Origin of the sequence: Bradyrhizobium sp. URHD0069, assembly GCF_000701345.1 — a bacterium.
Lineage (GTDB): Bacteria > Pseudomonadota > Alphaproteobacteria > Rhizobiales > Xanthobacteraceae > Bradyrhizobium.
This window is the reverse complement of record NZ_JNIJ01000016.1, coordinates 1-57,671: the sequence shown is the minus strand read 5'-3', so window position 1 is coordinate 57,671 and position 57,671 is coordinate 1. Positions and strand designations below refer to the sequence as shown.

The 57,671-nt window shown below is 61.7% G+C and carries 45 protein-coding genes and 2 pseudogenes (1 of these 47 running past the window's edge); 33 read left to right on the top strand and 14 right to left on the bottom strand.

All coding sequences use genetic code 11. The annotated features are described in order from the left end of the window. From murJ to N554_RS0110720, 3 genes are all read left to right on the top strand, one after another. Positions 1-587, top strand: the end of a protein-coding gene (gene murJ, locus N554_RS0110730) for a murein biosynthesis integral membrane protein MurJ (protein WP_029583467.1). Its footprint begins 943 nt before the window's first position; 587 of the gene's 1,530 nt are visible here — the last part of the coding sequence; the start codon falls outside the window, past its left edge; it ends in the stop codon at positions 585-587. A gap of 65 nt (positions 588-652) precedes the next feature. Then, positions 653-2,956: a xanthine dehydrogenase family protein molybdopterin-binding subunit gene (locus tag N554_RS0110725; RefSeq protein WP_029583466.1), complete on the top strand. Its 2,304-nt coding sequence runs from the start codon at positions 653-655 to the stop codon at positions 2,954-2,956. Positions 2,957-3,103: 147 nt separating this feature from the next. Further along, complete coding sequence (locus N554_RS0110720) at positions 3,104-3,550, top strand: c-type cytochrome (protein ID WP_029583465.1); 447 nt, start codon at positions 3,104-3,106, stop codon at positions 3,548-3,550. Between the two features lie 78 nt (positions 3,551-3,628). On the opposite strand, the gene N554_RS0110715 is transcribed toward N554_RS0110720, so the two are convergent. Then, a complete protein-coding gene (locus N554_RS0110715) occupies positions 3,629-4,054 on the bottom strand; it encodes a CHRD domain-containing protein (protein ID WP_029583464.1) in 426 nt (141 codons plus the stop codon). Positions 4,055-4,233: 179 nt separating this feature from the next. On the opposite strand from N554_RS0110715, the gene N554_RS0110710 reads away from it, so the two are divergent. Continuing rightward, positions 4,234-5,169: a c-type cytochrome gene (locus N554_RS0110710; protein ID WP_029583463.1), complete on the top strand. Its 936-nt coding sequence runs from the start codon at positions 4,234-4,236 to the stop codon at positions 5,167-5,169. 1 nt (position 5,170) lies between these two features. On the opposite strand, the gene N554_RS0110705 is transcribed toward N554_RS0110710, so the two are convergent. Beyond that, positions 5,171-5,416 (bottom strand): Lrp/AsnC ligand binding domain-containing protein, encoded by a 246-nt coding sequence (locus N554_RS0110705; RefSeq protein WP_029583462.1) that lies wholly within the window; start codon positions 5,414-5,416, stop codon positions 5,171-5,173. Positions 5,417-5,543: 127 nt separating this feature from the next. Here N554_RS0110705 and thiD point away from each other — a divergent pair, with 127 nt between their 5' ends. Further along, positions 5,544-6,344: a bifunctional hydroxymethylpyrimidine kinase/phosphomethylpyrimidine kinase gene (gene thiD / locus N554_RS0110700; RefSeq protein WP_029583461.1), complete on the top strand. Its 801-nt coding sequence runs from the start codon at positions 5,544-5,546 to the stop codon at positions 6,342-6,344. 202 nt (positions 6,345-6,546) lie between these two features. Here the strand turns inward: thiD and N554_RS0110695 are convergent, their stop codons facing one another. After that, positions 6,547-7,035 carry a MerR family transcriptional regulator gene (locus N554_RS0110695; protein ID WP_081851220.1) on the bottom strand — a complete coding sequence of 163 codons (489 nt, stop codon included), beginning with the start codon at positions 7,033-7,035 and terminating at the stop codon, positions 6,547-6,549. Between the two features lie 92 nt (positions 7,036-7,127). On the opposite strand from N554_RS0110695, the gene N554_RS0110690 reads away from it, so the two are divergent. The 6 genes from N554_RS0110690 (at position 7,128) to N554_RS0110655 (ending at position 15,571) form a co-directional block, all read left to right on the top strand. Beyond that, entirely contained in the window at positions 7,128-7,769 is a 642-nt protein-coding gene (locus N554_RS0110690; RefSeq protein ID WP_036052889.1) for a cation efflux transmembrane domain-containing protein, read from the top strand. Beyond that, complete coding sequence (locus N554_RS0110685) at positions 7,762-8,184, top strand: ferrichrome ABC transporter substrate-binding protein (protein ID WP_245283568.1); 423 nt, start codon at positions 7,762-7,764, stop codon at positions 8,182-8,184. The genes N554_RS0110690 and N554_RS0110685 overlap by 8 nt, the downstream gene beginning before the upstream one ends. A gap of 129 nt (positions 8,185-8,313) precedes the next feature. Further along, on the top strand, positions 8,314-9,480 hold the full coding sequence (locus N554_RS0110680; protein ID WP_029583457.1) for an efflux RND transporter periplasmic adaptor subunit: 1,167 nt from the start codon (positions 8,314-8,316) through the stop codon (positions 9,478-9,480). Between the two features lie 9 nt (positions 9,481-9,489). Then, positions 9,490-12,720, top strand: coding sequence for an efflux RND transporter permease subunit (locus tag N554_RS0110675; protein WP_051677435.1), 3,231 nt, complete (start codon positions 9,490-9,492; stop codon positions 12,718-12,720). 1,763 nt (positions 12,721-14,483) lie between these two features. Then, complete coding sequence (locus N554_RS0110660) at positions 14,484-14,837, top strand: hypothetical protein (RefSeq protein WP_081851219.1); 354 nt, start codon at positions 14,484-14,486, stop codon at positions 14,835-14,837. Positions 14,838-15,088: 251 nt separating this feature from the next. Beyond that, positions 15,089-15,571, top strand: coding sequence for a hypothetical protein (locus N554_RS0110655; protein ID WP_156041880.1), 483 nt, complete (start codon positions 15,089-15,091; stop codon positions 15,569-15,571). Between the two features lie 436 nt (positions 15,572-16,007). On the opposite strand, the gene N554_RS0110650 is transcribed toward N554_RS0110655, so the two are convergent. Continuing rightward, positions 16,008-16,655 (bottom strand): hypothetical protein, encoded by a 648-nt coding sequence (locus N554_RS0110650; RefSeq protein ID WP_156041879.1) that lies wholly within the window; start codon positions 16,653-16,655, stop codon positions 16,008-16,010. A gap of 3,258 nt (positions 16,656-19,913) precedes the next feature. On the opposite strand from N554_RS0110650, the gene N554_RS0110625 reads away from it, so the two are divergent. Genes N554_RS0110625 through N554_RS0110615 form a run of 3 tightly spaced genes read left to right on the top strand, consistent with a single transcriptional unit; the run spans position 19,914 to position 22,822 of the window. After that, positions 19,914-20,726 carry a UDP-2,3-diacylglucosamine diphosphatase gene (locus N554_RS0110625; protein ID WP_029583448.1) on the top strand — a complete coding sequence of 271 codons (813 nt, stop codon included), beginning with the start codon at positions 19,914-19,916 and terminating at the stop codon, positions 20,724-20,726. Beyond that, positions 20,726-21,781 carry a glycosyltransferase family 4 protein gene (locus tag N554_RS0110620; protein ID WP_029583447.1) on the top strand — a complete coding sequence of 352 codons (1,056 nt, stop codon included), beginning with the start codon at positions 20,726-20,728 and terminating at the stop codon, positions 21,779-21,781. Before N554_RS0110625 ends, N554_RS0110620 begins: the two co-directional genes overlap by 1 nt. Positions 21,782-21,832: 51 nt before the next feature. Continuing rightward, positions 21,833-22,822 (top strand): threonine/serine dehydratase, encoded by a 990-nt coding sequence (locus tag N554_RS0110615; protein ID WP_029583446.1) that lies wholly within the window; start codon positions 21,833-21,835, stop codon positions 22,820-22,822. 131 nt (positions 22,823-22,953) lie between these two features. Here the strand turns inward: N554_RS0110615 and N554_RS0110610 are convergent, their stop codons facing one another. Beyond that, positions 22,954-24,048, bottom strand: a complete 1,095-nt coding sequence (locus N554_RS0110610; RefSeq protein WP_029583445.1) for a hypothetical protein — start codon at positions 24,046-24,048, stop codon at positions 22,954-22,956. A gap of 76 nt (positions 24,049-24,124) precedes the next feature. On the opposite strand from N554_RS0110610, the gene N554_RS0110605 reads away from it, so the two are divergent. Beyond that, positions 24,125-25,324 carry an MFS transporter gene (locus tag N554_RS0110605; protein WP_029583444.1) on the top strand — a complete coding sequence of 400 codons (1,200 nt, stop codon included), beginning with the start codon at positions 24,125-24,127 and terminating at the stop codon, positions 25,322-25,324. Here the strand turns inward: N554_RS0110605 and dgcA are convergent. Then, on the bottom strand, positions 25,294-26,289 hold the full coding sequence (gene dgcA / locus N554_RS0110600) for an N-acetyl-D-Glu racemase DgcA (RefSeq protein WP_029583443.1): 996 nt from the start codon (positions 26,287-26,289) through the stop codon (positions 25,294-25,296). The two genes, N554_RS0110605 and dgcA, sit on opposite strands and share 31 nt — an antisense overlap. A 145-nt stretch (positions 26,290-26,434) precedes the next feature. On the opposite strand from dgcA, the gene N554_RS0110595 reads away from it, so the two are divergent. The 3 genes from N554_RS0110595 to N554_RS0110585 all read left to right on the top strand — a co-directional run bounded on the left by N554_RS0110595 (position 26,435) and on the right by N554_RS0110585 (position 29,326). Beyond that, positions 26,435-27,568 carry an ABC transporter permease gene (locus tag N554_RS0110595; protein WP_029583442.1) on the top strand — a complete coding sequence of 378 codons (1,134 nt, stop codon included), beginning with the start codon at positions 26,435-26,437 and terminating at the stop codon, positions 27,566-27,568. Between the two features lie 2 nt (positions 27,569-27,570). Next, on the top strand, positions 27,571-28,341 hold the full coding sequence (locus tag N554_RS0110590; RefSeq protein ID WP_029583441.1) for an ABC transporter ATP-binding protein: 771 nt from the start codon (positions 27,571-27,573) through the stop codon (positions 28,339-28,341). Positions 28,342-28,456: 115 nt separating this feature from the next. Further along, positions 28,457-29,326, top strand: a complete 870-nt coding sequence (locus N554_RS0110585; RefSeq protein WP_029583440.1) for an MlaD family protein — start codon at positions 28,457-28,459, stop codon at positions 29,324-29,326. A 359-nt stretch (positions 29,327-29,685) separates the two neighbouring features. On the opposite strand, the gene N554_RS0110580 is transcribed toward N554_RS0110585, so the two are convergent. Next, on the bottom strand, positions 29,686-34,398 hold the full coding sequence (locus N554_RS0110580) for an apolipoprotein A-IV repeat region-like domain-containing protein (RefSeq protein ID WP_029583439.1): 4,713 nt from the start codon (positions 34,396-34,398) through the stop codon (positions 29,686-29,688). Between the two features lie 393 nt (positions 34,399-34,791). On the opposite strand from N554_RS0110580, the gene N554_RS0110575 reads away from it, so the two are divergent. Together N554_RS0110575 and N554_RS0110570 are read left to right on the top strand one after the other, a co-directional pair. Then, positions 34,792-35,169: an Hpt domain-containing protein gene (locus N554_RS0110575; RefSeq protein WP_029583438.1), complete on the top strand. Its 378-nt coding sequence runs from the start codon at positions 34,792-34,794 to the stop codon at positions 35,167-35,169. A gap of 119 nt (positions 35,170-35,288) precedes the next feature. Beyond that, entirely contained in the window at positions 35,289-35,609 is a 321-nt protein-coding gene (locus N554_RS0110570; RefSeq protein WP_029583437.1) for a 2Fe-2S iron-sulfur cluster-binding protein, read from the top strand. Positions 35,610-35,675: 66 nt separating this feature from the next. Here N554_RS0110570 and N554_RS0110565 read toward each other — a convergent pair whose 3' ends face one another. Continuing rightward, on the bottom strand, positions 35,676-36,131 hold the full coding sequence (locus N554_RS0110565) for an acyl-CoA thioesterase (RefSeq protein WP_029583436.1): 456 nt from the start codon (positions 36,129-36,131) through the stop codon (positions 35,676-35,678). A gap of 157 nt (positions 36,132-36,288) precedes the next feature. Between N554_RS0110565 and N554_RS0110560 the strand changes: the two genes are divergently transcribed. Both N554_RS0110560 and N554_RS0110555 read left to right on the top strand, forming a co-directional pair. Further along, complete coding sequence (locus N554_RS0110560) at positions 36,289-37,317, top strand: NAD(P)/FAD-dependent oxidoreductase (RefSeq protein ID WP_029583435.1); 1,029 nt, start codon at positions 36,289-36,291, stop codon at positions 37,315-37,317. A gap of 187 nt (positions 37,318-37,504) precedes the next feature. Next, the gene (locus N554_RS0110555) at positions 37,505-38,125 is read left to right on the top strand and encodes a DUF2147 domain-containing protein (RefSeq protein ID WP_029583434.1); all 621 of its coding nucleotides are present in this window, start codon (positions 37,505-37,507) and stop codon (positions 38,123-38,125) included. Here N554_RS0110555 and N554_RS0110550 read toward each other — a convergent pair. Both N554_RS0110550 and N554_RS0110545 read right to left on the bottom strand, forming a co-directional pair. Then, the gene (locus N554_RS0110550) at positions 38,122-40,107 is read right to left on the bottom strand and encodes an SGNH/GDSL hydrolase family protein (RefSeq protein ID WP_051677433.1); all 1,986 of its coding nucleotides are present in this window, start codon (positions 40,105-40,107) and stop codon (positions 38,122-38,124) included. The two genes, N554_RS0110555 and N554_RS0110550, sit on opposite strands and share 4 nt — an antisense overlap. A gap of 76 nt (positions 40,108-40,183) precedes the next feature. Beyond that, entirely contained in the window at positions 40,184-41,269 is a 1,086-nt protein-coding gene (locus N554_RS0110545) for a lysylphosphatidylglycerol synthase transmembrane domain-containing protein (protein ID WP_029583432.1), read from the bottom strand. A 361-nt stretch (positions 41,270-41,630) separates the two neighbouring features. Between N554_RS0110545 and N554_RS39800 the strand changes: the two are divergent. Next, positions 41,631-41,747 (top strand): annotated as a pseudogene (locus N554_RS39800) (DUF892 family protein); the annotation flags it as partial. Between the two features lie 145 nt (positions 41,748-41,892). On the opposite strand, the gene N554_RS0110535 reads toward N554_RS39800, so the two are convergent. After that, positions 41,893-43,746 carry an ABC transporter ATP-binding protein gene (locus N554_RS0110535; RefSeq protein WP_029583430.1) on the bottom strand — a complete coding sequence of 618 codons (1,854 nt, stop codon included), beginning with the start codon at positions 43,744-43,746 and terminating at the stop codon, positions 41,893-41,895. 196 nt (positions 43,747-43,942) lie between these two features. On the opposite strand from N554_RS0110535, the gene N554_RS0110530 reads away from it, so the two are divergent. After that, on the top strand, positions 43,943-45,361 hold the full coding sequence (locus tag N554_RS0110530; RefSeq protein WP_029583429.1) for an MFS transporter: 1,419 nt from the start codon (positions 43,943-43,945) through the stop codon (positions 45,359-45,361). A gap of 4 nt (positions 45,362-45,365) precedes the next feature. Here N554_RS0110530 and N554_RS0110525 read toward each other — a convergent pair whose 3' ends face one another. After that, positions 45,366-45,800 (bottom strand): hypothetical protein, encoded by a 435-nt coding sequence (locus N554_RS0110525; RefSeq protein WP_029583428.1) that lies wholly within the window; start codon positions 45,798-45,800, stop codon positions 45,366-45,368. An 82-nt stretch (positions 45,801-45,882) separates the two neighbouring features. On the opposite strand from N554_RS0110525, the gene N554_RS0110520 reads away from it, so the two are divergent. The 3 genes from N554_RS0110520 to N554_RS0110510 all read left to right on the top strand — a co-directional run bounded on the left by N554_RS0110520 (position 45,883) and on the right by N554_RS0110510 (position 47,658). After that, positions 45,883-46,317, top strand: a complete 435-nt coding sequence (locus tag N554_RS0110520) for an anthrone oxygenase family protein (protein WP_029583427.1) — start codon at positions 45,883-45,885, stop codon at positions 46,315-46,317. 51 nt (positions 46,318-46,368) lie between these two features. Continuing rightward, a complete protein-coding gene (locus tag N554_RS0110515) occupies positions 46,369-46,965 on the top strand; it encodes a hypothetical protein (protein ID WP_051677432.1) in 597 nt (198 codons plus the stop codon). Positions 46,966-47,067: 102 nt separating this feature from the next. Continuing rightward, complete coding sequence (locus tag N554_RS0110510; protein ID WP_029583425.1) at positions 47,068-47,658, top strand: YdcF family protein; 591 nt, start codon at positions 47,068-47,070, stop codon at positions 47,656-47,658. Between the two features lie 75 nt (positions 47,659-47,733). Here N554_RS0110510 and N554_RS0110505 read toward each other — a convergent pair whose 3' ends face one another. Continuing rightward, on the bottom strand, positions 47,734-48,159 hold the full coding sequence (locus N554_RS0110505) for a universal stress protein (protein ID WP_029583424.1): 426 nt from the start codon (positions 48,157-48,159) through the stop codon (positions 47,734-47,736). Between the two features lie 162 nt (positions 48,160-48,321). Next, positions 48,322-48,864, bottom strand: coding sequence for a SixA phosphatase family protein (locus tag N554_RS0110495; RefSeq protein WP_029583423.1), 543 nt, complete (start codon positions 48,862-48,864; stop codon positions 48,322-48,324). A gap of 96 nt (positions 48,865-48,960) precedes the next feature. Here N554_RS0110495 and N554_RS0110490 point away from each other — a divergent pair, with 96 nt between their 5' ends. The 6 genes and pseudogenes from N554_RS0110490 to N554_RS35655 all read left to right on the top strand — a co-directional run. Beyond that, positions 48,961-50,388, top strand: a complete 1,428-nt coding sequence (locus tag N554_RS0110490; protein ID WP_036052883.1) for an NAD(P)/FAD-dependent oxidoreductase — start codon at positions 48,961-48,963, stop codon at positions 50,386-50,388. 236 nt (positions 50,389-50,624) lie between these two features. Next, complete coding sequence (gene msrB / locus N554_RS0110485; protein WP_029583421.1) at positions 50,625-51,125, top strand: peptide-methionine (R)-S-oxide reductase MsrB; 501 nt, start codon at positions 50,625-50,627, stop codon at positions 51,123-51,125. A 192-nt stretch (positions 51,126-51,317) separates the two neighbouring features. Further along, positions 51,318-53,159, top strand: a complete 1,842-nt coding sequence (locus tag N554_RS0110480) for a flagellar hook-basal body complex protein (protein ID WP_029583420.1) — start codon at positions 51,318-51,320, stop codon at positions 53,157-53,159. Positions 53,160-53,197: 38 nt separating this feature from the next. Next, positions 53,198-55,069: a flagellar hook-associated protein FlgK gene (gene flgK, locus N554_RS0110475; protein ID WP_029583419.1), complete on the top strand. Its 1,872-nt coding sequence runs from the start codon at positions 53,198-53,200 to the stop codon at positions 55,067-55,069. 10 nt (positions 55,070-55,079) lie between these two features. Beyond that, positions 55,080-56,951 carry a flagellar protein gene (locus tag N554_RS0110470; RefSeq protein WP_029583418.1) on the top strand — a complete coding sequence of 624 codons (1,872 nt, stop codon included), beginning with the start codon at positions 55,080-55,082 and terminating at the stop codon, positions 56,949-56,951. Positions 56,952-57,404: 453 nt separating this feature from the next. Further along, positions 57,405-57,671 (top strand): annotated as a pseudogene (locus tag N554_RS35655) (flagellar protein); the annotation flags it as partial.

Genomic DNA, 57,671 nt, shown 5'->3' with positions numbered 1-57,671 from the left:
CGGTACCCTTCGTGGCCGCGTTTCTGATCGTTCCAGACGTCATCATGCGGGCGATGTTCGCGCGCGGTGCGTTTTCGAACGCCGATGCGGTCGCCGCCGGCGCGACGCTCGCCGCCTACGCGGTCGGGCTGATTCCGTTCGTGCTGATCCGTAGCGCGGTCGCGACCTTTTATGCCCGCAAGGATACTGCAACGCCGGTGAAGGCGGCGCTGATCGGCGTCGCCGTCAATGTCGCGCTGAAAATTGCGCTGGTGGGGGCGCTGGCGCAGGTTGGTCTGGCGCTCGCGACGGCCGTGGGCGCCTGGATCAATCTATTGCTGGTGGTCGGGTTTGCGGTGCGGGCAGGGTACCTTGATTTCGACAAGGCCCTGATGCAATCGCTGGTGAAATTTGCGGTGTCCGGGATCGTGCTGGGGGCGGTGCTGTGGTTTGCCGCAGGATTTGCGGTATCGCATCTTGCCCGGATGAGTGCGTTGCGTGATGAGGCCGCACTTTTGCTGCTGATCGCGGTCGGTACAGTTGTTTATGCTGGCTTGATCCGGCTGCTGTTTGGCTGGGGGTGGCTGAGGTCATTGGTGCGGAGCTAAATCCTTTGCGCCGCCTCGCGATCCGCTGCAATATGGTGAAACAACTACAGGGAAACGGAGATACGATGGCTCCCATCAAATTTGGCGTCGGTCAAAGCGTCCTTCGCAAGGAAGACGATGCGCTTATTCGCGGCAAGGGCCGCTACACCGATGACCACGCGCCGTCGGCGGCGATGCACGCGCTGGTGCTGCGCTCGCCTCATGCGCATGCGAAATTCACCATCAATGCCAGCCGCGCCCGCGGCCTGCCGGGGGTAGGCACAATCCTGACCGCAGAGGACGTCAAGGAACTCGGCGGTCTGCCATGCCTGTTCAATCTGGAAGAGAATCCGTTCACGGGGCCGCCCTATCCGATCCTGGCGAATGGTGAGGTGCGGCATGTCGGCGATGCCGTCGCCTTCGTCGTCGCTGACACGCTCGACGAGGCCCGCGATGCGATGGAGGCGATTGAGGTCAACTGGACGGTGTTGCCGGCCGTGGTCGGCGTCGCCAATGCGGTAAAAGAAGGTGCGCCGCAGGTCTGGCCCGACCAACCCGGCAACGTGTTGTTCGACGTCTCGATAGGCGACAAGAAAACCACTGAAGCGGCGTTCGAAAAAGCCCATGCGGTCGCCGAAATCTCGATCGTCAATCCGCGCGTCGTCACCAACTTCATCGAAACGCGCGCGGCAGTCTGCGAATACGACGCCAAGCGCGATCATCTGACACTGACGATCGGCAGCCAGGGCAGCCACCGCCTGCGTGAAATCCTGTGCCAGATGGTCTTGAAGATTCCGCTCGAAAAGATGCGGGTGATCTGCCCGGATGTCGGCGGCGGTTTCGGTACCAAGCTGTTTCCCTACCGCGAATACGCGCTGGCCGCGGTCGCCGCGCGCAAGCTGCGCAAGTCGGTCAAATGGACCGCCGACCGCGCCGATCACTTCATGGGCGACGCGCAGGGACGCGACAACGTCACCACGGCTCGAATGGCGCTCGCCGAGGACGGCAAGTTTCTCGGGATGGACGTCGATCTGATGGGCGACATGGGCGCCTATCTATCGGCATTCGGGCCCTACATTCCCCACGGCGGCGCCGGAATGCTGCCCGGCCTCTACGACATCCAGGCCTTCCATTGCCGGGTGCGCACGGTGTTCACCAACACCGTGCCGGTCGATGCCTATCGCGGCGCCGGGCGGCCGGAGGCCGCCTATGTCGTCGAGCGGCTGGTCGATGCCGCGGCGCGCAAAGTCGGCATGACGCCGGATGCGATCCGGCGCAAGAACTTCATTTCGCCGCGCGCGATGCCCTACAAGACCGCCACCGGCAAGGTCTATGATTCCGGCGACTTCACCGCGCATATGAAGCGCGCGATGGAAATTGCCAACTGGAAGGAATTTCCCAAGCGCGCCAAGGCCGCGAAGAAGCAGGGTCTGGTGCGCGGCATCGGGCTCTCCACCTATGTCGAGGTGTGCGGCACGATGGGCGAGGAAACCGCCAACGTTCGGCTCGATCCCAATGGCGACGTCACGATCCTGATCGGCACCCAGTCGACCGGGCAGGGCCATCAGACGGCCTACGCGCAACTCATTGCCGAGCAGTTCGGGCTCGCGCCCGAGCGCGTCCACATCCTGCAAGGCGACACCGACCAGATCGCGACGGGGCTTGGCACCGGTGGCTCGGCTTCGATTCCGACAGGCGGCGTCAGCGTCGAGCGTGCGACCCGCGAACTCGGCAAGAACTTGCGGGAGATCGCCGCCGAAGCGCTGGAAACCAGTCCCGGCGATCTCGAGATCAACGACGGCACCGTGCGGATCGCCGGTACCGACCGCTCGATCACGTTTGCCGACCTCGCCAAGCGGCCCGGCGTCGATCCGTCGAAGCTGAACGCAAGTGCGACGTTCACCAGCGCCGATGGCACCTTCCCGAACGGCACCCACCTTGCCGAAGTCGAAATCGATCCTGCCACCGGCATCATCAAAATCGTCAACTATGTCGTCGTCGATGATTTCGGGGTGACACTGAATCCACTGCTGCTCGCCGGCCAGGTTCACGGCGGCGCGATGCAGGGCATCGGCCAGGCATTGATGGAGCAGGCGGTCTACAACAAGGACGGCCAGCTCGTCACCGGCACCTTCATGGATTATGCGCTGCCGCGCGCATCGGATGGTCCGTCATTTGTATTCGAGACCCATAACGTTCCCTGCAAGACCAATCCGCTGGGCGTCAAGGGCGCGGGCGAGGCCGGCGCGATCGGCTCCTGTCCGGCCGTCGTCAATGCGATCATCGACGGCCTGTGGCGCGAATACGAAATCGATCACGTCGACATGCCCGCCACCGCCGAGCGCGTCTGGATTGCGATTCGCGAGCATCAGCGCCGGCACAGCCTGTGACATTTTGTCGGCGCGGGGGGAATGAAACGTCAGGCCTGGTGTTGGACTGATCGGGCCCTGGATCACGACGGATCGCTCGTGGCGTGATCTGGAAGGCTTGATCTGAAAAGCTTGCTCTGAAAAGCTTGGGAAACGGAGAACTGGCCGATGATACGAACTGTCGTTATCGTGGGGACTCTGCTGCTTGGTGTTGGCGTGGTGGCGGCACAGCAGGACCAGGTTGCCAAGACGCAGCTTGCGATGAAATCCAATGGCAAGAACCTGGGCGCCATCAACGTAATGGCCAAAGGCGAAAAGCCTTACGATCAAGCCGCCGTCGATGGAGCACTTGCGGGTCTACAAGAAGTCGCCGACAGGTTTGCGACGCTGTTCCCCGAAAGCATCAAAGGTCTGCAACCGGACGGCGACTATTACGCCTCGCCGAAAGTCTGGACCGAGCGAGCAAATTTCGAGGCCCATAGCGCAGGTTTCGCCAAGGCCGTAGTCGAGGCCAAAGGCAAGATCAAGAACCTGGCCACATTGAAAGCGGAGATGCCCGCTCTCATCAAGGTATGCTCCAACTGCCACGAGACCTTCCGCGTGAAAAAAGGATAACGCTTAAACAATCCGTACAAGCAAAAGGAACGAACGCCTGATGCGTCCGTCCTTTTTGGCTGCTATCGCGATGCAGCGTTACTTCGTAACCTGACCGCGGATTTCGCCGCCCGGATTGGCCGCGGTGTGGACGTTGACGTAGTACTTGCCAGCCATCAGGTCCGCAGCCTGGGCGTCTGTCAGCGTGGCGCTGCCTTCGGCGGGGCTCGAACCTGCATTCGGGATCGGGACGGCGACGCCGGCGTTCTTGCCGGCTTCCGCCGGCCCATGGAAATGCGCGGCGGTGGCGGGACCGGAGAGCCCCGAATAGGTCAGCTTCCAGGTCAGCTTCTTGGTGGCGGCATCATAGTCGATGTCGGCTGTTCCCTTGCCGGCGCTGGTGTTGGGGGGCACTTGGGATTTGCCGTCGAGGGTCGCTTTCATCTTCTCGGCGAAGGCAGGTCCGGCAAAGGCAATGGTTGCACCCAGCGCAAGCGTGGCAAGCATGGTCTTGGTTGTCGACATGGTTCTCTCCCTGTTGACGTCAAGTAATGGTGTCAGTTTCAAAACAATGGGGTTTCGGCTTTAATCTGGCGACGAGCAAACGTCCTAAAGTTTCCAGCAGCCTATGGCTGGATAGCGGCCATACTAGCCTTTAGATAGAAACGGACAACAGATAGAAGCGGATAACGACGGATCGGTGAATGCCGCGACGAATTTTCTTTGTTATCATTCTAGCTGGCGCTGCCGCTCTTGGCGTGTACTGGTGGCTAACGGCTCCGCCGATCGCGCGAGCGGTCACGGCCGCCTACACCCCAAACCTTGCAAACGGACTGACAACATTCAATGCTGGAGGATGCTCGTCCTGCCATGCCGTGCCCGGTCAGCCCGATCGTGCCAAGCTAGGGGGTGGCCTCGCGATACCTTCTCCGTTCGGGACCTTCTACGCTCCGAATATCTCGCCAGATCCGGTCGATGGCATCGGGCGATGGAGCGAGAGCGATTTCGTCCGCGCGGTGACCGAAGGGATTTCCCCAACCGGGTTTAACTACTTTCCGGCCTTTCCCTATACGTCCTACGCGCACGCGAAAACCGAAGACGTCCGCGACCTCTTCGCCTACCTGAAAACGCTTGCGCCGGTGTCCGGCCAGGTACGCGATCATGACGTGCCGTTTCCATTCAACGTCAGGCGCAACATCGGGATCTGGAAATTGCTGTTTATGGACGGCAAGCCGTTCACGCCGGACGCGTCGCGCTCAGCGCAGTGGAATCGCGGTGCGTACCTCGTCAACAGCTTCGGCCATTGCGCGGAGTGTCACAGTCCCCGGAATTTCCTTGGCGGCATCATCTCCGCGCAACGCTTCGCGGGCGGACCGAATCCGGAAGGCGAGGGCTGGGTGCCCAACATCACGCAAAAAGGGCTTTCAGATTGGAGTGAGAAGGACATCGCCTATTTCCTCGAGACCGGGCAAATGCCGGATGGCGACACCGCTGGCGGTTTGATGGTGCGCGTGATCAGGAATATTTCGCAATTGAGTCCCGATGATCGCGCAGGAATCGCCGATTATCTCAAGTCGCTGCCGCCGGTGGACGGGCCGCCGCGGCCCAGGAAGGCGCCGAAGGAGGGCGACAAATCCTGATCTAGCCTGTGCCGAACGCCTTGAAGGTGATGATGGTGTGGGTGTCCTGGATGCCGGGAATGACCTGCACCTTCTCGTTGACGAAATGACCGATATCGGTGTCGTTGTCGACATAGAACTTGACCAGCAGGTCGTAATCGCCCGCGGTCGAGTAGATCTCGGAGGCGATCTCGGCCTCGGCGAGCGCGTTGGCGACGGCGTAGGACTGGCCGAGCTTGCATTTGAACTGGACGAAGAAAGGAACCATCACTGTCGTCTCCGATAGGCATAGCGCTGGGCTCAATATAACGTTCAAGAACTTGCTGGCAACAACGCGCCGCGCTAGGAGAGGGCATGACCTTCGTCGGATCGCTGAAATTCCTGCGAGCAGAGCGATGACGCCGCCCATTGCGCTCACCATCGCCGGCTCGGATTCGTCAGGCGGCGCCGGCATTCAGGCGGATCTGAAGACGTTTGCTGCGCTCGGTGTCTATGGCGCGTCTGCTATCACGGCCCTGACCGCGCAGAATACAACTGGTGTAACCGGAATTCATCAGGTGCCGCCGGATTTCGTGGCCGCGCAAATCGACGCGGTTTTCGGCGACCTCGATGTGAAGGCCGTCAAGATCGGCATGGTGGTGCAGCGCACGACCATCGACGCCATCGTCGCTGGACTAGAGCGATGGTCGCCAAAGCATGTCGTGCTCGATCCCGTGATGGTTGCGACGTCAGGGGACCGGCTGCTGCCGACCGAAGCCGTTGAAGCGCTACGAAGCAAACTCATTCCTCGCGCCTCACTGATCACGCCGAACCTGCCGGAAGCGGCCGCGTTGCTGGATGAACCGGCGGCGTCGAGCGAAGCCGCCATCGAGAGCCAGGGCAGGCGGCTGCTCGCGCTGGGATGTCCCGCAGTGCTGATCAAGGGCGGTCATGGACAAGGCCCTGAGAGCATCGACTATCTCATCAGCGGCAATGGCGTCATCGCGCTGACAGCGCCACGTATCGACACCAGGAACACGCACGGCACCGGATGCTCGTTGTCATCGGCCATCGCGGCAGGCCTTGCGAAGGGCGAAGACATGGAAAGCGCGGTTCGTCACGCCAAGGCCTGGATCAGCGCGGCGATTGCTGCCGCCGATCGCCTCGATGTGGGCCGCGGCAATGGACCGATCCATCATTTTCATAAGTTCTATTAGGGCACCTCACCATCGTCGTTTCGGCGTTCGCCGGGACGACATAGCGCAACGGGCGTCGGCGGGGGGAGGAAGCCGCTCGCTTGCTACTGCGCCAGATGGTGGCGGATTAGCGAAGCGTAATCCGCCGTTCACCTGCGATAAAGAGGCGCAATACGCTTCGCCCATCCGCCCTAAGGGCTGAAGGCTCGGACCTTGGGAGCGGTCAGTTTGCCTGTCGGCGTGAAGGCGCGGGTTTTTTCTTTTTCCTGGGACTACCCGTCAGTGGGGCTGTCGCCGTCTGCCCATGGCTTCCAAGGCATTCGCCATGCGAGGCGAGAACTTCGATCACGCGGCATTCGCGTATCTCACGTTGGCTGCATTCCGTCAGCATCCGGCTTACTTCGGCGCGCAGCAGCTCAAGGCGCGCTATCTTGCTTTCGATATCGGCAAAGTGCGCGCGGGCGATCGCATCTGCCTGCGCGCAGGGGCGCTGCGGTTGATCGGCCAGCGCAAGTAATTCGCGGATGGCATCCACTTCAAAACCCAGTTCGCGGGCATGGCGGATAAAGCTCAGCCGCCGCACGTCCTGTTCGTTATAGGTGCGCCGGTTGGAACCAGTCCGCAGCGGAGCCGGAAGGAGATCGACGCTTTCATAATAGCGGATGGTCGGCACTTTGACGCCGGTTTCCGCCGCGAGCCTTCCGATCGGCATTGTCTGTCCCGGAGCCAAATGAATAATCCTCTTGATCCTCTAGTCACTAGAGGATGTAGGGTCGAAGCTGCTGAGGTCAAGGAGATAGTTTCATGTCGGAAATACTGCTCTGCCAGCGATGTCGCGGCAATCCGAAATTCGATGGTATGAACCCCCGCTATAAGGCGGTTCTCTGGACTGTAATCGCCATCAACGCGATCATGTTTGCTGTTGAACTGACGGCCGGCCGAGTTTCCGGTTCCCAGGCGCTGCAGGCCGACGCGCTCGATTTCCTCGGCGACACCCTGACCTATGGCATCAGTCTCGCCGTGATAGGCGCTTCCCTCACAACCCGTGCGACGGCGGCTCTCTTCAAGGGCGTCAGTCTAAGCGCGATGGGCTTATGGGTCTTCGGCTCTACGGCCTATCAGTTTCTCATCCTCGGATTACCCCGGGCGGAAATCATGGGCGGCATCGGCTTCCTTGCTCTTGCCGCGAACCTCGCGAGCGTTCTTCTCCTGCTGCGGTACAAGGATGGGGACGCCAACGTGCGCTCCGTCTGGCTTTGCTCACGGAACGACGCAATCGGCAATGTTGCCGTGATGCTGGCTGCGGCAGGAGTGTGGGGTACGAGCGCGGCATGGCCCGATCTTGTTGTTGCTGCGATCATGGCCGGGTTGTTTCTGACCTCTTCGCTTCAAATCATCCGGCAATCACGCGCTGAATTCCGGGCTGGCGCAACCGTCGTTGTTTGATATACAGGCCCTTGAAAACGCCGGCCGAGAGGCGTCCACTGGCAAAACGATGATGCAGGTTAGTGAAACTTTGGCAGGAGCAACAACCGGAAGCCGGCTTCGCCGACTGCCGTTCGTCCTGCTGCTGACGGTTGGCCTGCTGGTCTCGCTGATCCATTGCGCCGGGTGCGATCTTGGTTTCGCCAGCACCAATACAACTGAGGTGGCGTTGAACCTGGACCAGGGCCCCGCCCCGGATTCTCCCGAGCAACAGTTGCCGTGCCACAGCGGCCATTGTCTTTCGCACGCTACCGCCCAACAAGTGGCAGCCGTGGTGACACCGGTTGACCTAATTCCGCGGGCACCTTCCTTCTTCGGGGAGCAATCGCCGCGCTCGCTGGCCGGACTTCCCCTCTTCAAACCACCCCGCGCCTGACCTCCCACGCGGCCCTTTAGGCCCGTTGGCATGTCGCGTTGCCGCTACAGGCAACGCGACGGCTTGCATGCATTCAAGAATGGTTTGGCGAAGTCACGAGCGGTCAAAGCTCGTCACGGGATATTTGCAATGGTCAGAATTTGGTTACTCGCGGCTGTGCTCGTGCTCGACGCGGCATTTCCCCTCGCGGCTCGCGGCGAAAAACCTGGTGCCGGCGAAGAACACCACGACGACGCGACGGTAAAGCTCAGCGAGAGGCAGGTAGACGCCGGCAAGTTCGCTGTCAGCGAAGCGCAAGGCGGAACGCTGAGCAAACGCATTACGGCACCCGGCTCCATCGTGCCAAGTGGCGACCACATCGCGCGCGTGGCGGTGCGGTTGCTGGGCACGGTCACAGAGTTACGCAAGCGGCTGGGTGATGCCGTGCAAGCGGGCGAAGTTGTTGCCGTGATTGAAAGTCGCGAGGTGGCCGACGCCAAGAGCGAATACCTGGCCGCACGGCTGGTGTTCGACCTGCAGCAGACCTTGTTCAATCGTTCAACGAGCCTGTTTGAGGGGAAGGTCGTTAGCGAAAACGACTTCCTGCGGGCGCGTACCACCTATGAGGATGCCCGCGTCAAAATCGAGATCGCCCGCCAAAAGCTGTTCGCACTCAGCCTGACCGCCGAACAGATTGAAGCCTTGCCCCAACAGCCGGTCGAGACGCTGCGACGACAGGAATTGCGGGCGCCAATTGCTGGACGCGTCGCGGAACGCCGCGTCGAGCTTGGCTCGCTGGTTGGCCGTGAAGGCCAGGAAAGCGAGCTGTTCGTCATCGTCAATTTGAGCGTTGTCTGGGCCGACCTTGCGGTACCGCCTTCGGAGCTGGCGAGTATCCATGAAGGCCAGCAAATCACCATCGCCGCCGGTACGGGGAGCGAGCCGTCGCCTGCGACCATCATGTTCGTCAGCCCGCTGCTCGACAAGGACACCCGGGCAGCCCGCGTGGTCGCCTCGATCGATAACGCCGCGCTCAAATGGCGGCCAGGCTCATTCATCACGGCCGAGATCCCAACGGATGAAACACCGGCAGCAATCGTGGTGCCCAAAACAGCTTTGCAGTCGATCAAGGGCGATCCGGTCGTGTTCGTACGCACGGCTGAGGGCTTTGAGGCGCGCAAGGTCTCCCTCGGCCGGCAGGATGCGCGCCTGGTCGAAGTGATCGCCGGCCTCGCTGCCGGCGAGCGTATTGCCACCACCGGCACCTTCACCCTCAAGGCTGATCTCGGCAAGGCCGAGGTCAAGCATGAACACTAGGGGGCAATCATGATCAGCCGCGTCCTCGCGTTATCGATTCAGTACCGGTGGGTTGTGGTGTTGCTCAGCGTGGGCGCTGTTGCGCTGGGTGTGTGGTCATTGGTCCGGCTTCCCATTGACGCCGTGCCCGACATCACCAACAAGCAGGTCCAGGTCAACACCACGGCGTTCGCGTTGTCGCCGGTCGAAATCGAAAAACAGGTGACGCTTCGCATCGAGACGGCGCTTGCCGGCATACCCGGACTCGACAACACCCGTTCGATTTCGCGCAACGGCTTCTCCCAAGTGACCGCGGTTTTCACCGAAAAGACCGACATCTATTTCGCGCGCCAGCAGGTCGGCGAACGATTGCTCGAACTGCGCCCGAACCTGCCGCCTGGTGTCGAGCCGAAGATGGGGCCGATCTCAACCGGCCTCGGTGAAATCTACATGTGGTCGATCGACTTTGCCCCCGCGGGGCCAGATGCCGGCGCTTACGTCACGCCCGAAGGTGAACGGCTCAATACGGATGTGGAGCGGGCTGCGTATCTGCGCACCGTGCAGGACTGGATAGTCCGGCCACAGATCAAGAGCGTCATGGGCGTGGCCGGCGTCGATTCGATCGGCGGCTACGTCAAGCAGTATCAAATCCAGCCTGACCCTTCGAGGCTGATCTCGCTCGGCCTGTCCTTCGGGGACGTCGTTCGGGCCATTGAAGCCAATAACGTCAGCCGCGGTGCCAGCGTCATCGAGCGCAACGGCGAGGGGATCGCCGTTCGTACTGGTGGAAGGCTTGAGAATCTCACGGACATTGGTGATGTTGTCATTAGCACACGCGGTTCGGTGCCAGTGCGTGTGCGCGATGTTGCCCAAGTGGCGGTCGGCGGTGAAATCCGCACCGGCAGCGCCAGCGAAAACGGCCACGAGGTCGTTGTTGGCACGGCACTGATGCTGATTGGCAGCAACAGCCGCACTGTGGCAACCGCCGTCGACGCCAAAATTGACCAGGTGCGTCGCACCCTGCCGGCCGGCATTGAAATCCAAACCCTGCTCAACCGTACCCAGCTCGTGGATTCCACGGTGAGGACCGTCGCCACCAACCTCGGCGAAGGCGCTCTTTTGGTAATCCTCGTGCTGTTCGTGTTGCTCGGCAACTTCCGCGCTGCGCTGATAACCGCGCTTGTAATTCCCGTGGCCATGCTGATGACGGCAGCCGGCATGTTGCAGGGGCGCATCAGCGCCAATCTGATGAGCCTCGGCGCGCTGGATTTCGGTCTGATTGTCGATGGCGCGGTAATCATTGCTGAAAACACGTTGCGGCACTTGGCCGAACGCCAGGCGGCATCGGGCCGCGCCCTCTCTCTTCGCGAGCGTCTGGAAACCGTCCACGGCGCCGCCGAGGAAATGATCGGTCCTACCGTGTACGGACAGGCAATCATCATTCTGGTCTATGTACCTCTGCTGACCTTTAGCGGGGTCGAAGGCAAGATGTTTGAGCCGATGGCGCTGACGGTCATTCTCGCTTTGGTCGCGGCGTTTGTGCTGTCGCTGACCTTCGTGCCGGCCCTCATTGCCATCTTCGTTACCGGCCGCGTCTCTGAAGGCGATAGCGGAATTGTTCGGCAGTTGAAGGCATCCTATGCCCCGTTGCTTGTGCGCACGATCAAACGCCCGCTGCCGGCGATGGCCGGTGCGGCCATCTTGTTCGCCCTCGCGTTGCTGGTTTTCTTCCGCCTGGGCCACGAGTTCATTCCGACCCTGGACGAAAAAAACGTAGCCATGCATGCAATACGCATTCCAAGCACCAGCCTGGCGCAATCGCAGGCCATGCAAATCGAAATCGAAAAGACCGTCAGCGCATTGCCGCAAGTCGCCTTTGTTTTTTCAAAAACGGGAACGGCCGAGGTTGCGACTGACCCGATGCCGCCGAATGTCGGCGATACCTTCATTATCCTCAAGCCACAACAGCAATGGCCTGATCCAAACCTTTCCAAAGATGCCTTGCTTGAACAAATCGAATCTGCCGTTCGTGAATTGCCGGGCAACAGTTACGAGTTCACCCAACCGATACAAATGCGTTTTAATGAGCTGCTGGCGGGCGTTCGCGGCGACGTAGCGGTCAAGGTCTTTGGCGATGAGTTCGAGCCGCTGCTGCGCGCCGCCGACCAGGTCGCTACTATCCTGAGGGCCACCAAGGGCGCCAAGGATGTCAAAGTCGAGCAGGCCAGCGGCCTGTCCATTCTGGACATCACCGTAGACAAGGCGGAAATCGCCCGGCGTGGACTGAGCCTGGCAGCAGTGCAGGAGGTTGTTGGCACGGCAATCGGCGGACGGCATGCCGGCGTCGTATTTGAAGGTGACCGGCATTTTGAGATTGTGGTGCGATTGCCGGAAGCGATCCGCAACGACCTCGATGCTTTGAAAAGCCTGCCGGTATCCCTTCCCACGACAGGCACCGTATCCTTGACCGTTCCCCTGGGTCAGCTAGCGGCCTTTACGCTACGCGAAGGTCCCAATCAGGTCAGCCGCGAAAACGGCAAGCGCCGTGTCGTGGTGACTGCCAACGTGCGCGATCGCGACATCGCTTCCGTGGTGAACGAGGCGCGCGCGCAAATCGATGCACAGGTGAACTTGCCAGCCGGCTATTGGATGACGTGGGGTGGGCAGTTCGAGAATTTGGAGGCGGCTCGGCGGCGATTGTCGATCGTCGTGCCTGCATGCTTCCTTGTGATTTTCCTGCTGCTGATGAGCGCACTCGGCTCGGCACGCGATGCCCTGCTGGTGTTTAGCGCCGTCCCACTCGCCCTGACGGGTGGCGTACTAGCCCTCTGGCTGCGCGGCATCCCGTTCTCCGTCTCTGCCGCCGTGGGCTTCATCGCCCTATCAGGAATCGCAGTCCTCAATGGCTTGGTGATGCTTACATTCATCAAGCAATTGATGGCGCAAGGCCAGGAAAAGTTGGATGCGATTTATGAAGGGGCGCTGACCCGACTGAGACCGGTCGCAATGACGGCCCTGGTGGCTTCACTTGGCTTCGTCCCGATGGCGTTGGCCACTGGCACGGGCGCGGAGGTTCAAAAGCCAATCGCGACCGTCGTGATCGGCGGCCTTATCAGCGCAACCTTGCTTACGTTGTTCGTTTTGCCGGCGCTTTACGCCTTGTTTGGACGCAAGCGGCCGGAGGAAGTGGTCCACCTCGAACTCCCACGGAGGGCCGCAGCGTATGGTTCCCGGCGTTTGCCGGGACGACATAGCTCGTAGGGCGGATAGCGAGCGTAATCCGCTTCGAGCTACGGCGGACAGCTCGGCTGAGTTGCCCGACGGGCAAATCAGCAAGTTGGCTGTCTAGCCTCGTTTGCAAAAATATTCCTGTTCCCGTTTGACCCAAATCACTTCTATATCCCCCGCTGTCTCACCCCATGAGAGGGGCGTATCGCGATCGTCACGGACGCGGGGTGGGATGCGGTGGACGCGGCAGCGTCGGCGCGCGAGGCGAGCGCAGGGCGAGTTGAACCTCGTGAGCGATTTGCGGCGCGCAGACGAACGGCGCTGATGCGGACGGCAAAGCCGTGTGGTCCTGTCGTCCAGCAATTTTTTACCCTTGGGGAAAACTCAAGAAACCTCGGCCAATTAAGGGCTTCTATGGATTTGCGGCCCGCGCCGGGGTGCCTTCGGAGCGGCGTCGGGCCCTATTAGGCCCTAGTTTCACACCCAGCGCCCTTGGGCGAGAGTTGGGGTTGCGCCCGGCAAGGCTCAATCCGATCGGGCTGCGCCCCGGTGTCGGGCCGATCGCGGCGCGTGACCGCCTGTGCGCTGGCGCGGTAGCCCTGCCGCTGGCGGCGCGCTGTACGGCCTTCCTGTGGCCCTCTCGATGCTGACCTGCCCGATGTCTGCCGCCTGTCGTCGTCGCGAGCGGTCCCCCTGTTGATGTGGATCAATGTAGGCCGAGCCGGGGTGGATGCACTGGCAGATGGTTCATCCAGTCAGGGAGGTTTGACATGAGCGCAATTATGAAGTCGGAAGCGATCTCTCGTCGGAAGGCCCTTTCTCTGGTGGGTTTTGCGGCTGCGTTCGGCCTCGCCGCAGTTCCCGCCGTACTGACAGTGTCCGATGCTGAGGCCCAGACCGCCGGCATGGACCGGCGTCAGGATCGGCGTGAAGGGCGGCAACAGCGGCGTGACGACCGTCGCACTGGGCGCACAGAACGACGTGAGGAGCGGCGCACAGGTACGACTACGGGCGCAGCTCCAGCGGCGACAACTCCCGGCGCAGCTAAGTAATTTCACTGGCCCGGCGAGGTCATGACGGTGCGCCTGACCGGAGCCGCGCGGATGCCGTGTAACGGCGTCTAACGCGCCAGCTAACGGAATGTGGCGTCAACGTGTCGAGGTGTGCGGGCGCTGCTGGCAGTCCGTCGCCTGCCGCCGTCGTGACGCTGGCGTGCTCGACGTGGTGATGACGCGATGACTATCGGTCGCCTGTCCGCGTCGTGCGTGCTGTCGCGTTGTCGTCGTCGGTCGTGATGACGCGATGAGCGCGAAGGGCTTGCGATGTCCGCATTACGCGCACAGAATACCGGTCGCGGAGGGCGCAAGCCATGACCCAACAATCAGTGAAGCGCATACCCCAGTGGCTCAGGATCGATCTGCTGGTGATCGTCGTGTCGCTAGCGACTATCGGTTTCTATATTTTCTATATCGCCTAGCCATCATTGATAGAGCCGCCTATCAGTGCTGCCGCTTGCTGGCTTGCCCTGCGTCCGGTCGGCCGACGCCGCGCGATGGCCTCCGGCGCGAAGGGCTGGCGGTGGCCGCATGATCCGCAGCGCCCGCGGCTTGGTCGCGAGATCGGCGGTGGCAGCGGTCACGGTGCCGGTACAGCGGACGGGCCATGAATGGGGAAACCATGGCCGTGATATTGGGAAGCTGGCCAGCCTGTGTACAGACGCACCGTCCTTGTGACTGATCGTCGTGGTCTGTATTGAACCTGTAAATGCTGGGTTCGCTTTAAGGTTGGGGGCTTTAATGAAAGTGGTGCTCGTTGCACTAGTTGCTTGTTTCGTTGGCGCGCAAATGCTTGCACCAACCTTTTCGCTTGCCGACGTTCTGAGATGCAAAATCGACGGCTACAACGAAGACATTTTCATCACCACTTCGCCCGACACCAATCAAAACGACGGTCAATACGCCCGGATCGGCATCTCGCCCGGCATCGGCAACAGAGCCATTGTCTTCGCCGACCGCATGGGTGCTAACGCATTCGTTGAACTGAATACCGACGGCACGCCGGTTGGGCGGCTTACTGTGCAGAAGAATATGCGCGTGATCAAATCAACTCAGTCAATCGTAAGTGCGGGTGTGTGTGCTCGATTGCGCTGAGATCGAAGCCGCGCGCGGGGTGTCACTCGTCAGGCCGCACACGAGTTGCCGGGTCCCTCTGGAAGCGTAGGTAACCGCCGGGGCCGCGCGACCGCGCCCTTTGAGGATATTTGCCAATGCGCATTCTCGACTCAATTTTATGCCGGTCGGTACACAAAGGCGGTGCGCGATGTGGCGACTGACGGGCTTGTCGCGCACAAGATCGCTGGCATAGTAGCGCCCATGATCGTCGGCGTGCCGGACCACCAACTTTGAAAGAAACGGCCATTGGCTGGATGAACCTTGCGTGGGATACAACCATTGACGAGGCGCGAGGCTTTCAGGATGTGGAGGATCTATATGATAACATTGAACAGGAGCATGGCGCTGATGTAGCGCAAACAGCCATCGCGAAGCATTGGCGTGCGAAACAACTGACGTTGAACAACGCCTTCAGTCTCCTACAGCAATCTTTGGAAATTGCATTAAAGGCCAGAATTGCAGAGGTCAGCCCGTTTCTTCTAATTGCAGGCGATCCCCGGACTTGGCCTAAACCCAAAGACGGTAGCAATCTCATAGATTTTTCCAGCTTTCGAACAATCGACGCTGTTCAACTTTGTGGTGCCGCAAATGCGGTATCCGCCGCACCGCTGTCGAAAGACTTTACGGAGTTCTATGATCGGCTAAGGCAGTCGCGAAACAAGATCGCCCATCTCAACGCCTCGGCCATAATAATCGCCTGCCGGTTGGACTAATGCCACAGCAAGCAAACGAAAAAAGTAGGGGCACGCGCAACTACGACAATCGAGGCCAAGCCGCTCCTTAGCTATCCGCCGTCTTTGCTCACCCAGCCTCGGGCGCAGTGCCGATTTTCCAACGCGGCACCCGGAAAACGGGGGGGTGCACACAAAAAGAAAGGCCGCCTGCGTTGCCACAAGCGACCCAGTCTAGGGAGGAAACGCCCAAAGAGGGCAAGCGATAGCGGGGGACTACCGCATACCCTTAGCTAAGACGATCGCGATCAGCGGCTCAATTGAACGTAAGGGATCACGGACCGATACGAAGGTTTATAGCGCTCGCCCTTAAGCCGACCACTTCCCGCGCTAGGCAAACGAAAGCCCGCCGTCCGGCCAGCTCTGGGTTCACGAAATCAAGCATGATGGCTACCGGCTGATGGTGTGCCGGTGATGCTCATCGGGTTTTTACCGCCGCGCAGAACTGTTCCGTGACCGCCGTCGTTTCCTCGGTGACGTTCCAGCCGTTCGTCTCGGCGTTTTCCTTGGCCAACTTATGCTCGATCTGAAGCATCTTTTTGATTTGCGCGTACGGTTTCCAGTCGGCCTTGGACAGCTTGACGGGAGGCGCACCGCAGACGTTGTGGGCAATCGCTTTCTGCACACTAGTGCTGACGTCGCTCATGTGGCCCTCGACCACGGCGGTGAAGCGCGCCTTGGCATATTGGCTGTTGGCTGCGATGAAGTCCTTGCAGAAGGCGACCCGTTGACCTCCGTCGCGGGCCTTGATGTAGGCCGTCAGCGTTTCGTAATGGAGGCGGTAGGCGAGTTTGTCGGCGTTCGGGTCGGATTTCACCGCTTCGAGCATGGCGCGGTGGTCACCCGAGGTGGCTTCATTGATCCTGATGTCACATACTTTGGCGAGGGAGACGACCGGAACGTAGGCCCGCACCTTGGCTTCCAAGGCGTCGTTGGCGTGTGCAACTGGTGCGAACAGGCTGGCGGCGATTGCGAAAGCAGCGAGACAGCGTTTCATTGGTGACATGCTCCAGATCACCGGAACAGCAAGCGGCGGCGGGGTTGGGATCGCGGTGGCCGACCGCACACACCAGCGCGGCGACCCAGCCGCGAAGCGTCCAGCCCAGAAAACGGATTGAGCAACTTACTGCGCGAATTCCTTGGGCGGCTGTCGAGCGCCCATCTTGATCTGGATCATGGTTCCGCTGCGTGACCGAGACGGCAGGCCGCAGAAAATCTCAGACCTCGTCCTTGGCCTATACGCAGTCGAGCGGCGGGCGTTGATCTACGTCAAGCGAGGCAGGTGAGGTCGCCGCCGTCGATACCACCGCGCGACTTGCCAGCGGGCATTGCCCGGCTCAAAGTCGCCAGCGGTGTCGTCGCGGATGAGCGGGTGCCGCCACGAAGGTCGCGGGCCGACGTCGGCAAGGAAGGTCGCAAAGTTGCACCAGCGATCGCAGACCGGGCCGCGAGATGGCATCGCAAGCCACGTGGTGAATACGGGCGGGTAGGCGCGATAATCGGCCACCGCGAAATCCCCCGACGGATGGGGTGACCATATTTCATTTCGGTTTTAAAGAATGGTCTGTCCGGGCGCTGACATACTGCGCCCGACGCGCTTTTTAGTCGCAATCGCCTTGCGCATGTCGTCGGCCAACTCGAACAGGCCGCCAACTGAGGCGGCCTACTCCGGCTTAGCCTCTCCGGATCTGCGCCAAGTTTACCACGCCCCCTAGAGCGTTTGGGCGCCTGGCCTGCTAATCAGTTCGAAGGAGCGGAAGCCAGTCGTATTGTACCAGCCATCCATCCGCTCGCCGCAAACCTCACAGTCGGCGTCGTCTGTGTCAAAGGGTGTTGTGGTGAAAGTCTTTCTATAGATGGCCCCGCACCCGCACTTGTAGTGCCCGATAAGCTCTCGCCAGCCTCCGCTCATGGTTCGCTCTCCCAATCCGGCTTGTGCTCGATGCTTTCTTCCAATTCAGACAGGCGCGATGATGGTCTCATTCGCTTCGCAGGCCACAATAGTAGACGCGAAGACCGAAACCCGGCTCCTCAGGTTCGAAGCGGGTCAATATCAATGGCCTACTGCATTTGGAGCACGGAGGCCGAAGATGGTCGACAAACTTGAAATTAAGAGGGGCTGTCTCGGTATGGATCAGGTTGCGCCTTTGCGGCAGGAATAGCCAGTCAATTCCGCAATAGGCGTTGGCCGTTTGTCCGGGGCCTCAAAACGGGAACGCACAACGCCGCCAAGCTGAATAATGCTGGCGGCGTTGGCATAAATCCGGACAGCGCAATCCCCCGGTGGCTATCTGTCTGAACGGGACGTGCCAAGGTTCAATGCAGGTTGCAGCGGTCCGGACGAATTACGTCCCCCCATGGAACTAGTGCCGAGTGCGGGTACTGGCCGAAATAGGCCATTCGTGATTTCAAAACAGGCCACCGTCACGGACAGTTTAATAGCGACGGCGGATAGCGAACCTATATCAGAACCGTGCCGGTTTCCCCCCATCCGGTACATCTCTAAGCCAACGCGGCCCCAGCTAGCCCCCGAGAGCTGGGGCCGTTTCTTTTGGAAGGTAAAGAACCCATTGCGAGAGGCCGCCAACGGAGGCGGCCTCACACTGTTTCGACGCTGGCGGATTAGCTCTGTTTGCCCTGCATGCAGTCTACGACAAATTTTCGCTTGATGGCGGCTTGTGTTCTATCGCCACTCCCATTGAACCCGCGCTGACTTGCGAGCTGTATGCATTCGTCTCGCGTCTTCTTTGCTGCTTCCGCAGGGGCAATCGAAGCCGCGATCAGCGCAAATGCAAAAACAACCAAGATGCCTATTCCAATTCTCAAAATGACCTCCCATTCATTGCAATCCGCAAATTCTGCTGCAGTTCAACTCGCTGCGCAAGGGAAGTCTCGTGTCGTTGGCGACGATGAAGCCTTGCCGTCTCAGCCCAAGCCCATCAACAGATGTTGGCTGCGCTGCGGCGTCTCCGAGTCACGTTAGATGAAGGATAACCGCAAGCTGCGCATCACGCCAAAAATACGAGCCATCTACGCTCAACTAAAGGCGGCGACCAACCAAACAGAGATCGCGGCTGCCCGACGGGCAAATCAGCAAGTTGGCTGTCTAGTCCCGTTTGCAAAAATATTCCTGTTCCCGCCGGACCCAAATCACTTCATAAGCTTCGCCGTCTCACCCCATGAGAGGGGCGTATCGCGATCGTCACGGACGCGGGGTGGGATGCGGTGGACGCGGCAGCGTCGGGCGCGCATCGGCAATCGCAGGGCGGGTTGAACCTCGTGAGCGATTTGCGGCGCGCGAGACGAACGATGTTGCAGCGGACGGCAAAACCGTGTGGTCCTGGCACCCGTTGCTGGTGTCAAGTCGGCGGAGGTTTTCGTTGGCCCAACCGGGCTCTGACAAAACCTTCAATCCGCCGATGACGGTGACAAGACGAATTCGTCGCCGGGGAGAGCACGATATAAGCCGTTAAAACCATTGCGTGCGGGAATGCCGGGTGTTCCGGTGACCTGCGGTGACTACCGTGTGCTTACTACCAATGCACACGGGCTGCGGGTGCACCGTGCACCCGGCATTCCCCACGCCCTCACTTTTCCTGGGCGAAAAATTCCAGCACGACTCGGGCGCTTCGCGCCGCGGGATCGCGCGGCTGCGTTTACTCTCGATGTCATCGCCCGGCTTGACCGGGCGATCCAGTATTCCAGAGACGTCAATGATAAACCGAGGAGCCGCGGCGTACTGGATACCCCGCATGCGCGGGGTATGACGACTTTTGACGTCATTGCGAGGAGCGAAGCGACGAAGCAATCCAGCTTTTCTATGCGGCGGCAATTATGGATTGCTTCGCGGAGCCTGTCATCGGGCGCGCATTCGCACGACCCGTTGGCTCGCAATGACGGTCTCTTGCCTCTTGGCTGTTAGAAATTTGAATCGAATTTGCGCTGGCAAACGTAGCCCGGATGGAGCGAAGCGCAATCCGGGATTGCTGTCATTTGAGACGGCCCCGGATTTCGCGGGAACGACATCGAGAAATTGCGCATTCGCGCGACCCGTTGGCTCGCAATGACGGTCCAACATAGGGCACGCCGCTCACAGCCCTCACAACTCCCGCGCATTGCCCAACGCGAACGAGGACACGCCTCGGGCGCATGTCGCTTGGTTGTCGCACGGCGCTGCTATTCGCGACTCAGCAGGCGCACCACTGATTCGCCCCGCCGTTGCTGGATGACACATGAAAAGTCGCGATCTGTTTCGAGCGAATGGCTCCATCGGCGGCATGAGCCGTCATCACGCCGTCATGGGATTCTGTTAGCATGCTCGCGCATGGGAAGTTACACTATGAGTGAAGAGTGTCCGGAACGACGCTTTCGCACTTTGTTTATCTCCGACGTCCACCTCGGAGCCCGCGGCTCGCAAGCCGAACGACTGCTGGACTTTCTCCGCAGCCATGATGCCGACACCGTCTATCTCGTCGGCGATATTGTCGATGGCTGGGCGCTGCAGTCCAACTGGTACTGGCCGCAGTCGCACAACGACTTCGTGCAGAAAATGCTGCGCAAGGCGCGCAAAGGCTCCAAGGTCATTTACGTCCCCGGCAATCATGACGAGTTCCTCAGGAACTACTACGGCACGCATTTCGGCGGCATCGACGTCGTGGAAAATACTGTTCATGTCGGTGTCGATGGACGGCGCTACCTCGTCATTCACGGAGATATTTTCGACCTCGTGGTGCAGAACGCGCGTTGGCTCGCCCATCTCGGCGACAAGGCTTACGATTTCGCGATCCGCATGAATCGCCTGGTCAATATGTTTCGGCGCTGGTTCGGCGTGCCCTATTGGTCGCTGTCGCAATGGGCGAAGCTGAAGGTCAAGAATGCCGTCAACTATATCGGCGCCTTCGAACAGACGTTGGCCGCCGAGGCGCGCCGTCACGGCGCGGATGGCGTGATCTGCGGCCACATCCACTACGCCACCATCCGTGACGAGCATGGAATCAGCTATATGAACTGCGGCGATTGGGTGGAAAGCTGCACTGCGCTTGCCGAGCACGAAGACGGCCGGTTTGAAATCATCACCTGGACCGACCCGCTGCGCCGGGCGGTCCCTGTTGTCTCCGTAGCGGCGCGTGCCGCCTGATGCGAATTCTGGTCGCGACCGATGCGTGGCATCCTCAAGTCAACGGGGTGGTGCGGACGCTGAGCATGATGGCGGAGGCGGCCAAGGCGTTTGGCGTCGATGTCGGCTTCCTCACACCCCAGTCGTTCCGCACCTTTGCGATGCCGAGCTATCCGGATCTGCGCGTGGCGTTGCCGGGTCCGGCCAAAATAGCGCGACTGATCGCTGACGCGCGGCCCGACAGCATTCACATCGCGACCGAAGGGCCGATCGGACTATTGGTGCGGCGTCATTGCCGCCGGCACAAATTGCCGTTCACCACGAGCTTCCATACCCGATTTCCGGAATACATCTCTGCGCGTTTACCGATCCCTGAATCCTGGATTTGGGCGGCGCTGCGCGCCTTCCATGGACCGAGCCAGGCGGTGATGGCAGCGACGCCGGCGCTGGCGAGCGAGTTGCGCGGACGCGGCTTTCGCAACGTGGTGCTATGGCCGCGCGGCGTGGACGCCAGGCAATTTCATCCGCGCCCGGTCGACCTTGGCTTGCCACGGCCGGTGTTCCTCTGTGTCGGCCGCGTTGCGGTCGAGAAAAATCTCGAGGCGTTTCTCGGCCTCGACTTGCCCGGCTCAAAAGTGATCGTCGGCGATGGACCGGCGCGGGCGGCCTTGGCCCGAGAATATCCGCAAGCCGTATTTCTCGGCGCCCGGCAGGGCGAAGCATTGGCGGAAGTCTATGCCGCGGCTGACGTCTTCGTGTTTCCGAGCAAGACCGACACCTTTGGCTTGGTTCTTCTGGAGGCGCTCGCAAGCGGCCTGCCGGTCGCCGCGTTTCCCGTGACCGGGCCCCGCGACGTGATCGGCCACGAGCCGGTCGGCGTGCTGAACGACGATTTGCGGGTAGCGTGTCTGTCCGCGCTTGAAATTTCACCGCAAGCCTGCCTCAACTTTGCCGGAAAGCACACCTGGGAAGCTTCGGCGCGGGCATTCGTGGAAAACATAACGGACGTCCGCAACGTCGATCCGGAAAGCGATGCCCTGCAATTTGCGGCGGAACAGCCGCGTTTCGTTGCCTGATCTCGCGCAAGTGTCTTGCCCGTATGTCGGGGTACGCGATACAAGTCACGAATGACGGAATTGTCCTCGGCCCTGCCTATTAGTTCGGTGGATATCGACGCGGCGGCGCGGGTGCTTGCGCCCTTCGCGGTGCGAACGCCCTTGCTTTCCTCGCCCGCTCTCGACGAGCGCGTGGGAACGAGAGTGTTTCTGAAGCCGGAAATGCTGCAGCGGACCGGATCTTTCAAATTTCGCGGCGCCTTTACCAAGCTATCCTCGATTCCGCAGGGCGCGCGAGGCGGTGGGGTGGTCGCATTCTCATCCGGCAACCATGCCCAGGGCGTGGCGGCGGCGGCGCAAATCCTGAACATGCAGGCGACCATCGTGATGCCCGCCGACGCGCCGCTCTCAAAGCGCGAACGAACCAAGGGCTATGGTGCGGAAGTGGTGCTGTACGATCGCGACCGCGAAGATCGTGAGGCGATCGCCCGCGACATCGCCGATAAACGAGGCGCCACGCTGGTGCGGCCCTATGACGATCCGTTTGTGATCGCCGGCCAGGGCACCGTGGGGCGGGAAATTGCGGAGGACATGGCCGCGATTGGCGTAACGCCGGATATCGTGATTGCACCGGCTTCCGGCGGCGGCCTGATCGCGGGTGTCGCAACCGCGGTCAAGACGCGCTATCCGCAGGCCATGGTGATGTCCGGCGAACCGGAAGCGTTTGACGATCACGCGCGTTCGCTGCGCGCCGGAAAACGCGAGCCGCATCGCGCCGAAGGCCGTACCATCTGCGACGCGCTGATGGCCTCGATCCCCGGCGAACTCACCTTCGCCATCAACAGCCGCTTGCTAACGCAAGGCATCACCGCCTCCGACTCGGAAGTCGGCACTGCGGTCGGATTTGTGTTTCGCGAGTTGAAGCTGGTGGTCGAGCCCGGCGGCGCGGTGGGCCTTGCCGCCCTGCTGGCCGGCCGCATCGATGGGCGCGGCAAGAACGTCGTCATCGTTTTGTCGGGCGGCAACGTTGACGCGGATTTGTTCGCGAAACTCATCAACTGATATTATTGGCTTGCGCGTATTCTGCCGCAGTTGAGTCTGCGAAAGCTGCGTAAACTTGATCGCGAAGCAAAACCGACGCCCACCCTCGGATCAAGTCCGAGAGCATGCTTTTGCGGAAGGTGCGCTGGCGATCACGACAAGAATGCGATCTTCTCGGCCTGGCTCATGCGTCGGATCGGCGCCAGCGGATCGGGCCCCGCGGCATAGGGTCTTCGCACGATCCCGCTGGCGATAAGCGTCGAACCGAGCGAGGATTCAAACGAAGGTTGAATCCTCCACGGTTCCGCCGGCTTGGCAATTGGCTCAGGCGTCTCGGCGACGATGTCAGGGTCGGCAGGCGGTGGCTCCGCCATGTAAACTTCGTCGGCATCGGCGTCGAATGGATCATCGCCATCGAGCGGCTCCGGCGCCGCCATTTCAAGCGCGATCATGTCCAGCAGCGCTTCGTCATAGGCATCGGCCGCCTCGCCCCTCGCGTCGGCGGCCTCAGCGTCGGTTGCCTCCGCCGCCGTGCCGACCGCCCGAGCCATGGCCTCGGCCGGCTTTGCCGGCGTGCTCATTACGGCTTCGGAATCCATTGTGGCGGTCGCCGCCTCGATCTCTCCCGCCGTGCCGGCAGGCATTGCCCCTGATGAAGCCGGGGCTGCTGAGGCGACGGCTTCTTCATTGGCCTGCGGAGCGCCTCTATCGCTCTCGCCAAACTCCTCGATCCGCGCCTCGATCAGATCGAATGCGGCGCTCAATGCGCCCAAGGGATCCTTCGATGAGATTTTTCCACAGCTCGCTTCGATGGCATTGACCTGGGAATCGATCAAATCGCAAATCCGGCCGTCCGTACCGATTTCGCGCCACCGCCAGCTGATTTCCCGCATAATGCGGGCGCCCTTGCGGACCGGCGCCAGATTTTCCTCTAGCGCAAGGTTGTCGAATGCCGCCGATGCGGCGGCTCTCGCCTCGACGATCGCATCCCCGATGACGGCCAAGGTCTCGGCCAGCCCACTATTAGAGGCCAGCTGTCTCTGGGCGGCGATCGTTTCTTCGATCCGCGTCACCGCATCGAGCACCATGCGGGTATCCGCATTGCGGTTGCGCTTGGCATACTCGCCGAGAAACCAGCGGCCCCTCGACGTCTCCATGAACGCTTCGCGGATCGCGTCATAGTCCGCCTCGCTCGGCTGGGCCGCGCGAGCGGAGATCGGCGATAGGGCAAATGCTTCGTCAGCCATCGGAAACTCATCGCGCAAATTATCGCGCGTTACGCTAACGATCATCCACGATATCAAGCGAATCGCAATTGAATTGATGCCATCCGAAGCACAAATCCCCATCTCATCTCAAGAGACCTCCAGGCGCTTCGCGATGCGGCTGGCGCTGTTTTACGGCACGGTGTTCGGCCTTGTCGGGACCTATCTGCCGTTTTTCCCGGTGTGGCTGAAGGCGGTTGGGATCGACGCGTCGTGGATCGGGATCATCACGGCAGTGCCTGCCGTGGCGCGGTTCACCATTTTGCCGTTCGTGACCGGCCTTGCCGAAAGGCGTCAATCGCTGCGCGGCGCCATAATCGTGACGGCATTTGTGACCGCGCTCGGGTTTTCGGTGGTCGGAACCCAGCACCACCCGATCCTGGTGTTCCTCGCCTTCGCAGTCACCGCCTCTATGTGGACGCCAATGGTGCCGCTGACGGATGCCTATGCGTTGCGAGGCGTGGCGCGCTACGGCCTGGATTACGGCCCGCTGCGACTATGGGGCTCGGCGGCATTCGTGGTAGGCGCGCTGGCCTGCGGGCTATTGGTCGACGTCATCGCGGCGCGGGAGCTGATCTGGGTCATTGCGTCAGTGGCAGCGCTCGGCGCCTTCGTCAGCCTCGGGCTGCAGCCTTTGGAGAGTCCAAAGGCGGCCCCCGCAGCGCTGCAACGCGCAAGCGCCTTGCTCCGTGAGCCCGGTTTTCTTGCCATCATCGCAGCGTCGGCCCTGATCCAGGGCAGCCACGCTGCGTATTACATCTTCGCTTCCATCGCATGGCAGCAATCGGGCCTCGGCGGGCTGACCATTGCAGGCCTTTGGTCCTTGGGGGTGCTCGCCGAAATCGTGGTGTTCGCGCTGTCGCCGCGGTTCACGCTGTCACCGGCGGTGCTGGTCGTGATCGCCGCGCTGAGTGCTGTCGCGCGCTGGTCGATCACCGCGCAGGATCTGCCAATTGCGATCCTCGCGGTTGTGCAATTGGCGCATGGCCTGACGTTCGGATTGACCCAGGTCGGCACCATGAGCCTGCTGGTGCGCAACGTGCCTGTTCACATGATGGCGAGGGGACAGGGTTATCTCGCGGCCTGCACCGGCATTGTCGTCAGCAGCGCATCGATCTTGTCCGGCGTCATCTACGCCCGGTACGGGCAGGGCGTCTACTATGTCATGGCGGCAATGGCGCTGTCAGGCGCGCTCGTAATGTGGCTCGCGCGGCATCGGCTGGCCGATCAGCCCCAAAGCGCTGCCTCCGGTGGATAGACCAGGCTGCCGTCGTAGCGCAACCCGTCATCTCGGTCGCGCGCCAGCAACAGGGGGCCATCGAGATCGACAAATCGAGCCTTGCGTGCGAGCAGCATCGCCGGCGCCATCGCCAGCGAGGTCGCGACCATGCAGCCGATCATGATTTCAAATCCCAGCCCGCGCGCCGCATCCGCCATCGCCATCGCTTCCGTCAGTCCGCCAGTCTTGTCGAGCTTGATGTTGACGGTATCGTAGCGTTCGCGCAGGCCGTCGAGCGAGGCGCGATCGTGCACGCTTTCGTCGGCGCAGACGGCAAGTGGCCTGCGGATTCGCGCCAGCGGCTCATCCTGCCCGGCAGGAAGCGGCTGCTCGACCAGCGTAACGCCGGCTTCCGCGCATTCCCTGAGATTTTGTTCGAGGTTGCCTGGTGTCCATGCCTCGTTCGCATCGACAATGAGTTCAGATCGGGGAGCGGTCTTGCGCACCGCTGCGATCCGCTCACTGTCGCCCTCGCCGCCGAGCTTGATCTTGAGCAGCGGCCGGTGCGCGGCCTTGGCGGTCGCCAGCGCCATTGCCTCCGGCGATCCCAGCGAGATCGTGTAGGCGGTGATGCAGGCTTGCGGGACGGGGCGCCCTAGCAGGTTCCAGATGCGCTGGCCTGTGCTCTTGGCCTCGAGGTCCAACAGCGCGCAGTCCAGCGCGTTGCGGGCGGCGCCTGGAGGCATTGCCGCCTGCAGGGCCTCTCGGTCGAGCCCCCGTGCCAGGGGGGCCTGCATGGCCTGCAGGGCGGCCAACGTCGCTTCCGGCGTCTCGGCATAGCGCGGGTAGGGGACGCATTCGCCGCGCCCGGTATGGCCGCCGCGGCTGACTTCCGCTACCACCGTCACCGCTTGCGTCTTGGCGCCGCGGCTGATCGTGAAGCTGCCGGCGATCGGCCAGTGTTCGATTCGAGCGGAAAGCGCTGTCGATTGGCTGGAAGTCATTTTAATATCTGGCAATTTTTGAACCGCCCGGCTTGCCCGACGCACCCAAGTATGGCTGGTTAGGGGCGTGTTCCACAAGGCGGCGCGGCGTGTTTAATCTTTCCATTTCCAGGAATAGCGGAGAACCGGCCCAGGAGCGGGCATGGTGAGCGGCGCCCCGACATTGGAGCGGATTGCGCGGGGCAATGGACTTGCGCTGTGCGCCGCGGGTCCGTGGACCGCCCGCTTTGCGCCGCTGCTTGAGCAGATTGTCGACGACGCTGAAAAGCTGACGGGAAGCCGGCCCAACATCTTCATTGATGTGTCGCAGGTCTCGAAGCTCGACACCTTCGGCGCCTGGTTGATCGAACGGCTTCGCCGCAGTCTGACCGAGGGCGGCGTCGAGGCGAAGATCGCCGGGCTTTCGGCCGACTATTCAAGCCTGGTCGACGAGGTGCGCAGGGTGAAAGCCACGCCCGCTCTAGACACCACATCGGTGACGATTACGGGGATGCTCGATCAGGTCGGCCGCAGCATGGTCGGCATCGGCGCAACCATCGTCGGACTGATCGATATGCTCGGCGCGGTCCTTGCGGCGAGCGGGCGGGTGATGATTCACCCTCGTAGCTTTCGCCTGACATCGACCGTGCATCATCTCGAGCAAGTATGCTGGCGCGCGGTGCCGATCGTCGTGCTCATCACCTTTCTGATCGGCTGCATCATCTCCCAACAAGGTATCTTTCATTTCCGCAAGTTCGGTGCGGACATTTTCGTCGTCGACATGCTCGGCGTCCTGGTGCTGCGCGAAATCGGCGTGCTGCTGGTGGCGATCATGGTGGCGGGTCGATCCGGCAGCGCCTATACCGCCGAACTCGGTTCGATGAAGATGCGCGAGGAGATCGATGCGCTGCGTACCATGGGTTTCGATCCGATCGAGGTTTTGATTTTGCCGCGGATGCTGGCGCTGGTCATCGCGCTGCCGATCCTGGCCTTTCTTGGTGCCATCGCCGCGCTGTATGGCGGCGGGTTGGTGGCGTGGTTTTACGGCGGGGTCGATCCCGACGCGTTCCTGCTTCGGCTGCGCGATGCGATCTCGATCGATCACTTCACCGTCGGCATCATCAAGGCGCCGGTGATGGCGGCGGTGATCGGCATCGTCGCCTGCGTCGAAGGACTCGCGGTGCAGGGCAGCGCCGAGTCGCTCGGACAACACACGACGTCTTCAGTGGTGAAGGGAATCTTCTTTGTTATCGTCATGGACGGCGTGTTTGCGATTTTTTTCGCCTCAATCGGAATGTGACGATGACGTTTGAAATCCAAAACGCCATCATCCGCGTGCGCGACGTCTCGGTACAGTTCGGCAGCACCAAGGTCCTGGACGGCCTCGATCTCGACGTGAAGCGCGGCGAAATCCTGGGCTTTGTCGGTCCTTCCGGCGCAGGCAAGTCGGTGCTGACGCGCACCATCATTGGACTGGTCCCGAAGATCAGCGGGCGTATCGAGGTCTTTGGGATCGATCTCGATTCAGCCGATGCCGCCGCGCGCCGCGGGGTCGAGCGGCGCTGGGGAATTCTGTTCCAGCAGGGCGCGCTGTTTTCCTCGCTCACCGTGCGGCAGAACATCCAGTTCCCGGTGCGCGAATATCTCAACGTCTCGCAGCGCTTGCTCGACGAGATTGCGGTCGCCAAACTCGGCATGGTGGGATTGCGCCCCGAAGTAGCCGACCGTTTTCCCTCGGAACTTTCAGGCGGCATGATCAAGCGCGTGGCGCTGGCGCGCGCACTTGCGCTCGATCCGGAACTCGTCTTCCTCGATGAGCCGACCTCGGGCCTCGATCCGATCGGCGCCGGCGACTTTGACGAGTTGGTTCGCACCCTGCAGCGTACTTTGGGGTTGACCGTTTTCATGGTAACCCACGATCTGGACAGCCTCTATACCGCTTGTGACCGCATTGCTGTGTTGGGAAACGGCAAGATCATTGCCGCAGGCTCGATGGCCGACATGCAGGCCTCGCAGCACCCCTGGTTGAGGGCCTATTTTCACGGCAAGCGCGCCCGCGCCGTCATGGGCTAGAGCATGATCTTGAAAAGCGTACCGGTTTTGCGGAAGAGATCATGCTCAGACGAAAAGATAAACGACGGCTCTGATCCAGCGAAGCTGAATTAGAGTCTGGTATCGGAGTGGGTTGATGGAAACGCGGGCGAATTTCGTCCTGATCGGATCGTTCACGCTGGCGGTGATTGCCGCGGCGTTCGGCTTCGTGATGTGGTTTCAGTCGCTCCACACCACGAAGGCGCGCGGTCCTTTGCGCATCGTCTTCGAGGGCCCGGCGGCGGGCCTGCGTAACGGCGGCAGCGTAAATTTCAACGGTATCAGGGTAGGAGAAGTGATCTCCGTGAAACTCGACAATCCACGTCGAGTGGTCGCACTCGCGCTGGTCGAGAACAATGCGCCGATCCGCAAGGACACGCTGGTCGGGCTCGAATTTCAGGGGCTCACCGGCGTCGCTGCGATATCGCTGAAGGGCGGCGAGGAGGCCGCGCCGAGCGTTCCCCTGGATGAGGATGGCATCCCCGTCCTGACCGCCGACCCGAACAGGCTGCAGGACGTTACTGAGGCGATACGAGGGACGCTGCAGAACATCAACAGGGTGGTCGCCGACAATCAGGAGGCGGTCAAAAATTCCTTGCGTAACCTCGAGACCTTCACGTCCTCGCTGGCGCGCAATTCCGAGAAGATCGACAACGTCATGCTGAAAGTCGACGGCGTGATGAGCAAGGCCGACCACCTCATGCTCGGCCTGAACACGCTGGCCGGCGGCAAGGACGGCGGCGAGTTGTTCCAGGCGGTGAAATCGATCCGCGAACTGGCGGAAGATTTCGACAAGCGTTCGGGTGCCCTGATGGTCGATGGCCGCCGCACCCTCGGCGATATCAGCCGCGCGGTGAACAATCTCGACCGAAACCCGACGCGTCTTTTGTTCGGCGCGGGCAACAGCGGCACGCCGGCGCCAGCACCTGCGCCCGCAGCGGCGGCGAACGAGAGGAAGCGGCAGTAGAGTCGTAAGACGCAATAGCCAAGCGGTATTGTTCGCAGTCGCACAGCCGTTTGGCCAATCCGCCCTACCGGCTACTCAGTGTGCCGATCACCTGTATACGACCTTAATGTCACCAACGCTCTCGGGCTTTCCGCCCAGCGCAAAAAAAATCGAAATTACTTCGTGGCGTCTATCGGGAGCGCAACTACCTATAAATTGAGCTGAGTACCAGCACTCCTCCCGTGTCAGATCACGCATCACATTTCACCTGTTCGGTATGTCATCCGGCGTTGCCGACCGAAGATAAGCTACGAACCGCCCCAAACACAAAAACGGAGGCATCGCTGCCTCCGTTTCTTGTTGTGCGATCGGCTCAGGTTTTATCCCAGCCGTCCTGCCGCATGGGCGAGCAGGGTGTAGACGAGGCCCGTCTCGGAGGTGAGGTGGCTGCGCAGCACCGCGGGTCCGCGCTCGTCGCGCGTAACCTCGTCGAGCAATCGCTCGAATTCGGTGATGTAGCGGTCAACCGTCTGCTTGAAATTGCGGTCGGCGCGGTATTTGCGAACGACTTCATCGAAGGCCTTCTGGCCGGCCGGCGTGTAGAGCCGCTTGGAGAAGGCCTTGCTCTCGCCGCGCTGATAGCGATCCCACATCTCGACCGCGAGATTGCGATCCATCAGGCGGCCGATGTCGAGCGATAGCGACTCCAGCGGATTGCCACCGGCTGCCTGTTGCGGCGGACGGCCGCGTGGGACGTCACGATTGGCGCCGGCGGCATCGGTGCGGTTCAAGAGATCGGAAAGCCATCCATCGCGTCCCTGATCGGAACTCGCGGGGCTGACCGGCGGCGCTTCGGTGCGGTGCGAAGCCGGCAGGCCCAAGTCCGGCGGCGGCAGGGTCGACGCGCTGCCGCCGTCGCGCATACGCGGCGCACCGCGGCTGCCGCTGGCCGTGGCCAGCATCGGCTCTTCCTGGCGATGCGAGTTGGAGCGGCCCGCGGTCACGACGTCCAGTCCGCGACCGTGATGGGCGACAATCCGGTTCAGTTCCGCCAATGCCTCGATCTGGTCGACGATCACCTTGCGCATCTGCGCGGTGCTCTCGGCGGCTTCGTGCGGCATCTCCAGCACGCCGCGGCGAAGTTCGTTGCGCGTGGACTCGAGCTCGTTATGCATTTCCGCAGCCATCTGCTTCATGCTCGTCACCATATCGGCGAACTTCTCCGCCGACTGCTTGAACATCGCATCAGCTTCTTGCGTGCTCTGCTGATAGATTTCGTTCATGGCCTCGGCGGTCAGCCGCCGCTCCTCTTCGGCCGTTGAACGAACCGCCTCGAATTGCCGGTTGATCGCGGCAGAACCTGCGCCGGCCGTTTCCGCCACTATGCGAGCGATATCGCGCGCGCGCTCTTCCGCGGCCGCCAGCGATTCATCCAGCAAACCGGTGAACCGTGACAGGCGCTGATCGAGGTCTGCCGTGCGCAGATCGATGGTGGTGACCAGCGATTCCAGCGCTGACTTACGTTCGGCGAGGGAGGTGTTGGTGCTGCGGTTGCTTTGTTCGACAACGGCCGCGGCATCGACCAGCGTCTTGCCGTGGGTCTCGAACTGGCTGGAAAGCGAGCCGAGATTTTCCAGCGCCTTGCCGGTTTTGGCGTTGAAGATGTTCAACTGGTCTTCCAGCGTTTGGGTGGCGACGCCGTTGCGCGAGGTGACGTCGTTCATGGCCGACACGAAGTCGGCCACGCGGTTCACCAGGGCGCGTTCAAGCGAGTTGAGATTATCGTGGGCGCCGGTCAACACTTCTTGCAACAGGATATTGCCTTCACGCAGCCGCTCGAACAGGGCGACCGTGTCGGTGCGCAGGATCTTGCTGGTTTCCTGCATTTCGGTCACCGCCGCGACCGACACCTGACGCGACTGGTCGATCACCGCTCGCGATGCCTGATCCAGGTCCTTCAGCGACCTGTTCATGGCGCCTGTGGCCAACTCGCCGGCGGACGTAATCGTCCGCGCAACGTCCGAACCGTTGCTCAAGACGGATTGCGAGAAGGTCTGGCCTCTGGTTTCGATCGATTTCAGGGCATCCGACGTGACGCGGTCGATGTCGACCGTGAGTTGGTTGGTCTTGGCGCTGATCGCCTCGACCAGCGTTCCGCGCTTGCCGTCGATCATCTGCGCCAGACGATCCGTCTGCTGTTGCACATAGTTGACGATTTCGTCGGTCTTGCCGGTCATGGTGGAGCCGAAAGTGTTGCTAGCAGCGAGAACCGACCGTTCGACTTCCGTGGAGGCCGACTTGACCTTCGAAGTGACTTCGTTCGATGCGGCCAGCAGAGCGCTCTGCGCGCTTTGGGCGCTGGACATGATATTGTCCGTGGTGCTGGCGGTGGCTGTGCTGAGCGAACGCTCAATCTCCGTCGAGATCGCCTTGATCTGGTTGGACGCATCCGCAGAAGCGGTAACCAGCGTGGTCTGGACTTCACGCGCACTGGAAAGAATCGAGGCCGCGCTTGCTGCACCGGCAGCGGAGAGCGTGCGCTCGACGTCGGCGGACAGCGATTTGATCTGGGTCGCTGCTTCGCCGGAGGCTGTCATCATGGTGGCCTGCGCATCGCGGGCGCTGGTCACGATCGAGTCCGCGGCACCGGTGCCGACAGCGGTGAGCGCGCGCTCGACTTCCGCCGAGGTCAGCTTCAGCTGTGCGCCGACGTCGGACGAAACCGAAAGCAGCGACTGCTGCGCGGCGCGAGCGCCGGTCTGAATGGTCTCGCTGGTGCTGACCACAAGGGTGGTCAGCGAGCGCTCCGCATCCTCGACGTGGGACTTGATCCCGAGCGATAGTTCCTCGGCGCGTGCCATGAGACCTTCGCTGGCCTGCCGCCCGCTGCTCTCGATGCGACCGGCCACGGCTTCGACGCGCGAACCCAAAAGGTCCTCGAACTGCGCCACGCGGATATCGATATCGCTGGCAACCCCGCCGACCCGGGTCTCGATGCCCTGGTGAATTTCCTGAAACCGCGCCGTGATGGCGTCGGTCAGGTGAGCGGTGCGGCCATCGATGGTTTCGGTGACGTTGGCGATGCGCCGGTCGATCGCTTCGATCGCCTGCACGGTGCCGTCGGTCAGCGAAGAGGCGAGCAGGGTGACGCGGGAGTCGATCGAGTGGATCGCCTGCGCGGCACCATCGGTCAGCGAGGTGGCCAGCGAGCCAAGGTGGCCGTCGATGGTTTCGGTTACCGACTTCGCGCGCGTATCGAAGGTCTGCTCGAGCGATTTGAGACGGCCGTCGATGGACTCATCGAACGATTTGATCTTGCCGTCGAGCGAGGTATCAAAATTGGCCACGCTGGTTCCGAGCGTGGTCTCGAATTGCAGGAGACGCTGGTCCAGCGAAGCGGTGATTTCACCGCTATTCGAAGCCAGGCGGGTGTCGAAGTTGTCGACATAGGTTTTCAGGGTTTCGGCGATATCCTGGGTGCGCTGACCCATGCGATCGACGATCTCGCCACCGAAGGTCTTGACGGTGCGGTCGAATTCCGAGATGTGGCGGGTAATCAAAGCACCCAGGCTGCCGCTGTCGCGGGCGAATTTCTCCGCGAGTTCGCCGCCCTGGTTCTTTACCAGTTCATCGAAGGCGCTCATCTGCAGGCTGAGCGAGTCGTGCGCGGTTTCGGTCTGGCTGACGACCTTCGCCACCAGCGAGTTCACGGTTACGTCAAGCGCTTCATTGGCCTTGTCGCCGCTGGTGAGGATCTGAGCCGCCAGGCGGTTGCCGGCTTCATCGATCCTGCCCACCAGATCGCCACCGCGCAGTTCAAGCTCCAGCAACAGGGAGTCGCTGGAGTTTTTCAAGGAGTCATGAACCTGTTCGGTCCGGTCGGAAATTCCGTCGACGATGGTGGAAGAGCGCAGCTCGAATTCGCTAGTGATGCGGTCGAGCCGCTCGTTCAGCATCTCATGGACGCGGTCCGCAAGATCGACGAACTCGTCATGGACGTGCCCGGTCTTGAAGTTGAGGCTGGTGGTGAGGCGTTCGCTGGCGTCGAGCACGGCGCGCGCGGTCTCGGCACTGGCTTCCTCAAGACGGTCGAGCAGGTCACCGCCGCGCTCGCCGAGCGCGAGGATCATGTTATCGCCGGCGTTGCTGAGCGCCTGGGTGATGTGCGCGCCGCGTTCTTCCAGCGCGCCGGTGATGGTCTTGGCTACCTCATCAACGCGGGAGGCGATCGCGTCTGATATCAGCGCGATATCGTGGCGCAGATCGATCTGAACGCCGGAGATGGCGCTGCGAACCTGCTCGGCCTGGCCGACGAGATTGTCGCGCTGATGGGCGATATCCTGCAGCAAAGCGCGGATGCGCACTTCGTTATCGCTGTAAGCGCGCTCGAGCGCCGAGACTTCATTGGCGACAAGGGTTTCGAGTTCGCCGGCGCGCGCGATGGCGCGCTCGACGCCGTCGCCCATGGCCGCGACTTCGCGGCGGATCGCCTGGCCGACGGTAACCATCGAGTCGCTTGCCGCGCTCTCAGGCTCCGAAAAGCGGATCGCAACCTGCGCCATCGACTGCGCGATCATGCGCAATTCCTGGCCGCGCCAGGACAGGCTCGCCAGGAAATAAAACAGCAATATCGGCGCAAAGAACAATGCCGCCAAGCCTGCGAGCACGAGCGTGCCGCCGCTGCCCTGACCAATGGCTGCCTGCAGCGAGGGGAGGAAGCTGAGCGTCAGCAGGGCGGCGCCGAGAATCCAGACACCGGCGAAAAGCGTGGCAAGCGTATAGACGTTGCGCGCGGGCCGGCCCTGCTGAATGGCCTGCAGAATCTGACCGATGGTTTCCCGATCGTCGTTGGCGGCGCGGCGGCTCGGACGCGGCTCCTCGATCGGCTCAAAGATCGGCCGATCGGTGCCCGGCCGGGCGTCGAAAACGCTCTCGTCATAACCCGGGGAAGATGAATTTGCCGGCGTCACATCGCTGCGACCGGAATTCCGCGCATGTTCGGCCGCTGTCACGTCGCTGATGTTAAGGGCTTCCTGAATGGCAGAAAGCGCGACTTCGGTGGGGTCTTTGACCTTCTTGGGATTGTTCGCCATGTTCAGTCTGAGCCCTTGTTTTACTTTTTACTCATCCCCGGGAGAGTTTTGCGCGAACGCCCCTCGCAAGCGCGAAGCCGGTGTCATGCCCCAGGCGGTACGAAAGCGCGACGCTTGCGTCGGCTTGTCCGCTACATCCGGAAACATCCTATTGGCTTGGCGATGCGAATGAAATGGTCGCGATTAATACAATCTTAATCATCGTTAACAGCGCGGCGCCACAAGGTATTCCGGTTCCTCTCAATTCCCGCTCGGCCCGCGAATTGGGGCGGCTTGTTGTCAAAAACAAGGCGAGCTTACGGCGGGCTCGCAACGTTCGGTTAACCATTTCCGTGGTTGGCTGACCAAAACTCTACCCCCGGATCGGTGGGACTGGGAAGATTTGGGTTAGCCATGCCGCTTCATCTCGAACGGATTGAATGGATGCCGTCGCCGCCGCTTGCTCCCGATGACGGTCCGATCGATATCGAACATCTCCGGCGCATGACGCTTGGCGATGTCCACCTCGAGCGCGAGGTGCTGGCGATGTTTTCGGCCCAGGCGGCGAGCCTGATGGGGACGCTTGCCAGCTTGGCCACCGACGCCGGCGCGCTGGCGCACACGCTGAAGGGTTCGGCGCGCGCGATTGGCGCGTTTCGCGTTGCCGATGCCGCTGGCCGCCTCGAAGCTGCAATACAGAACGGCGACAATCCGGCCCAAGCGCTCACCGAGCTCAATGAGGCGGTCGCGCAGGCGCGCATGACGATCGACGTGATCCTGCGCCGGTCCTGATTTCGCCCGCACCGCGCCTTGCCAAAGCGCGCCACAGGTTTTCGCGTCGGCCGCTGGCGCCGAGCGGACCGACCCGTTATACGACTGCCGGACCCTCAATCCCCGCAGCACGAGCAAACATGGCCAAAATTCACTTTGTCGACCATACCGGCGAAACCCGCACTATCGATGTCGAGAACGGCGCGACCGTGATGGAAGCGGCAATCCGCAATGCCATCCCGGGCATCGAAGCCGAATGCGGTGGCGCCTGCGCCTGTGCGACGTGCCATGTCTATGTCGATGAGGCCTGGCGCGAGAAGGTCGGCGCCCCGTCCCCGATGGAAGAAGACATGCTGGATTTCGGCTTCGATGTGCGGCCGAATTCGCGGCTGTCGTGCCAGATCAAGGTGACCGACGATCTCGACGGTCTCGTGGTTTCGACGCCGGAGCGGCAGGCTTAGACCGCTGCCAGACGAAAACTGGTGCCAGACGAATTCAGCCGTCGTGCCACGATGATTGCAGCGCCTTCACTTTCTATCTATTCCGCGGCGAAGCCAGCGCTGGAAATTGGCGATGATCTCGCCAGTCAGCGGCGTCGGTTTGCGCGTGCTCTCGTCGATCAGTACTGTCACTGATTGGGCCGACGCCACGCATCTGCCTTGCGAAAACACCACCTGATCGAACGTCACGGATGTTCGGCCGAACTTCGCAACCCCGAGACCCATTTCGATGGTGCCCGGCCACCGCAGCTCGGCACGGAAATGGATATCGAGGCGCACCAGCATCCAGCTCAGCCCCGGCGGTATCAGCCCGAAGCTGCGGTCCTTGACGAGCGTCACGCGGCCGGTTTCGAAATAGGTCGCATAAACCGCATTGTTGACGTGCTGATTGGGGTCGAGATCGGCAAAGCGCACATTGTCCGTCAGGCGGTAGGGAAAATCTTCCAGGCTTGGCGTTGAATCGAGACGAGCTGGTGCGTTCACGGGGACGGCCTCCGAACGTTTCATGCCCTTACAGCGCAGTTGTCGAATTGCGGCAAGGGGTTGCCGTGGTCACGGGCGGCATATAATGGCTTTCCTCTCTCCGCCGCCTTGGCTAGACAGGCCCAGCCAACGGGCTGTTCAACCGAAAAGAAGCGACATGAGCGAAGCGATCAAAACCGATGTGCTGATTATTGGCGCGGGCCCATGCGGACTGTTTGCCGTTTTCGAATTGGGCTTGCTCGATATGAAGGCGCATCTTGTCGATATTCTCGACAAGATCGGCGGCCAGTGCGCCGAACTCTATCCGGAGAAGCCGATCTACGACATTCCGGGCGTTCCCTTCGTCACCGGCCAGGGTCTGACCGACGCGCTGATGGAGCAGATCAAACCGTTCAATCCGACCTTCCATCTCAATGAGATGGTGGAGAAAATCGAGAAAGTCGGCGATCCAGCCTTCCGCGTCACCACCGATGCCGGCAAGGTCTTCGAATGCAAGGTGGTTGTGATTTCGGCCGGCGGCGGATCATTCCAGCCGAAACGACCGCCGGTGCCCGGTATCGAAGCCTATGAAGGCACCTCGGTGTTTTACTCCGTGCGCAAGATGGAGCAGTTTCGCGACAAGAATTTGCTGATCATCGGCGGCGGTGATTCCGCGCTGGACTGGACGCTCAACCTGCATCCGATCGCCAAGCGCGTGACGCTATTGCACCGGCGCGACGATTTCCGCGCCGCGCCGCACAGCGTCGAGCAGATGCGCGCGCTGGTGGCTTCCGAGAAAATGGAATTGAAGATCGGGCAGGTCACCGGACTTGAAGGCGAGGGCGGTATGCTCTCCAGCGCTACGGTCAAGGGCAACGACAACAGCATCTCAAAGGTCGCGTGCGACACCATGCTGCCGTTCTTCGGGTTGACCATGAAGCTCGGGCCGGTCGCGAACTGGAACATTGCGCTTGAGAACAATCTGGTGCCGGTCGAGACCGCGGCTTTCGAGACCAGTGTGCCCGGCATTTTTGCCATCGGCGACATCAACACCTATCCGGGCAAGCTGAAGCTGATCCTGTGCGGCTTCCACGAAGGCGCGCTGATGGCCCAGAAGGCGCACCGCTATGTCTATCCGGACAAGCGGTTGGTGTTCCAGTACACGACATCGTCGTCGAGCCTGCAAAAGAAGCTCGGGGTCAGCTGACCCCGCCCGTATTGCGGCTCGATGAGTTGCGGCGCGCTGTGCCGCAGCAGGCATTTTTCGTCAGCTTTGTGGCAGGTCCGGCCGCCTGGCGGCCGTCGATATTGCATCGCGCACTGGAACGATCCACGAAATGGCCTTAGGCTGGGGCTATTACTTTATGGATTGATGGATTGATCAGGTGGTGACGATGTGGACTGCCATATCCAGATTTCGGCTGGCGCTGCCGCTCCTAACTGGTCTCGTGCTGCTCGTCATGATGTCTCCGGGACAGGCGGTGGAGCCGTCAGCCGCCGGGCTGTGGCAGAAGATAGAGGACGGCAAGCCCGTGATCTGGGTTCTGGTGGTCGATCACGACGGCATCTTCGAAGGCGTGATCGCCAAGACGTTTCCGCTCCCCGGTGAAAAGGCCAACGTTTGCGCAAAGTGCACCGACGACCGCAAGGACGCGCCGGTACTCGGAATTTCGTTCATCAGGGACATGAAGCGTGACGGGCTGAAATATGAGGGCGGCAACGTTCTCGACCCGCGCGACGGCAAAATCTACAAAGCCAAGATGAGCGTCAGCCCCGACGGCCAGACGCTGACGATGCGCGGCTATTGGGGAATCTCGCTGCTCGGCAAGGATGAGACTTGGCACCGATTGCCGGACACATCGATCGCCACCCTCGATCCTGGCATCGTCGCGAAATATCTGCCGGCGCAGGCTGCCGCACAAGCCGCTGCGAACAAGCAGCCCCCGGCCGCAGCGGCCAAACCACCGGCTGCCGCGAAGAAGAGCAACGCACCCGTTACTGCGCCCGCGCGTTAGTATAGTCCGCCGGGTTGACCAGCTGGTCGTCGTTCATCCGGTGCGACCACGATGGGTGACGCCGGCTCTTGAATGACCTCAGGCACAGCGGCATCGAGCTGAAGCACCGAGGCGACTGCCGGCAAGGCTGCATCCGCCATCACGGCGTGACCTTCGGCGCTTGGATGCACCGCACCGCCATACACGGCCGAAAGAATACCCCAGGTCGCGTCATGGATGTCGGCGGGCTGACTGGAAGATGGCAGCCCCTGCGGATAGGACATCGCTGCAAAGTAGCTGTCATTGGCATCGCGGATCCAGCGCGCGCGCGGAAGATAGGCACGATATTCCCCGGCACTGCGGCCGCAAAGCATCGGCTGGTTCGCCGCCGTGACGATGTCCGGATCGAAGCTTTCGCCCTTGGGCGAAAAACACTCCCGATCGAATTCCGGATCGCTCGAGGCGCGGGCACAGAATCCGTGGTTCGCGAATGCCGCCTGATGGGCGTCGACGAAGGTCATTCGATCTGCGCGGGGATCGCGGCACAGCACGCCCGACTGGCACAAGGCGAGCGCTTTCAATTGCGGCAGGAATTCGTTCTCGACATAGCCCGAAACGTTGGCCAGCCGCTGCGGCTGCGCGTTGAAGGACGGATGAATATCGAAGCCGGCGCGTCCGCCAGGGCAGGGCGCGCCATCGGCGAGCGTCGGGTCGGCATAGGACACGTACACAACGCGCTGGAGGTCGCCGACCAGCGACTTCAGCGCTTCTCTGAGCTTGGCGAAACTTTGCGGCAGCTCCCGCGTCAATGCCGCGCGCGAATCGTCGATCGATCCCATCACGCCGGAACGCCTGAACAGCACGCGTTCGGTTGGCGTGTCTACGATCACATCCGCGACCAGCCCTGAAAAATTGATGTCATTGGCGCCGATCGACAGCAGGATCAGGTCGAGATTGCGTTCGGGCTGACGGCGTTTTGCAGCGGTGACGGCTTCGCGCAATTCGGCGAGCTGGGCGTTGACCGTGCCCTTGCAGCTGGCGCCTGATTTCGTCGGCGGGCACTCCCTTGCGCGTTGTGAACCGAACAGCCCATCGGGGATGGTGGCGCCGGTGCAGGCAAGCGGCAGATAGGTCACGGCAATGTGCGGATATTGCACCGCCATCGCCAGCGCGGTGCGGGTCTGATAGCTGTACAGCGAGCGGTGACAGGCGGAATTGAACCAGAGCGCGCTTTGACGCTGCCATACCTGCAGCGACTCAGGGGCTTCGCAGGCCCGTCCGCCTTTGTAGCCGGCGCGGCTCGGCCGGTAATATTGGGCAGCCGCGGTCCCCAGATAATAGCGGAAGCAAAAACCCTCATCGGATAATGCGATCGGCCGGTCCGGATTGCCTTCACCGGAGGCGACGCTGTCGCCGAGGCCGGCGATGAAGATATCGCGCACCATGATCTCGGTAGAGACACGCTGCGGCGCCTCGGGCCCCGAAGAAACCTCCACGGTAGCGATCGTAGGGCGGCCATAGCGCGCGCGGAGATTGACAGGTTCGGCGCAATCGAAAGCGGATTGCTGCGGCCCTTCGCCATCGTCGAACGACCAGGCGCAGGTAGCGCCGACCGGAATCTGGCCGGTCAAGCGCACGGTGATCGGATGGTCGGTCGGCGTCAGGTAGCTTTCCTTGACGTTGTCGCGGGTGCAAGGCTCGTTGACGCGGCCCGACAGGTCGATGCAGAGGCGGTTCACGGTATTGCGGGCCCAGCCGCGGCCGTCGCTCTGCAGCTCCAGTGCTTGCTCGGAAGCCAGAACGCTGCGGCCGCGGGCGCTGTCGGCATGGAGCAAGAAATCGCGTTCCTCGCGGAACAGCCGGAAGCGATTGCGAACCTCCCACGAAATCTGCATCGGGGCATTGATGGCGGTCTGCGCCGCCGCCCACTGCACCGGCAGGGCCGCCAGCGCTCCCGCCAGCAGCGCGGACGCGATTAACGAACGAAGGCTATTTCGGACCATGACGCCTTTGACGTTACAGTTGGGGCGGAAATATGAGAGATGCCCCAAAAAAGCCAGGAGCCCGGCGTGACGGTCGTTAGCCTCGCGCTTGGCGTTTCTTCACCGGTTGCGGCGTCTGCCGACTTTTCACCGCCTGCGGCACGGCGGAGGTCTGGAAGCCTCCGTTCAGCCTGCGGCGTTCCTGCCAGGGTTTCACCACGTTGAGCCAAAGCTCGCGCATTCCCATGATGCTGATCGCGGTGCCAAAAGGGACGAGGAAGTACAGAATCCGAAACACCACCAGCGTGGCCAGCAATTGTTCCCTGCCGAATTCCGGCAGCGCGACCAACATCGCGGCGTCGAATACGCCGATGGAGCCCGGCGCATGACTGGCGAATCCAAGCAGCGTGGCCAGAATGAACACCACCGCCAATGAAATGAAGTCGATGGCCGGCTGCGCCGGCATCAACAGATACATCGCCATCGCGCAGAATCCGAGATCGACAACGCCGATCAGGATTTGCAGCAGCGTCAGCCGCGCCGAGGGCAACACCACCTTCCAGCCGTTCTGCCCGAGCTCACGCCGACCGTCGCCCGAATTGAGCCAGACGAGATAGAAGATGATGGCGGCGATACCGCCGAGTGCAATCAGCCGATTGATCGCAGGCGGCAACTGATCCATCGCGGTGGCGGCCCACGGGTGCCAGGCCATTCCGATGCCGAGCACAAAGGTGTTGCCGAGCCAGAATGTCAGTCCCGAGAGGAAGCAGATTTTGGCGACGTCGATGGCGCTCAAGCCGTAGTCGGAATAGATCCGAAAGCGTATAGCGCCGCCGGTGAACACGGTGGCGCCAATGTTGTGGCCGATGGTGTAGCTCGTGAAGCTCGCCAGCGCCGCGATGCGGTACGGCACGTGTTTCTTGCCGATGGTCCGCAACGCGAAGAAATCATAGAACGTCAGCGTGCAGAATGCACCGATCACGCACAGAGCGGCGAGCGCGATATGGCCAGGCGGTATTTCGGTCAGCGCGATCAAGATCACGCCTGTATCGACTCCCCGGAGAGTGCGGACCAGTGTCGTGATCGCAAAGGCGATGATGAGCAGGCTCGCCGCGATCCCGAGCCGTTTCCAGCCGATCCATTTCTTGAAGCCACGCCCCAGCGCGGTCAGCAGTCCGTGCATTGATCCTCCCGGCAGGGCAGCAACAAGTTAGAAGCCTATCGAAACGATCGATGGCAAGCGGCGGCCAATTCGCTACACATGCGATGACCCATAAGGCAAAAACGTCGCGTTGTGCAATCCTTGACAACGCCAGCTTCGGCCTTCCGCCCGCGGCTGTCACACGCCGTACATATGTCTTTAATGCAGCAGATTCGAGTCTGGCATTGACTCGTCCAGCCGTTCCGCCCCTGGCAAGTTCCGATGTTCCCCCGGGACGTTTTCGCCCGCCGGCAGGAACAATCTCGCGATCAGCCGGTTAGCGGACGTATCAGCAATCGAACATCTCGGCGTGCCGGCGATGAACGGGCTGCGCCGTCGTGTTCCGGCGATCGACGGCATCATCGAGGAGGCCAATGAAACAGCCGGCGACGTCGCGGACAAAGCTGTGCTGGATGCGGCATTGATCAACGCTGCGCAGGCCGGCGAGCGCTGCCAGCTGATGTCGAGAGTCGAAACATTGAGACAAAACGTCGCGCGGAAGCCTCTGCGCGGCGTTTCGTCTTGTCGGCACCATTGCCGATTTAATTCCGAAGAGAGCGCCACCACACAGCGCGCCAAATCATCGAAGCAACACCCGTATCCGCTCAACGGTAGCCGGCAGCTTGAAGCTCGAACATCTCGGCGTAGTGACCGTCGTTGGCGAGCAGGGCTTGGTGCGTGCCGGATTCGATGATCTCGCCTTCTTCCAAAACGATGATGCGGTCGGCCATGCGCACGGTCGAGAAGCGGTGCGAGATCAGGAGCGTCGTTTTGCCGGCGCTGAGATCGCGGAAGCGCTGGAACACCTCATATTCGGAGCGGGCGTCGAGCGCCGATGTCGGCTCGTCGAGGACGAGGATGTCAGCATCGCGCATATAGGCCCGCGCGATCGCGATCTTCTGCCATTCCCCGCCCGACAGATCGATACCGTTGCTGAAGCGCCGGCCGAGCGGTTGCTCCAGGCCGAGCGGCAGTCGGTCGATGATGGTATCGGCAAGGCTGCGGTCGGCGGCCTGCTCGATCCGTTCGCGGTCGGCGGCCGCCTCGACGCGGCCCATCGCGATGTTTTCGGCGGCGGTGAAGTGGAAACGGACGAAATCCTGGAAGACGACCCCGATCCGGTTTCTCAATTCCTCAAGATCGTAGTCGCGCAGGTCGCGGCCATCGAGCAGGATGCGGCCCTCGGTTGGGTCGTAGAGCCTCGCCAGAAGCTTGACGATCGTTGTCTTGCCCGCGCCGTTCTCGCCGACCAGCGCCAGCACTTCTCCGACAGCGATTTCGAGGTTGAGATGGCGCACCGCCCAGCGTTCGGCGCCGGCGTAGCGAAAGCCGACATCCTCGAAGACGAAGCCCGAGCGGATCGGCTTCGGTACGGAAAGAGGATTGCACGGCGAGACGATGCGCGGCCGGACCTCGAAGAAGGAGAACAAGTCTTCGAGGTAGAGCGCCTGGCTCGCGATCTGCGAGAAGCCGAGTAAAAGTCCGTCGAGCAAGCTCTTGAGCCTGAGGAACGAGCCGACCAGGAATGTCATGTCGCCGAAGCTGAACTCGCCGACGATGGTGCGCCAGATAATGGCTGCATAGGCGATGTAGTAGGCGACGGTCCCGAGCGCCGCGAGCAGACCGCCCCAGATGGCGTGGCGGGTGGCGAGGCGGCGATTGTCGACGAACATGGTTTGGGCAAAGCGCCGGAACCGCTCGATCAGGAATCGATTGAGGCCGAAAAGCTTGACCTCTTTGGCGGTCTCGATGCTGGAGCCAAGATAACGCACATAATCGAGCTGCCGCCGCTCGGGCGTTCGGAAATAATCGAGCCGATAGCCAAGCGCGTTGAACTTGAGCTCGCCCAGCAGCGAAGGCACAAGCGCGACCAGCATCAGCAGGATCAACCCAGGCCAATAGGCCAAAAGGCCGATGATGAAGGAAAATGCAGTGAGGATATCCTGAATTTGACCGAAGACCTGACCGAGCAATGCAGCCCGTCCGGTGACCTGCCGTCGCGCGCGATCGAGTTGATCCTGCTGGTCGTCGCTCTCGAACTGCTCGAGATCGAGAGACGCAGCCTTTTCCATCAGCCGGATGCTGGCGAAATTGCTGTAGGTCTCGGCGAGCAGGCTGTCGAACAGCGAGCTTAGCCGACCGGAGAAATCCGCGATGACGGCAAGCCCGAGTTCGAGCGTTACGAGCCAGCCGACCCTGACCAGGCGACCGCTTTCAATCCACTCGGCCGGCGACCATGCCGGGTGCGGAAGGCGCGCCTCAGTCACCACCTCGTCGAGGATCAGCTTGCTGACATAGAGCACGAGCACTGGGACAACGGACCGGACGAGGCGCAACGCCAAGCTCGCGAGTGTCAGTGTCGGACTAGCGTCCCAGACGAGGCGGACGAACGTCGGCAGGTGACGCCACGCACCGATGCGTTCGCGGAAGGATTGAGGAGTGCGCAATGCGGCCACCATGCCCCATAGATGGGCGCTATCTCCCAATTGTTGAAGGCGCAGGCATCTGCCGGCAAGTTCTGGCGCGCCGCATGTCCGGGCGTGGAGCGCGGCCCGGTTCACGCCGGCGCAACACAAGAATACTTCGATCATGGACAAAGCATCTCAGTGAAACGGAGGCTTATGTGCTGCGTTGCCCTCCGAATTGAGGTGATCCATGCGAAGTACTTCTCTTAAGTTCCAATCCCGTCCGGATCCACGCGCAGCTTCGCGTTCGAAACGGATATCGGCCCGTTTGAACCTCTCAACGTCGCTGACGCTAGCGGCGATGAGCCTCGGCTACAGCGTGGTTCAACTCGACGTCACCATCGTCAACACCGCGCTCAACAGCATCGGCACGTCGCTCGGCGGTGGCGTTGCAGAGCTGCAGTGGGTCGTCAGCGCTTATACGATCGCATTTGCTGCATTCATCCTCACCGCAGGCGCGCTCGGAGACCGCATCGGCGCGAAGCGGGTTTTCATGGCGGGTTTTGCCATTTTCACCGCCGCGTCGGTCGCCTGCGCAATTGCGCCCCACGCGGCCATTCTGATTGCGGCGAGAGCCGTCCAGGGGCTTGGTGCCGCCATCCTGGTGCCGAACTCGCTTGCGTTGCTCAGCCACGCCTATCCGGACCAGAAGCAGCGCGGCCGGGCGGTGGGAATCTGGGCGGCGGGCGCCAGCCTTGCGCTGACCTCCGGGCCGTTGCTTGGCGGTGGACTGATCGCGCTGATCGGCTGGCGGTCGATCTTCCTCGTCAACCTGCCGATCGGTCTCGCCGGTCTGTGGCTGAGCTGGCGCTATGCCAGCGAAACTACGCGAACACCACAGCGCGAGATCGACTTTCCGGGCCAGATCGCGGCGACCGCAGCACTCGGTTGTCTCGCCGGCGCGATTATCGAAGGCGGCACGCTTGGCTGGAGCAATGCTTTCGTGATCGCGGGCTTCGCTGCATCGGCGGCGTTTGCGGTTTTGTTCGTTTTGCAGGAGCGGCGCGCGCCGCAACCGATGCTGCCGCTGTCGCTGTTCAGACATCGGCTGTTCGCGTTGACGTCGCTGGTCGGCCTGCTCGTTAACGTCGCCTTCTATGGGTTGATTTTTGTCTTCAGTCTGTACTTCCAGCGCGTCAATGGCCTATCGCCATTCGCGACCGGCCTGGCGTTCGTCCCGATGATGGGCGCGGTGCTGCCGGTCAACCTGCTGGCGGCGCGCGTCGCCGAGCGCATTGGCGCGCCCGCGACAATCGCCATCGGCGCCGCGCTGTCGGCATTCGGATGTCTTGCGCTCATCGGAATCGAGCCCGGCACCAGCTACTGGGAAATTGGGGCGCAGCTGACGATCATCGGCGGCGGTCTTGGCTTACTGGTGCCACCGCTGACATCGGCGCTATTGGGAAGCGTCGAGAAGTCACGTTCCGGCGTCGCCGCCGGCGTGCTCAACTCGACCCGCCAAACCGGCAGCGTGCTAGGTGTCGCGCTGTTCGGCTCACTGGCTGGTCAGCCAAGCACCTTCATGACGGGTGCGCACGGATCACTGGTCATCTCTGCCGGCCTTCTGCTCGCAGCCGGGGCGGCGATCTGGCGCGGCGTCCAGCGGTAACGGCTCAAGCCTTGCGCAGCGCAAAGTGCGCGCCGCAGAACGCCATCGCTGCGCCAAGGCACAGCGCGGCGAGACCCGCGAGCACGCCCGATATCGTCGGGATCGGACTGGGCGCGGAGGCTGCCTGGCCTGCGCTCGCCAGCACGAGCACACCGACCGCGATCAGGAACTGCCGCATCCGCTGCGGAATTTGCCCCGAAACTGCGCTGTCCATCAGCGTCGCCGTGAAATATCCCCCGCAGAAACCGACCGTCGCGATCAGCCACCACGCAACGGCTGCACCGGCCGGCATGAATTCGTGCTTAACGGATCGCCAGAGGCCGCCGAGATCGAGCCCATAGCGCGCCCCGAGCATGTGCACGGCAAGCGCCAGCAGCACTCCCGACACCATGGCGCCGGCGAGGATCAGGCGGCGCGGGAAATAGGTCGTCTCGGCCATGCTCCGCTTGTAAGATAAGGCGGCGCGGTCGCGCAAGCCGACGCGGTGATTTCGGCCGGTCTTTTCAAAGAGGGCTCATGGCATGACGTTCGGACTTCTCGCGCTGACGGCGGCCGCGATCTTCACGGGCGCCGCGCTTTACGTGAACGTCGCCGAGCAACCGGCGCGGCTAGGGCTGGACGATCGCGCGCTGCTCACGGAATGGAAGCCTTCCTACAAACGCGGGGCCGCGATGCAGGCGCCGCTCGCGCTAGTCGGCTTTCTGTTAGGATTGATCGCTTGGTGGCAGACCTCGCGTGCCGGCTTTTTGATCGGCGGAGTTGCGATAGTGGCGCCGTGGCCATGGACGCTGATCGGCATCAAACCCACCAACGATGCGCTGCTGGCGACCGAGCCTGAAAAGGCGGGGTCGTCAACGCGCGCGCTGGTCGTCAAATGGGGCGCACTCCACAGCGTGCGCACCGCATTGGGTGCGCTCGCCACCGTGGCATTTTTGTGGGCATGTAGTTCGCGCTAGGCGCGACCTTCAGATTCACGGGCGCGCGTCGTCCCATGCGAGGTCAGTACATTGCCTACGAAGATTGGATTGTCGACCGAGGCTCCCGCGGGCGTTCGCTACGCCTACAAGGCCTCGCTGATTGGAGCTGCGCATCAATTCAAGCTGATCGAGGAGGGGTTGTCATGGCAGGTCGGCAGCAAGTCCGGGGTTTGGCGCTACGCCGATATCGCGGCGATCCGACTGTCGTATCGGCCGGTGTCAATGCAGTCGCGGCGCTTTCGCGCCGACATCGAAAACGCGAACCGTCAGCGTATCACCATCCTCTCGACCAGCTGGCAAACCGTCACGTTGATGGCGCCGCAGGACCATGACTACCGCGCCTTCATCACGCGGTTGCATGAACGCATGCAGCAGGTTGGAACCAAGGCCAAGCTGATCGGCGGCATCGGGCCGAAACTTTATGCCGCCGGCATCATGTTTCTGGCGCTGGTAGGGATCGCGATCACGGGCCTGCTCGTTCGCGCGATGGCTACCGGCGAATTCGTAGGCGCATTATTTCTTGTCGGTTTCGCCGCATTGTTTGGCTGGCAGATTGGCGGCTTTATGCAGCGCAACAGGCCGCGGACCTATACGTTCGATCATTTGCCGAAGACGTTGCTGCCGTAGCTCTCTTCACCGCAATGATCAGCAATGATTTGTGACTTTCGCGGTAATGTCGGCACGCGGCATCGTGGCCACGGCTGTTTCGGCTGGGGCGCGAGGAGGAAAGTGGAGGACAGAAGCAAACGCTTGCCAACGGACGCCGAGATCGCAGAGATCAACGCAAGGCATCTGATCTCGACGCCCATAAAGCCTGCCGATCTTTTGTTCATGTTCGGCACGCGCGAAGACGTCGAGCGGCGTGTCGATGAAGCCTGCAGGCTTTGGCGCGAGGGCTTCTTTCGGTGGTCGATAGTGAGCGGGGGTCTGACCCCGGGTTCAGGGCTTTCCGAATGCGAGATCATCAAGACCGCAATGGTGGCCCGAGGAATTCCACCCGAACGCATCCTTGAAGAACACAGCGCGACCAACACCGGCGAGAACGTGGCGTTCTCGCTGCCGGTCATCGAAGCAGCACTCGGCCTTAAAAATGTCCGCAGCGTGATCTGCCTCGGCAACACCTGGACGGCGCGCCGCTACCCGATGACGCTGCATCGGTACTGGCCTGAGGTGGAGAAGATGCTGATCACCGTGGATAGTTTCGAAACGCCGCTCTCGTGTTGGCATACCGATCCTGTTTTCCGAGCCCGGATGCTCAACGAGTGGGACAAGATCGAGCCATACAAAGCCCAAGGATTTATCGCGGAGTGGCCTGTTTGAATTCGGGAGCCTGGCGCCGCCGTGCATCGTTGACGAGGCGCTCCGCCGCGTTCGGGGGCCGCGCATAACTTCATCCTAATGCCGCACCACCAGCACCGAACATTTGGCGTAGCGCACCACATGGCCGGCATTGGAGCCGAGAAAATAGGTCCGCATCGCCGGCCGGTGCGATGTCATCACGATCAGGTCGGCCTTCATCGCCGCGGCTTCTTCGAGAATCTCGTGATAGATGCCGCCCTGCCGCACCGCGGTGGAGATGCGCGGAGCATCGATACCGGATTCGCGCGCCACGATGGCGAGCGCCTCCTCGGAGGTCTGGCGCTGCTGGACATCGAAATCGGCGGGGACATACTCCGCCAGCATCACCGGCGTCATCGGCATCACGTTGAGAAGGCGCACCGTGCCGCTCCAGGTCTGCGACAGCGTTGCCGCCGTCGCAATCGCAGGCTTTGCCAGATCGGTATCGGCGAGATCGATCGGCACGAGAATGGATTTGAACATCTGCGCCTCCCTGTCCGACATCAATCTAGCACAAACAACGCAAATGCGCCCGCCTTAGAGCGCGATCAGCAACAGCGGAATCCGGTTTGCGTCCGATCGCGCTCTAAAATATTGAAATAGCGCATGATCTCCAAGACGCTCAGGCTTTTGGCGGATCATGCGCTAGTCATCCGAAGTTTGCTTCAGCAGCTTTGGGGTGACGAACAGCACCAGCCGCCCGCGACGGAATGCCACGTCGGCCCAGTCATTGACCGCAAAGTCGAGTACGGCAAGGCCCGATGTCGGCAGATTCTCGCCGAGCGCCTTGCGTCCGGCGGCGTCGCCGCTACCGGCAAACGCCAGTGCCAGTTCATGCATTCCCGGATTGTGCCCGACCAGCATCAACCGCTGCGGATCTGCTTCGGATGTGCTCCGGATGATTTGCCGGAGCTGCGGCGCGTCGGCGCCATAGAGTTCCGGCAGCAGCTCCACCTGCGGCTCCGGTGCAAGTCCTTTCATCGCCTCCCAGGCAATCTCCCAAGTCTGGTGCGCGCGGACCGCGTGCGAAACCAGCACCAGATCGGGAAAAGGCGGATGCCGACCGATCCAGCCGCCAACCTCCGCGGCGTCGCTGCGGCCGCGCTTGTCCAGGCGGCGGTCCCGATCGCGGCCTGAGGGCGCGTCGTGTTCGGTCTTGGCGTGACGCAGCAGCATCAAACGGCGCATGGCGCAATCTCGATTCGTTTCGGCCTCGCGGATTAATGTACAAGCTTGAGGCTCAGGCAAGGTGACAAGCGCCAGATCGGCCCGTAAGAAAACGACATGAGCGAGGCTTCCACCAGCACGACCAGCGGACCGGATACCGCGGCGCCACGAGAGCGCTTGCGCCTTTCGTTCGAAATGGATGTCGACATCTGCGTTGTCGGGGCGGGGCTTGCCGGTCTGACGGTAGCGCTCGAGGCGGCGCGGCTCGGTGCCAGCGTCGCCGTTCTCGAAGGCCGGCACGTCGGCTGGAATGCCTCCGGCCATCAGCTCGGTACGGTCATGCCGGGCTACGGCCTTCCGATCGGCGACTTGATCGCCCGCGTCGGTTTTGAGGACGCCCGCGAGCTCTGGGCGCTGTCGAAGAATGGCGCCGAATATGTTCGGGCCACCGCGTCTGAAGAATTGATACCGGGCATTGCCCTGAGCGAGGGGGCACTTCAGGTCTCCAACGTCGATGTCGGCGACCAGCTGATCAGTCGGTTGCAAATGCTCGGCGAGGATTTCGAAACCGAAGTGGAGGGATGGCAGGTCGATCGCGTGCGTGCCGAGCTCAAGACCGGCCGTTACTTCCACGGCGTATATTATCCGAAGGCGTTTCAGATCGACGGCCGCAAATACGTCCACGGCCTGGCGGAGCTGGCGAGGCACGCGGGGGCGCGGATTTTTGAGGACACGCCGGTCGTCAGCATCGATTCATCTGGTATTCGCAAGCGCATCGTCACGCCCTCAGCGCGGTTGCGCGCCTCGCATGTCGTGCTCGCCGGCAACGTGCATCTGGGCGCCACGTTGCGGCGGTTGTCGGAAACGCTGCTGCCGGTTTGGCGTTATGCCGCGGTGACCGCGCCGCTCGGCGAGCGCCTTGCCGAGGCAATAACGTTCACGGGATCGGTGAGCGATGCCGATGGCATCGATCATTTCCGGATTGTGGATGGCGACCGGCTGATGTGGGCGAGCCCGGAAACCACCTGGACCGCGCGGCCGGAGCGTTTTGGCGGCGCCATTCAACGGCGGATCCGCAGGATTTTTCCGCAGCTCGGACGGGTCGAGATTGCGGAGGTCTGGGGCGGTGCTGTTGGAGAAACCGTGCACGGCATGCCGCAGATCGGCCAGTTGCGTCGCGGGTTGTGGGTCACAAGCGGCTTCGGCCGCCAGGGTTTGAGCACCTCGGCGATGGCGGGGCAGCTGATCGCGCGCAGTATTCTCTGGGGCGACGACCGCTGGCGGCTGTTTTCGCCGTTCGAGCTGGTCTGGGCGGGCGGGGCAACCGGCCGGATCGCCGGATATGCCATCGGGATGTGGGGCCGCGGAAGTTCCGCCGCTGCCGGCGCGCTGGCGCGATACCGGGAACGTGCAAGGGGCCAGGAGCGCGTTCGCGAGGCGCGTCGGGCCGCAGCAAACCGCCAGGCCGGAACGCGGCCGCCGCGGCCTCGTCAGCCGCCGGGCCGGCCGTTGCCGGCGCGAGCGAGTGAAGGCGAGGGTGTGTAAGCCTTTCTTCGTGTCCCGTACGCGGCGCGGCGTTCTTCGCGCTGCTCCGCAGCACCGGGACCTGCGTGGCAGAGGTGTATGGCCCGGATCAGCCGCGTATCGCTGCACGCTGCCTGCATCCAGGGCACGGTACCTCGCAACAAAGTGAGAAAAATCCCTTCGGGTCGGTGTAACTTCCCCAGACGCGCCCCGTATTTCAAAGCGACCGAACTGTATCGCTTCGCACGGAGACCATCATGATTGACCGCCGTATCCTGCTCGCGTCTGTCGCCAGCCTGTTTGGCCTTGCAGCCTTCCGTTGGCTGCGAGCTTCGCCGGCAAACGCCGCGGAGAAATTCGAAATCGAAAAGACCGATGCGGAATGGCGCGCGCAGCTGACGCCGCAGCAATATGACATCCTGCGCAAGCATGGCACCGAGCGCCCGGGTTCGAGCCCGCTGTTGAAAGAACACCGCAAGGGCACCTTCGCCTGCGCCGGCTGCGACCTGCCGCTGTTCTCCTCGGACACCAAGTTCGAAAGCGGCACCGGCTGGCCGAGTTTCTATCAGCCGCTCGAGAACGCCATCGGCAAGACCGAAGACCGGACCTTTGGGATGTTGCGGACCGAAGTTCACTGCCGCCGCTGCGGCGGCCATCTCGGTCACGTTTTCGACGACGGGCCGAAGCCGACCGGACTGCGCTACTGCATCGACGGCTTTGCGCTGGTATTCCGTCCGGCCGCGCCGTCGGCGACCTGATTGTAGCTTGCGCCCGGCAATTGTTGCCCGCCCGGCAATTGTGCCCCGGTCTTTCGGACCGGGGTTTTTTATTTAAGTATCTGAAACATATAGGTTTTCTACTTTGGCATGGCGCTTGCGACAGTCTCCTGCGATTGCGGCCATGGTTTTGCAGATCGGTGGGCCGCCCGGATCGAATTTGGAGACGATGTTATGGGTATCTTTGATGCGCTCAATACTGCCGTGGCGGGTCTACAGGCCCAGTCCTTCGCACTTCAGAATATCTCCGGCAACATCGCGAATGCTCAGACCACCGGCTACAAGCGCATAGGCACCTCTTTCGTCGATCTGGTTCCGCAAGCGACGACCCCGGACCGGCAGGTCGCCGGCTCTGTCACCGCCTACGCGCGGTCCACCATTTCCTCGCAGGGAACGGTCTCGGCAGCGTCGGTCGCCACCTATATGGCGATCAACGGCGACGGATTCTTTTCGGTGCAAAAGGCCGTCGGGACCACCGACAATGTGCCGGTTTTCAGTGGCGTCACCAACTATACGCGTCGCGGCGATTTTCAGGTCAACGCCAACGGCAATCTCGTCAATGGTGCGGGTTATTACCTGATGGGCGTTGCGGTCGATCCCAAGACCGGAAACCCGCTTGGCAACGTTCCGCAGGTTCTGCAGTTCCAGAACAATTTCGTGCCGGCGCAGGCGACCAGCACCATCCAATACGCCGCAAACCTTCCGACCAAGCCGACAACGCCGGCAAGCACCACCGCGCCCGCCGGCTCGCTGTTGGGTGCGGGTGGCTTGAACCCCGCCGATTTCAGCCAAAATCCCTTGCCATTGGGCACGCCGGCAGCACCTTTCGGCGACGCTACCGCTACCGGCACCGCGGCCTCGAACAAGGCGGCACCGCCCGTTGCGATCACAGCAGCAACAACGTTGTCAGGAGCAGCCCCAAGCAATTCGCTGACGACGAATTTTGTGGCCGGCAACACCATCACGGTGAACGGCCAGGTTATCAACTTTGTGGATACCGGCTCCACCGCCGGAACCACCGCCATTGGCGTTGTTCCGATCAACATCGATATCAGTGACACGGTCGGGACCTTGCTTGCAAAGATAGGCGCCCTCACCGGCGTTCCGCCCACCATCGACCCCGCTACCGGCGCGATCACGTTGCACACGGGCACCGCGTCCAACCTCTCGATCACCAGTACGGCGCCGGCATTCGGAGCGCTCGGCTTCACATCCCCCACGAATGCCATACGCACGGGCGGCGGCACCGCCGGCACCGGTTTCGTTGTTGGCAACGACATTGACGCTTTTCAAAAGCAATCCATCAGCGGCGGCGCGGTAACAGCCTACAACGCGGCCGGAACGCCGGTCAACCTGCAACTGCGATGGGTCAAAACCGACAGCGCCACGCTGGGTACTCCGCATCAGGACAGCTGGAATCTTTTCTATCAGAGCGATCCTGCCGCGACTGGCGCCGAGGTCGGCTGGGTCAATATCGGAACAACCTTCACGTTCGCGCCCAATGGCTCGTTGACCAGCCCAACGGGCTCGGCGATCGCGCTCCCGAATGTGACCGTCAGCGGCCAGACGCTTGGCGACCTCAGCTTCAACGTCGGATCGGGCGGTCTGACCCAATTTGCCAGCACCGGCGGCGCCGCGACCATCAATACCATACAGCAGAACGGTTATGCGGCGGGTCAGCTTCAATCGGTTGCCATCAGCAACAGCGGTGTGGTCATCGGCACGTTTTCCAACGGCCAGAACATCAATCTCGCCGCAGTGACGCTGTCGCACTTCAACGGCACCAACTACCTCAAGAGCCTTGATGGCGGCGCCTACGGCGTCACCGATCAATCGGGGCCGGCAATTATCGGCGCCTCCGGTACGATCAGCGGCTCGTCGCTTGAAGGTTCGAACACCGACATTGCCGACGAGTTCACCAAGCTGATCGTGACGCAGCAAGCCTATTCCGCGAATACCAAAGTGATCACCACAGCCAACAGTATGGTTCAGGATCTCTTGAACGTGCTGCGTTGATAATTCAAGAGATCAACAGTTGATCCGAGGCGGCTAAAATGAGTTTGGGTTCTGCTCTCGCCACTGCGATGTCTGGTTTGCGCGCAAACCAGACAGCGCTTTCGATCGTTTCATCCAATGTCGCGAACTCGCAGACGCCCGGTTACGTCACCCGGCGGGTCAATCAGGTTCAGACACTTACCGGCGACGTTAGCGCCGGCGTCATCGTCACCGGCGTCAATCGCGAACTCAATCAGTTCGTTCAAACCCAATTGCGGTCTGAAATGTCCGGCGGCGCCTATGCCTACCAGACAGCGGACATTTTGAATCAGCTGCAATCCGTCTACGGAACTCCCGGAGGAGCCGGGTCCCTCGAAGCTGCCTATTCAAATTTTACGACCGCTCTGCAAGCGCTGTCGACGACCTCGGGCAGCTCAGCGGCGCGGATGTCGGCGGTGACGGCGGCGCAATCGCTGGCGCAGCAGCTCAACGCGACGACGCGAGGCATTCAAGCGCTACGTTCCAATGTCGAGCAGGACATCGGCATTTCGGTGAATCAGGCTAATGCCGCGATGACCCAGATCGCGCACATCAATGCGCGGCTCCAGGGAATGAGCGCGACCGATCCTGCCGCGCCGACGCTGATGGATCAGCGCGACCAAGCCATCGACCTGCTGTCGCAGCTGATGGATATCCGCGTCTCCACCGACAACACCAACCAGACTACCGTCTATACCACCAACGGCGTCGAGCTTGTCGGTGCCCAGGCCTCGACGCTGAACTTCAACTCGCGGGGAACCCTGGGCGCCAATTCGCAGTGGAACGCAGATCCGGCCAAGTCCTCCACCGGCACGATCACCATCACGCTCGCGAACGGCGCCGTCATCGATATGATCGGCACCAACTCGATCAGTTCCGGCCAGATCGCCGCAAATGTGGCGTTGCGCGACAAGACATTGGTCCAGGCGCAGGCGCAGATTGATCAGCTGGCAGCCTCGATGGCGAGCGCGCTGTCGGATAAGACCACCGCCGGCACGGTGGCGCCCGTCGCCGCGCCGCAGGCCGGCTTCGATCTCGATCTGTCGAATCTGTCGCCGGGCAACACCATCAATCTCACCTACACCGACGCGACCAATACGCGGCGCCAGGTCACGATCGTGCGCGTCGACGATCCGGCCGCACTTCCATTGCCGAATGGCGGGGCTGATCCGAACAATCGGGTAATCGGCGTCGATTTTTCGGGCGGAATGGCGTCGGTCGTCGCGCAACTGAACGCCGCCCTCGGCCCGACCAATTTGCAATTTTCGAATCCGGCCGGGTCGACGCTGCGCGCAATCGACAACGGCACCAACACGGCGAAGCTGAATGCGGCCTCGGTTACGACGACCGTCTCAGCGCTTGCAAGCGGCGACGTTCAGCTCCCGCTATTTACCGACGGAAATTCCTTGTACACGGGTTCGATTACGCGCGACGGCACGCAACAGACCGGATTGGCGGGACGTATAACGGTCAACGCCGCGCTGCTCGCCGATCCTTCGAAAATGACCGTCTACAACACCTCGCCCCCCACCAACGCCGGCGATACCAAGCGTTCGGACTTTCTCTACTCTCAGCTGACGACAGGCACGTTCACTTACTCGCCTCAGACCGGCCTCGGCACCGCCGCAACGCCGTTAAAGGCGACGCTGTCTTCTTTCATGCAGCAGTTCCTGAGCCAGCAGAGCAACGCGGCGACGTCGGCGAGCCAACTTCAGCAGGGTCAGGACGTCGTCGTCAATGCGCTGCAGGAGAAACTCAAATGCGGCTCCGGCGTCAACATCGACGCCGAGATGGCGAGCCTGATTTCGCTGCAGAATAACTATGCTGCCAACGCTCACGTGATGTCTGTGGTTCAGGCGATGATGGCGAGCTTGATGCAAATCCAGCAGTAAGGCGATCGATATGGCAATCAATAGCGTCAGTTATAATTCCACTCTTCTCAATCAGTCGATGCTGAACCTCCGCAATCAGATGACGACGCTTACGACCCAGCTGACGACCGGGAAAAAATCGACGTCCTATGCGGGAATGGGCGTCAACGAGGGATTTGCCATCGCATCGCGGTCGCAACTGGCGAACATTTCCGCGTTCGGCGATACGATGAGCAATGTCAAAGTCAATATCAGCATTGCCAATACGGCGCTGCAGGCGATGGTCGACATCGGAACGACCGTTAAGAACAGCGCGAGCAATACGCAGCAAGAGCTAAACAGCACGGGGCAGACCATCGCTCAGCAGACCACGGCGTCTCAGCTGTCTGCGATGCTTACAGTTCTCAACATGCAGGCGGGCGACCGCTATCTGTTTTCGGGCGGCGCCATCAACACGCCGGCGGTCGCCACGATGGACGTTATCCTCAATGGCACTACCACGCAGGCCGGATTGAAGACGGTGATTTCCGAACGCCGGCAGGCCGACCTCGGGGCCACCGGTCTCGGGCGCCTCGTCATTACTTCCCCGACGGCTACCTCGCTGCAAGTGACGGAAGATGTCGCCGGCTCCCCGTTCGGCCTGAAGCTGAGCGCGATCTCATCGTCGCTAACCGGCGCGACCGTAACCGGCCCTGCCGGAACACCATCGGCTGTGTCGATCGACCTCGGCGCCACCAATCCCAACGACGGGGAGAAGGTGAGCTTTGCGTTCAAGCTGCCCGACGGTACGACTGAATCGATTGAGCTGACAGCCTCAAGCGCTACGCCGCCGCCGGCCGGAAGCTTTGCCATCGGCGCGACTTCCACAGCGACCGCCGCCAATCTGAACGCGGCGCTGAACACGGCGGTCGGGAAGCTTGCCAACACCTCGCTCGTCGCCGCGTCCGCAATTCAGGCCGGCAATGATTTTTTCAATTCGGCCGGTACCGCCACAGGAGGCGTGGTCAACAACAAGGCTGCGGTTCCTGCGCCGATCAGCGGCGCGACGCTGTTGTCCGGTGCCCCGAACACCGATTCGCTGGCCGCCAATTTCGTGGCCGGCGATACCATCACGGTGAACGGCACGCCGATCACTTTTGTCGCCGCCGGCGCGACCGGCAACCAGCTCAACGTCACCGACAGCGTCCAGGCGCTGTTGACAAAAATCGACACGATCACCGGCACCTCGACCCCATCCACCATCAGCGGCGGGGTGATCACGCTGCACACCGATGACGCCGCGAATCTGGCGGTGACGAGTTCCAACCCAGCCGCGTTCGCGGCGCTCGGCTTTGGCGCCACCGCGACAGCGACCGTGCCGCCGCTGCGGGTCGGCGGCTCCCCGTTGGGCACGGCGACGTCGCTTATCAGCGGCACGCCGGCGAATACGATCTCCTGGTACACCGGCGAAGCCGGTCCCGGATCGGCTCGCGCAACGGCGACGGCGCGCGTCGATCAATCGGTAACCGTGCAGTACGGCGCGCGTGCCAACGAGCGGGCCATTCGTTCGCAGGTTCAAACGCTGGCCGTTTTCGCAGCCGTCACGACCTTGGCCTCGGATCCAAATGCGGCCGGGCAGGTTCAGGAACTTAGCCTGCGGGTAGCGCAAAATCTTTTGCCGCAACCCGGACAGCAAAAAATCACGGACATTCAGTCGGATTTGGCTACAGCGCAGCAGGCGGTGAAGGACGCCACTTCCCGGCAAACAACAACCAAGGCAATGCTGCAGAACATCGTCGACCAGACCGAGGGCGTTTCTCCGGAACTGGTGGCCAGCCAGATCTTGGCGGTGCAGGCCAGCCTGCAGGCATCCTACCAGACCACCGCGATGCTTGCTCAGCTCACCCTGACCAAGTTCCTCTAACGGCGGGAACACCGGCGTTAGGTTTCATTAGCTGCGTCTATTTACTGTTTGGTGAGGAATGCAGGCAACGTCCGCGCTTCCTCCCGAGAGCCTGACCGAAAAAGCCGCGAGCGGCCTGATGACGGGCTCCGCGCCGTCGCGACCGGGCGACGTCGGCTGCAGCTAACCGAAGCACTTCGGCATTCGACGGTGCGAGGCGCCATCAGGTGCGCTGTGGCCCGATGAGCCCGTTCGCATTTGCTTGAGACCTGGACGTCCGTTGGTCCCGTTTGGCTGCCCCATCGCTTCAGCTTTGAGCGGTCATCTTCATCCTTTTTTTAGCATAACTTTGGAACCGGCGCGGTATCCCCGTATGTCGCGTTTCAATTCATTTTTCATTGATCATTTGGTTTCAGGGTCCCCGGGCTCGGCCAAGAAGGCCGACAGTTGCGTAACACCAGAAAGGTTGTTCAAATGGCTCTCTCTAACATCACGCTTACTGCCTCGGTCCGCCAGAACCTGCTCTCGCTGCAGGGCACCGCGGACCTGCTCTCGACCACGCAGACCCGCCTCGCCACCGGCAAGAAGGTCAACAGCGCGCTCGACAATCCGACCAACTTCTTCACCGCCGCCAGCCTCGACGCCCGCGCCGGCGACATCAGCAACCTCCTCGACAGCATCGGCAACGGCGTCCAGGTTTTGCAGGCCGCCGACAAGGGCATCACTGCGCTGTCAAAGCTG

Bases quoted from the DNA above. Each gene is read 5' to 3' on its own strand.
- N554_RS0110550 (WP_051677433.1), bottom strand. From the start codon at position 40,107: ATGGTCCGAAATAGCCTTCGTTCGTTAATCGCGTCCGCGCTGCTGGCG.
- N554_RS0110690 (WP_036052889.1), top strand. From the start codon at position 7,128: ATGTCGGAAATACTGCTCTGCCAGCGATGTCGCGGCAATCCGAAATTC.
- N554_RS0110490 (WP_036052883.1), top strand. From the start codon at position 48,961: ATGAGCGAGGCTTCCACCAGCACGACCAGCGGACCGGATACCGCGGCG.
- N554_RS0110625 (WP_029583448.1), top strand. From the start codon at position 19,914: ATGGGAAGTTACACTATGAGTGAAGAGTGTCCGGAACGACGCTTTCGC.
- N554_RS0110725 (WP_029583466.1), top strand. From the start codon at position 653: ATGGCTCCCATCAAATTTGGCGTCGGTCAAAGCGTCCTTCGCAAGGAA.
- N554_RS0110505 (WP_029583424.1), bottom strand. From the start codon at position 48,159: ATGTTCAAATCCATTCTCGTGCCGATCGATCTCGCCGATACCGATCTG.
- N554_RS0110675 (WP_051677435.1), top strand. From the start codon at position 9,490: ATGATCAGCCGCGTCCTCGCGTTATCGATTCAGTACCGGTGGGTTGTG.
- N554_RS0110555 (WP_029583434.1), top strand. From the start codon at position 37,505: ATGTGGACTGCCATATCCAGATTTCGGCTGGCGCTGCCGCTCCTAACT.
- N554_RS0110720 (WP_029583465.1), top strand. From the start codon at position 3,104: ATGATACGAACTGTCGTTATCGTGGGGACTCTGCTGCTTGGTGTTGGC.
- N554_RS0110580 (WP_029583439.1), bottom strand. From the start codon at position 34,398: ATGGCGAACAATCCCAAGAAGGTCAAAGACCCCACCGAAGTCGCGCTT.
- N554_RS0110570 (WP_029583437.1), top strand. From the start codon at position 35,289: ATGGCCAAAATTCACTTTGTCGACCATACCGGCGAAACCCGCACTATC.
- N554_RS0110695 (WP_081851220.1), bottom strand. From the start codon at position 7,035: ATGCCGATCGGAAGGCTCGCGGCGGAAACCGGCGTCAAAGTGCCGACC.
- N554_RS0110705 (WP_029583462.1), bottom strand. From the start codon at position 5,416: ATGGTTCCTTTCTTCGTCCAGTTCAAATGCAAGCTCGGCCAGTCCTAC.
- N554_RS0110530 (WP_029583429.1), top strand. From the start codon at position 43,943: ATGCGAAGTACTTCTCTTAAGTTCCAATCCCGTCCGGATCCACGCGCA.
- msrB (WP_029583421.1), top strand. From the start codon at position 50,625: ATGATTGACCGCCGTATCCTGCTCGCGTCTGTCGCCAGCCTGTTTGGC.
- N554_RS0110470 (WP_029583418.1), top strand. From the start codon at position 55,080: ATGGCAATCAATAGCGTCAGTTATAATTCCACTCTTCTCAATCAGTCG.
- N554_RS0110495 (WP_029583423.1), bottom strand. From the start codon at position 48,864: ATGCGCCGTTTGATGCTGCTGCGTCACGCCAAGACCGAACACGACGCG.
- N554_RS0110620 (WP_029583447.1), top strand. From the start codon at position 20,726: ATGCGAATTCTGGTCGCGACCGATGCGTGGCATCCTCAAGTCAACGGG.
- N554_RS0110575 (WP_029583438.1), top strand. From the start codon at position 34,792: ATGCCGCTTCATCTCGAACGGATTGAATGGATGCCGTCGCCGCCGCTT.
- N554_RS0110585 (WP_029583440.1), top strand. From the start codon at position 28,457: ATGGAAACGCGGGCGAATTTCGTCCTGATCGGATCGTTCACGCTGGCG.
- dgcA (WP_029583443.1), bottom strand. From the start codon at position 26,289: ATGACTTCCAGCCAATCGACAGCGCTTTCCGCTCGAATCGAACACTGG.
- N554_RS0110715 (WP_029583464.1), bottom strand. From the start codon at position 4,054: ATGTCGACAACCAAGACCATGCTTGCCACGCTTGCGCTGGGTGCAACC.
- N554_RS0110660 (WP_081851219.1), top strand. From the start codon at position 14,484: ATGAAAGTGGTGCTCGTTGCACTAGTTGCTTGTTTCGTTGGCGCGCAA.
- N554_RS0110610 (WP_029583445.1), bottom strand. From the start codon at position 24,048: ATGGCTGACGAAGCATTTGCCCTATCGCCGATCTCCGCTCGCGCGGCC.
- N554_RS0110605 (WP_029583444.1), top strand. From the start codon at position 24,125: ATGCCATCCGAAGCACAAATCCCCATCTCATCTCAAGAGACCTCCAGG.
- N554_RS0110680 (WP_029583457.1), top strand. From the start codon at position 8,314: ATGGTCAGAATTTGGTTACTCGCGGCTGTGCTCGTGCTCGACGCGGCA.
- N554_RS0110535 (WP_029583430.1), bottom strand. From the start codon at position 43,746: ATGGTGGCCGCATTGCGCACTCCTCAATCCTTCCGCGAACGCATCGGT.
- N554_RS0110710 (WP_029583463.1), top strand. From the start codon at position 4,234: ATGCCGCGACGAATTTTCTTTGTTATCATTCTAGCTGGCGCTGCCGCT.
- flgK (WP_029583419.1), top strand. From the start codon at position 53,198: ATGAGTTTGGGTTCTGCTCTCGCCACTGCGATGTCTGGTTTGCGCGCA.
- N554_RS0110480 (WP_029583420.1), top strand. From the start codon at position 51,318: ATGGGTATCTTTGATGCGCTCAATACTGCCGTGGCGGGTCTACAGGCC.
- N554_RS0110545 (WP_029583432.1), bottom strand. From the start codon at position 41,269: ATGCACGGACTGCTGACCGCGCTGGGGCGTGGCTTCAAGAAATGGATC.
- N554_RS0110590 (WP_029583441.1), top strand. From the start codon at position 27,571: ATGACGTTTGAAATCCAAAACGCCATCATCCGCGTGCGCGACGTCTCG.
- N554_RS0110615 (WP_029583446.1), top strand. From the start codon at position 21,833: ATGACGGAATTGTCCTCGGCCCTGCCTATTAGTTCGGTGGATATCGAC.
- N554_RS0110520 (WP_029583427.1), top strand. From the start codon at position 45,883: ATGACGTTCGGACTTCTCGCGCTGACGGCGGCCGCGATCTTCACGGGC.
- N554_RS0110525 (WP_029583428.1), bottom strand. From the start codon at position 45,800: ATGGCCGAGACGACCTATTTCCCGCGCCGCCTGATCCTCGCCGGCGCC.
- thiD (WP_029583461.1), top strand. From the start codon at position 5,544: ATGACGCCGCCCATTGCGCTCACCATCGCCGGCTCGGATTCGTCAGGC.
- N554_RS0110560 (WP_029583435.1), top strand. From the start codon at position 36,289: ATGAGCGAAGCGATCAAAACCGATGTGCTGATTATTGGCGCGGGCCCA.